66 protein-coding genes, 3 tRNA genes and 1 pseudogene (1 of these 70 running past the window's edge) are annotated in these 56012 nt (G+C 45.8%); 27 read left to right on the forward strand and 43 right to left on the reverse strand.

The window, feature by feature from the left end; all coding sequences use genetic code 11:
- From H569_RS22170 to H569_RS0107245, 4 genes and pseudogenes are all read left to right on the forward strand, one after another.
- Positions 1-146 (forward strand): annotated as a pseudogene (locus tag H569_RS22170) (IS256 family transposase); the annotation flags it as partial.
- Positions 127-282: a hypothetical protein gene (locus H569_RS22720; RefSeq protein ID WP_169726456.1), complete on the forward strand. Its 156-nt coding sequence runs from the start codon at positions 127-129 to the stop codon at positions 280-282. The pseudogene H569_RS22170 and the gene H569_RS22720, both read left to right, overlap by 20 nt.
- 501 nt (positions 283-783) lie before the next feature.
- Positions 784-2055: a double-cubane-cluster-containing anaerobic reductase gene (locus H569_RS0107240; RefSeq protein WP_027364455.1), complete on the forward strand. Its 1272-nt coding sequence runs from the start codon at positions 784-786 to the stop codon at positions 2053-2055.
- Positions 2056-2069: 14 nt separating this feature from the next.
- Positions 2070-2825, forward strand: coding sequence for an acyl-CoA dehydratase activase (locus tag H569_RS0107245; protein ID WP_027364456.1), 756 nt, complete (start codon positions 2070-2072; stop codon positions 2823-2825).
- On the opposite strand, the gene H569_RS0107250 is transcribed toward H569_RS0107245, so the two are convergent.
- Both H569_RS0107250 and spoVT read right to left on the reverse strand, forming a co-directional pair.
- Positions 2815-3399 carry a uracil-DNA glycosylase gene (locus H569_RS0107250; RefSeq protein ID WP_027364457.1) on the reverse strand — a complete coding sequence of 195 codons (585 nt, stop codon included), beginning with the start codon at positions 3397-3399 and terminating at the stop codon, positions 2815-2817. The genes H569_RS0107245 and H569_RS0107250 overlap by 11 nt on opposite strands.
- Positions 3400-4116: 717 nt before the next feature.
- Positions 4117-4650, reverse strand: coding sequence for a stage V sporulation protein T (gene spoVT / locus H569_RS0107255; RefSeq protein WP_027364458.1), 534 nt, complete (start codon positions 4648-4650; stop codon positions 4117-4119).
- A gap of 655 nt (positions 4651-5305) precedes the next feature.
- Between spoVT and H569_RS0107260 the strand changes: the two genes are divergently transcribed.
- Genes H569_RS0107260 through H569_RS0107270 form a run of 3 tightly spaced genes read left to right on the forward strand, consistent with a single transcriptional unit; the run spans position 5306 to position 8516 of the window.
- Positions 5306-5941, forward strand: coding sequence for a succinate dehydrogenase (locus H569_RS0107260; protein WP_027364459.1), 636 nt, complete (start codon positions 5306-5308; stop codon positions 5939-5941).
- Positions 5938-7761 carry a fumarate reductase flavoprotein subunit gene (locus tag H569_RS0107265; RefSeq protein WP_027364460.1) on the forward strand — a complete coding sequence of 608 codons (1824 nt, stop codon included), beginning with the start codon at positions 5938-5940 and terminating at the stop codon, positions 7759-7761. The genes H569_RS0107260 and H569_RS0107265 overlap by 4 nt, the downstream gene beginning before the upstream one ends.
- Positions 7761-8516 carry a fumarate reductase iron-sulfur subunit gene (locus tag H569_RS0107270; RefSeq protein WP_027364461.1) on the forward strand — a complete coding sequence of 252 codons (756 nt, stop codon included), beginning with the start codon at positions 7761-7763 and terminating at the stop codon, positions 8514-8516. The genes H569_RS0107265 and H569_RS0107270 overlap by 1 nt, the downstream gene beginning before the upstream one ends.
- An 89-nt stretch (positions 8517-8605) precedes the next feature.
- On the opposite strand, the gene H569_RS0107275 is transcribed toward H569_RS0107270, so the two are convergent.
- Positions 8606-9514, reverse strand: coding sequence for an MBL fold metallo-hydrolase (locus H569_RS0107275; RefSeq protein WP_027364462.1), 909 nt, complete (start codon positions 9512-9514; stop codon positions 8606-8608).
- A gap of 227 nt (positions 9515-9741) precedes the next feature.
- Between H569_RS0107275 and H569_RS0107280 the strand changes: the two genes are divergently transcribed.
- The 4 genes from H569_RS0107280 (at position 9742) to rarD (ending at position 13006) form a co-directional block, all read left to right on the forward strand.
- Positions 9742-10392 carry a spore coat protein gene (locus H569_RS0107280; RefSeq protein ID WP_027364463.1) on the forward strand — a complete coding sequence of 217 codons (651 nt, stop codon included), beginning with the start codon at positions 9742-9744 and terminating at the stop codon, positions 10390-10392.
- 465 nt (positions 10393-10857) lie between these two features.
- A complete protein-coding gene (locus tag H569_RS0107285; RefSeq protein WP_051273412.1) occupies positions 10858-11595 on the forward strand; it encodes an AzlC family ABC transporter permease in 738 nt (245 codons plus the stop codon).
- Positions 11595-11897 carry an AzlD domain-containing protein gene (locus tag H569_RS0107290; RefSeq protein WP_027364465.1) on the forward strand — a complete coding sequence of 101 codons (303 nt, stop codon included), beginning with the start codon at positions 11595-11597 and terminating at the stop codon, positions 11895-11897. The genes H569_RS0107285 and H569_RS0107290 overlap by 1 nt, the downstream gene beginning before the upstream one ends.
- 155 nt (positions 11898-12052) lie before the next feature.
- Entirely contained in the window at positions 12053-13006 is a 954-nt protein-coding gene (rarD, locus tag H569_RS0107295; RefSeq protein ID WP_027364466.1) for an EamA family transporter RarD, read from the forward strand.
- Here rarD and lexA read toward each other — a convergent pair.
- From lexA to H569_RS0107325, 6 genes are all read right to left on the reverse strand, one after another.
- Entirely contained in the window at positions 13003-13599 is a 597-nt protein-coding gene (lexA, locus tag H569_RS0107300; RefSeq protein ID WP_027364467.1) for a transcriptional repressor LexA, read from the reverse strand. The genes rarD and lexA overlap by 4 nt on opposite strands.
- Before the next feature lie 161 nt (positions 13600-13760).
- Positions 13761-15095, reverse strand: a complete 1335-nt coding sequence (locus tag H569_RS19555; protein WP_157833480.1) for an aminotransferase family protein — start codon at positions 15093-15095, stop codon at positions 13761-13763.
- Between the two features lie 190 nt (positions 15096-15285).
- Positions 15286-15477: a hypothetical protein gene (locus H569_RS0107310; RefSeq protein ID WP_027364468.1), complete on the reverse strand. Its 192-nt coding sequence runs from the start codon at positions 15475-15477 to the stop codon at positions 15286-15288.
- Positions 15478-15656: 179 nt separating this feature from the next.
- Positions 15657-16232 (reverse strand): flavodoxin family protein, encoded by a 576-nt coding sequence (locus H569_RS0107315; protein ID WP_027364469.1) that lies wholly within the window; start codon positions 16230-16232, stop codon positions 15657-15659.
- A 15-nt stretch (positions 16233-16247) separates the two neighbouring features.
- Positions 16248-16664: a secondary thiamine-phosphate synthase enzyme YjbQ gene (locus H569_RS0107320; protein WP_027364470.1), complete on the reverse strand. Its 417-nt coding sequence runs from the start codon at positions 16662-16664 to the stop codon at positions 16248-16250.
- 23 nt (positions 16665-16687) lie between these two features.
- The gene (locus H569_RS0107325) at positions 16688-17434 is read right to left on the reverse strand and encodes a hypothetical protein (RefSeq protein WP_027364471.1); all 747 of its coding nucleotides are present in this window, start codon (positions 17432-17434) and stop codon (positions 16688-16690) included.
- A 100-nt stretch (positions 17435-17534) separates the two neighbouring features.
- Between H569_RS0107325 and H569_RS0107330 the strand changes: the two genes are divergently transcribed.
- The gene (locus H569_RS0107330; RefSeq protein WP_027364472.1) at positions 17535-17816 is read left to right on the forward strand and encodes a hypothetical protein; all 282 of its coding nucleotides are present in this window, start codon (positions 17535-17537) and stop codon (positions 17814-17816) included.
- 137 nt (positions 17817-17953) lie between these two features.
- Positions 17954-19414, forward strand: a complete 1461-nt coding sequence (locus H569_RS19560; RefSeq protein WP_034629863.1) for an amino acid permease — start codon at positions 17954-17956, stop codon at positions 19412-19414.
- 1 nt (position 19415) lies between these two features.
- On the opposite strand, the gene H569_RS22725 is transcribed toward H569_RS19560, so the two are convergent.
- From H569_RS22725 to H569_RS0107350, 3 genes are all read right to left on the reverse strand, one after another.
- Entirely contained in the window at positions 19416-19613 is a 198-nt protein-coding gene (locus H569_RS22725) for a hypothetical protein (RefSeq protein WP_027364473.1), read from the reverse strand.
- 89 nt (positions 19614-19702) lie between these two features.
- Positions 19703-20167, reverse strand: coding sequence for a DUF523 domain-containing protein (locus H569_RS0107345; RefSeq protein ID WP_027364474.1), 465 nt, complete (start codon positions 20165-20167; stop codon positions 19703-19705).
- A 106-nt stretch (positions 20168-20273) separates the two neighbouring features.
- Positions 20274-20525, reverse strand: a complete 252-nt coding sequence (locus H569_RS0107350) for a GIY-YIG nuclease family protein (protein WP_027364475.1) — start codon at positions 20523-20525, stop codon at positions 20274-20276.
- A gap of 117 nt (positions 20526-20642) precedes the next feature.
- Between H569_RS0107350 and H569_RS19565 the strand changes: the two genes are divergently transcribed.
- Entirely contained in the window at positions 20643-20822 is a 180-nt protein-coding gene (locus H569_RS19565; RefSeq protein WP_034629865.1) for an FmdB family zinc ribbon protein, read from the forward strand.
- A 178-nt stretch (positions 20823-21000) separates the two neighbouring features.
- Positions 21001-21312, forward strand: coding sequence for a hypothetical protein (locus tag H569_RS0107360; RefSeq protein ID WP_027364476.1), 312 nt, complete (start codon positions 21001-21003; stop codon positions 21310-21312).
- 8 nt (positions 21313-21320) lie between these two features.
- Here H569_RS0107360 and H569_RS0107365 read toward each other — a convergent pair whose 3' ends face one another.
- Entirely contained in the window at positions 21321-21674 is a 354-nt protein-coding gene (locus tag H569_RS0107365) for a hypothetical protein (RefSeq protein ID WP_027364477.1), read from the reverse strand.
- 15 nt (positions 21675-21689) lie between these two features.
- On the reverse strand, positions 21690-23381 hold the full coding sequence (locus H569_RS0107370) for a nucleoside kinase (RefSeq protein ID WP_051273414.1): 1692 nt from the start codon (positions 23379-23381) through the stop codon (positions 21690-21692).
- Between the two features lie 244 nt (positions 23382-23625).
- Here H569_RS0107370 and H569_RS0107375 point away from each other — a divergent pair, with 244 nt between their 5' ends.
- Positions 23626-23919, forward strand: coding sequence for an AMP-binding enzyme (locus H569_RS0107375; protein WP_157833481.1), 294 nt, complete (start codon positions 23626-23628; stop codon positions 23917-23919).
- 71 nt (positions 23920-23990) lie between these two features.
- On the opposite strand, the gene pyrE is transcribed toward H569_RS0107375, so the two are convergent.
- The 4 genes from pyrE to H569_RS0107395 form a co-directional block, all read right to left on the reverse strand.
- Positions 23991-24527, reverse strand: coding sequence for an orotate phosphoribosyltransferase (gene pyrE, locus H569_RS0107380; protein ID WP_238492493.1), 537 nt, complete (start codon positions 24525-24527; stop codon positions 23991-23993).
- Between the two features lie 32 nt (positions 24528-24559).
- Positions 24560-25648, reverse strand: coding sequence for a DUF763 domain-containing protein (locus H569_RS0107385; RefSeq protein WP_407638046.1), 1089 nt, complete (start codon positions 25646-25648; stop codon positions 24560-24562).
- Between the two features lie 71 nt (positions 25649-25719).
- The gene (locus H569_RS0107390) at positions 25720-26031 is read right to left on the reverse strand and encodes a hypothetical protein (protein ID WP_027364482.1); all 312 of its coding nucleotides are present in this window, start codon (positions 26029-26031) and stop codon (positions 25720-25722) included.
- Positions 26032-26471: 440 nt separating this feature from the next.
- A complete protein-coding gene (locus H569_RS0107395) occupies positions 26472-26726 on the reverse strand; it encodes an alpha/beta-type small acid-soluble spore protein (protein WP_027364483.1) in 255 nt (84 codons plus the stop codon).
- A gap of 244 nt (positions 26727-26970) precedes the next feature.
- Here H569_RS0107395 and H569_RS19570 point away from each other — a divergent pair, with 244 nt between their 5' ends.
- Positions 26971-27540, forward strand: a complete 570-nt coding sequence (locus H569_RS19570) for a pyridoxamine 5'-phosphate oxidase family protein (RefSeq protein ID WP_051273417.1) — start codon at positions 26971-26973, stop codon at positions 27538-27540.
- A 48-nt stretch (positions 27541-27588) separates the two neighbouring features.
- Here H569_RS19570 and H569_RS0107405 read toward each other — a convergent pair.
- The 7 genes from H569_RS0107405 to H569_RS0107435 form a co-directional block, all read right to left on the reverse strand.
- A tRNA-Lys gene (locus H569_RS0107405) sits at positions 27589-27664 on the reverse strand.
- 47 nt (positions 27665-27711) lie between these two features.
- Positions 27712-27786 (reverse strand) — tRNA-Gln (locus H569_RS0107410).
- Positions 27787-27791: 5 nt separating this feature from the next.
- A tRNA-His gene (locus H569_RS0107415) sits at positions 27792-27868 on the reverse strand.
- Between the two features lie 98 nt (positions 27869-27966).
- Positions 27967-28455, reverse strand: a complete 489-nt coding sequence (locus H569_RS0107420; RefSeq protein WP_027364484.1) for an HIT family protein — start codon at positions 28453-28455, stop codon at positions 27967-27969.
- An 84-nt stretch (positions 28456-28539) separates the two neighbouring features.
- The gene (locus tag H569_RS0107425) at positions 28540-29217 is read right to left on the reverse strand and encodes a hypothetical protein (protein WP_157833482.1); all 678 of its coding nucleotides are present in this window, start codon (positions 29215-29217) and stop codon (positions 28540-28542) included.
- A 191-nt stretch (positions 29218-29408) separates the two neighbouring features.
- Entirely contained in the window at positions 29409-29516 is a 108-nt protein-coding gene (locus tag H569_RS21720) for a 4Fe-4S binding protein (RefSeq protein WP_081410919.1), read from the reverse strand.
- Positions 29517-29540: 24 nt separating this feature from the next.
- Positions 29541-29708 (reverse strand): small, acid-soluble spore protein, alpha/beta type, encoded by a 168-nt coding sequence (locus H569_RS0107435; protein WP_027364486.1) that lies wholly within the window; start codon positions 29706-29708, stop codon positions 29541-29543.
- Between the two features lie 169 nt (positions 29709-29877).
- Here H569_RS0107435 and H569_RS0107440 point away from each other — a divergent pair, with 169 nt between their 5' ends.
- The 8 genes from H569_RS0107440 (at position 29878) to H569_RS19580 (ending at position 38839) form a co-directional block, all read left to right on the forward strand.
- A complete protein-coding gene (locus H569_RS0107440) occupies positions 29878-30876 on the forward strand; it encodes an ABC transporter ATP-binding protein (RefSeq protein ID WP_027364487.1) in 999 nt (332 codons plus the stop codon).
- A gap of 118 nt (positions 30877-30994) precedes the next feature.
- On the forward strand, positions 30995-31966 hold the full coding sequence (locus H569_RS0107445) for an ABC transporter ATP-binding protein (RefSeq protein WP_027364488.1): 972 nt from the start codon (positions 30995-30997) through the stop codon (positions 31964-31966).
- 86 nt (positions 31967-32052) lie between these two features.
- Entirely contained in the window at positions 32053-33675 is a 1623-nt protein-coding gene (locus H569_RS0107450; protein WP_027364489.1) for an ABC transporter substrate-binding protein, read from the forward strand.
- A gap of 114 nt (positions 33676-33789) precedes the next feature.
- Positions 33790-34794, forward strand: a complete 1005-nt coding sequence (locus H569_RS0107455) for an ABC transporter permease (protein ID WP_027364490.1) — start codon at positions 33790-33792, stop codon at positions 34792-34794.
- A 10-nt stretch (positions 34795-34804) separates the two neighbouring features.
- Complete coding sequence (gene nikC / locus H569_RS0107460; RefSeq protein ID WP_207637530.1) at positions 34805-35713, forward strand: nickel transporter permease; 909 nt, start codon at positions 34805-34807, stop codon at positions 35711-35713.
- 470 nt (positions 35714-36183) lie between these two features.
- Positions 36184-36783 (forward strand): DUF6305 family protein, encoded by a 600-nt coding sequence (locus H569_RS0107465; protein WP_027364492.1) that lies wholly within the window; start codon positions 36184-36186, stop codon positions 36781-36783.
- 11 nt (positions 36784-36794) lie between these two features.
- Positions 36795-38171, forward strand: coding sequence for a HAMP domain-containing sensor histidine kinase (locus H569_RS0107470; RefSeq protein ID WP_027364493.1), 1377 nt, complete (start codon positions 36795-36797; stop codon positions 38169-38171).
- Positions 38150-38839 carry a response regulator gene (locus H569_RS19580; protein ID WP_051273419.1) on the forward strand — a complete coding sequence of 230 codons (690 nt, stop codon included), beginning with the start codon at positions 38150-38152 and terminating at the stop codon, positions 38837-38839. Before H569_RS0107470 ends, H569_RS19580 begins: the two co-directional genes overlap by 22 nt.
- Here the strand turns inward: H569_RS19580 and H569_RS19585 are convergent.
- The 5 genes from H569_RS19585 to H569_RS22465 all read right to left on the reverse strand — a co-directional run bounded on the left by H569_RS19585 (position 38817) and on the right by H569_RS22465 (position 43798).
- Entirely contained in the window at positions 38817-39686 is an 870-nt protein-coding gene (locus H569_RS19585; protein WP_051273421.1) for a hydroxymethylglutaryl-CoA lyase, read from the reverse strand. The two genes, H569_RS19580 and H569_RS19585, sit on opposite strands and share 23 nt — an antisense overlap.
- A 22-nt stretch (positions 39687-39708) precedes the next feature.
- Positions 39709-40725, reverse strand: coding sequence for a beta/alpha barrel domain-containing protein (locus H569_RS0107485; RefSeq protein WP_027364494.1), 1017 nt, complete (start codon positions 40723-40725; stop codon positions 39709-39711).
- A gap of 33 nt (positions 40726-40758) precedes the next feature.
- Positions 40759-41541 (reverse strand): enoyl-CoA hydratase-related protein, encoded by a 783-nt coding sequence (locus tag H569_RS0107490; RefSeq protein WP_027364495.1) that lies wholly within the window; start codon positions 41539-41541, stop codon positions 40759-40761.
- 79 nt (positions 41542-41620) lie between these two features.
- Positions 41621-43168: an acyl-CoA carboxylase subunit beta gene (locus H569_RS0107495; protein WP_027364496.1), complete on the reverse strand. Its 1548-nt coding sequence runs from the start codon at positions 43166-43168 to the stop codon at positions 41621-41623.
- 459 nt (positions 43169-43627) lie between these two features.
- Positions 43628-43798 carry a hypothetical protein gene (locus H569_RS22465; protein ID WP_157833483.1) on the reverse strand — a complete coding sequence of 57 codons (171 nt, stop codon included), beginning with the start codon at positions 43796-43798 and terminating at the stop codon, positions 43628-43630.
- A gap of 487 nt (positions 43799-44285) precedes the next feature.
- Here H569_RS22465 and H569_RS0107510 point away from each other — a divergent pair, with 487 nt between their 5' ends.
- Entirely contained in the window at positions 44286-44474 is a 189-nt protein-coding gene (locus H569_RS0107510) for a hypothetical protein (protein WP_027364497.1), read from the forward strand.
- Positions 44475-44513: 39 nt separating this feature from the next.
- Positions 44514-45152 (forward strand): hypothetical protein, encoded by a 639-nt coding sequence (locus tag H569_RS0107515; RefSeq protein ID WP_027364498.1) that lies wholly within the window; start codon positions 44514-44516, stop codon positions 45150-45152.
- Here the strand turns inward: H569_RS0107515 and H569_RS0107520 are convergent.
- From H569_RS0107520 to recD2, 13 genes are all read right to left on the reverse strand, one after another.
- Entirely contained in the window at positions 45149-45643 is a 495-nt protein-coding gene (locus tag H569_RS0107520; RefSeq protein WP_027364499.1) for a CBS domain-containing protein, read from the reverse strand. The genes H569_RS0107515 and H569_RS0107520 overlap by 4 nt on opposite strands.
- A 17-nt stretch (positions 45644-45660) precedes the next feature.
- On the reverse strand, positions 45661-46149 hold the full coding sequence (locus tag H569_RS0107525; RefSeq protein WP_027364500.1) for a CBS domain-containing protein: 489 nt from the start codon (positions 46147-46149) through the stop codon (positions 45661-45663).
- Positions 46150-46162: 13 nt separating this feature from the next.
- Positions 46163-47524, reverse strand: a complete 1362-nt coding sequence (locus H569_RS0107530) for a sigma-54-dependent transcriptional regulator (protein ID WP_027364501.1) — start codon at positions 47522-47524, stop codon at positions 46163-46165.
- A gap of 1 nt (position 47525) precedes the next feature.
- Positions 47526-49346 carry a two-component system sensor histidine kinase AtoS gene (gene atoS / locus H569_RS0107535; RefSeq protein WP_034629916.1) on the reverse strand — a complete coding sequence of 607 codons (1821 nt, stop codon included), beginning with the start codon at positions 49344-49346 and terminating at the stop codon, positions 47526-47528.
- A 235-nt stretch (positions 49347-49581) separates the two neighbouring features.
- Complete coding sequence (locus H569_RS0107540) at positions 49582-50685, reverse strand: sulfite exporter TauE/SafE family protein (protein WP_027364503.1); 1104 nt, start codon at positions 50683-50685, stop codon at positions 49582-49584.
- 4 nt (positions 50686-50689) lie between these two features.
- Complete coding sequence (locus tag H569_RS0107545) at positions 50690-50953, reverse strand: hypothetical protein (RefSeq protein ID WP_027364504.1); 264 nt, start codon at positions 50951-50953, stop codon at positions 50690-50692.
- A 435-nt stretch (positions 50954-51388) separates the two neighbouring features.
- Positions 51389-52216, reverse strand: coding sequence for a YkgJ family cysteine cluster protein (locus H569_RS0107555; RefSeq protein WP_027364505.1), 828 nt, complete (start codon positions 52214-52216; stop codon positions 51389-51391).
- Between the two features lie 24 nt (positions 52217-52240).
- Complete coding sequence (locus H569_RS0107560; RefSeq protein WP_027364506.1) at positions 52241-52510, reverse strand: hypothetical protein; 270 nt, start codon at positions 52508-52510, stop codon at positions 52241-52243.
- Positions 52511-52525: 15 nt separating this feature from the next.
- Complete coding sequence (locus H569_RS22470) at positions 52526-52687, reverse strand: hypothetical protein (RefSeq protein ID WP_157833484.1); 162 nt, start codon at positions 52685-52687, stop codon at positions 52526-52528.
- Positions 52688-52840: 153 nt separating this feature from the next.
- Entirely contained in the window at positions 52841-53830 is a 990-nt protein-coding gene (locus H569_RS0107575; RefSeq protein WP_034629870.1) for an HD domain-containing phosphohydrolase, read from the reverse strand.
- Between the two features lie 498 nt (positions 53831-54328).
- A complete protein-coding gene (locus H569_RS0107580; RefSeq protein WP_027364508.1) occupies positions 54329-54568 on the reverse strand; it encodes a hypothetical protein in 240 nt (79 codons plus the stop codon).
- Between the two features lie 83 nt (positions 54569-54651).
- Positions 54652-54846, reverse strand: a complete 195-nt coding sequence (locus H569_RS19590; protein ID WP_034629872.1) for a hypothetical protein — start codon at positions 54844-54846, stop codon at positions 54652-54654.
- A gap of 157 nt (positions 54847-55003) precedes the next feature.
- Positions 55004-56012: the final stretch of an SF1B family DNA helicase RecD2 gene (recD2, locus tag H569_RS0107590; RefSeq protein ID WP_034629873.1), read on the reverse strand. The gene runs 1166 nt beyond the window's last position; the window shows 1009 of its 2175 coding nt (coding positions 1167-2175); the start codon falls outside the window, past its right edge; its stop codon occupies positions 55004-55006.

Genomic DNA, 56012 nt, shown 5'->3' on the forward strand with positions numbered 1-56012 from the left:
TAGTACGCTTAATCGGAGCCCTGCTCATGGAGCTTGACGATAAGTGGGCAACCGGTAGAAAGTATCTGGATATGAGCGAATACCTGCAGTGGCGAAAAGAGCAAAACCTTGCCTGCCATCGAAGTAATGTCGCTTATATCCGATAAAAATAAGGCCAATATATTTACCCTTGAACACCGCTTGTCAACCGTTACCAGCGGAGCCGTGCGCCTGTCAAGGGTCCGCGAAGCGGAGGCGCAAGCCTTTACCCTTGACTGGCGCATGGCGAGCTGGATAATTTAAGTGGCGGTGTTCAGGTTAAAATGCTAGCTGAGGAATTTTACACAACAATTTGGACTTGATCAATCACCTTTTCTTGTCTAATAACTAACACATAAACGTCTGTAAACATTTATCCCCACCTTAAATACATTAACAAAACAGTTTTAAATAAAAGTAAACCGTTTGTTACTTTTGTAAAGGCAATATTTATATTTTGTTAAGTTTAATAGCCTTGGCCAGAAAAATTTTGACCTTATAGTGTTCTTAAGGGTTAGCCGGGTCGGCCTTAATCCCGGGCATCCTATTTGCATTTTTATGAAGATCTGTTTTCTGCTTTGAAAGTTGTATTTTCACATTAACTATTTTTTCAATCTCTGATGGTGCCGCTTTAACGGCATGGGATTCTATTAATTTAATTAGTTTATAATTAACACTTGACTATAAATTTTATTTATTTGAGTGATCAACTTGCTTTATATATAATTAGTAATTAAGATTATTACAGTAAAAGAAGGGATTTTGATGAGTAATCATTATAATGAAATGTGGCGTTCACTGGGACTTAACCTGAAAGCCCACGATCAACTATTACAAGCTTTACCCCCTACTTATCACGATGTTTACCTGACGCAGACGAATAGGCCTCAAAGCATGGAGTATTTTGATTTTGTTGTTAATGAAATCCACGGGCTGCGAATTCAGGAGCTTCAGGAGCATAAGAAAAAAGGCGGCAAAGTAATCGGCGCTTTTTGCGTGTTTGTTCCAGAGGAAATTGTCAGGGCAGCCGGAGGCATCTGCATTGGCCTTTGTTCGGGTCTGGAAATGGGAACCGCCGAAGCTGAACAGGTATTGCCCAGAAGCATTTGCCCTTTAATTAAATCATTTATGGGCTTTAAGCTGGCTAAAGTATGCCCTTATTTTGAATCGTGCGATCTGGTGGTTGGAGAGACAACCTGTGACGGAAAGAAGAAAGCCTTTGAAATATTGAATGATTATGTGCCTGTCCACGTTATGGAAACACCCCAAATGAAAAAAGGCCGGGATAAACAGCTCTGGCTGGAAGAAGTTCAGGATTTTGCCGGCCTGGTCCAAGAAACCACAGGCATTGAAATAACCCGTGAAAGCCTGGCTAAAGCTATTCAGGAAGTTAATGGAAAGCGGCAGGCTCTCAGGCGCCTGTCGAATTTGCGCAAAAATGACCCTGCCCCGATCAGCGGCAAAGATAGCCTGCTGATTGAACAAATAGCTATGTACGACGATGTCGCAAGGTTTACCGCCAAGGTCAACGAGCTTTGTGATGAGCTGGAGCAAAAAATTAGTGCCGGAGAAGGTGCTTTCCCCCCCAAAACCCCCAGGGTAATAGTTACCGGCACGCCCATGGCCATCCCCAACTGGAAAGTGCCTCATATCATTGAAACCAGCGGTGCTGTCATTGTAGCCGAGGAAATGTGCACCGGGATGCGCTATTTTGAAAATGAGGTGGCCGAAGCCGGGAGCTTAGACAGCATGCTGGAAAACATCGCAGCCAGGTATCTGGGAATTAACTGCGCCGTATTTACACCCAATACCGGGCGCTTGGAAAACCTGGAGAATCTGGTCAAGGAATACCATGCCGGCGGAGTTATTCACTGCACCCTGTCGTTTTGCGACCCTTACGCTGTTGAAGCCAACCGGGTGGAAAAAATGATGAAACAAAAGGGAATTCCTTTCTTGAAAATTGAAACAGGGTATGACCAGGAGGACGCAGGCCAGCTAAAAACCAGAGTGGAAGCTTTTATAGAAATGTTAAGGTAAAGGGGTTTTTTGCAGTGTATGCCGGAATTGACATCGGCTCCAGAACCATAGGCATGGTGGCTATGTCAGCGGGTCAGATAAAACAGTTTCGACTCGAAGATACCGGTTTTGAGCCAACCGACACCGCCCAAAAAATCCTTGACGGGACATACAGCCGAATCGTAGCCACCGGTTATGGAAGACACTCAGCCAAAGCGGAATTCGCCGATGATATCATTACTGAAATTAAAGCGCATGCGCTAGGCGCAGCCTGGATTTTTCCCGGAGTTCGAACGGTATTGGACATCGGCGGGCAGGATACCAAGGTTATATCATTGAATGAGCACGGCGCGGTAATTGATTTTCTGATGAACGACAGGTGTTCAGCCGGCACCGGTAAATTTTTGGAAATAATGTCAACAGCTCTGGGTTACAATTCCGTAAGTGAATTTGGCCAGGAAGCTCTAACCGGCGAGGGAACAATTAAAATCAGCAATATGTGCACTGTCTTTGCCGAATCGGAAGCGGTAACCCTGCTGCACAGGGGGGCGCCCAAAAAAGACATCGCCCTGGCACTACATGCCTCAGTGGTTGAGAGGACGGTCGGAATGCTACAAAGAGCCGGTTTTAAAACCCCGCTGGTGTTTACCGGAGGCGTCGCTAAAAACCGGTGTATTAACTCATTGCTGGCAACCAAACTGGGTGTCGATGTGCTGGTCCCGGAAGAACCCCAACTGGTAGGGGCTTTAGGTGCAGCTCTGGCTGCAGCCAAAGATGGTTTTACTGCTTGATGTTTTGCTTTAGCCAGCGACCTAATTTAATAAAATCTTCTTTGATAACATCTTCCAGAGCACGGCGGTAGATAGCAGCTGCCGGGTGATAAAGAGGGAAAACGATAATTTGATTCCATACCAGCGGCTGGCCGTGGTAATTACCGATTCTCACCTTACTTCCGCCAAATTTCCTTAAAGCCACATCGCCCAGGGTTACTATCACCCTGGGTGATAATATTTCCAACTCCTGTTCCAGCCAATGAGCGCAGGCTTTAACTTCACACCCGGTTGGTTTGCGGTTGGCCCGTCCTTCGTTTTTGGTGGGCCGGCACTTAACGGAATTAATAATAAATACATCTTTCCGGCTTAAACCTGCCAGCTCAAGGTATGAATCGAGCTTGCGCCCGGCCTGGCCCACAAAGGGGACTCCCTGCTTTACTTCTTCACCGCCGGGAGCTTCCCCCAGAAAAACAACCCCGGTATCCGGGTTGTACCGGTCTCTGACCAAACCGGCCCCTTTTCTTTCTCCCGGGCACCGGCACTTACAATTGGCAATCTTAACATATAATTCTTGCAAAGCCTTAGACTTCATGTAACCTCCGCAATAATATTATTTCCATCATATTATAACACACCGGTAAAAACACGCGCTTTAATCAGTTTCATCTACGCTTGTTTTAAAAGCGCCGGACAGTAGTTTTTTTCCTGGTAAACTTTTTAGAAAGATCCTTCTCCACCGGAACAAAAAATGTTACATAATTTGAAATCCCCTTTCTAAAAAGAAAGGGGATTTCAGTTCAAGCCCGTAATGACCTACGCTACAACCACTATGAGTATCTGCGTAGCCCCTGACAACCTTTCGGCTGCCAAGAACCATTACGACACCCATAATGATCTTTGCTCGACTATTATGGATACCTTATGAGCCTGCAACAATCTCTCGACTGCTGCAAACCCAGAGCAACTTCAACAGAAACACTGGACCATGTTTAATTGTTAAAATTATCGGAACCCATAATAGTCTTAGCTCAACCGGTAAACATCCCTTACGACCATATTGCAATCGCTTTAGACTGCAATATAGCCTGCCGGAACATTTACCGATCTGCCCGCCGGCTAATACCGAGCCTTGATGACCCGATATTAACCTTTGGCCGACTATTACAGAGCCTTTACGACCCTGTAACAATCTTGGCTCGGCCATTACGAACCTTACGCTAGTATCTTGCCTCTTTTAAGTACATAATATAAGTGGTAATTAATGGTACTAAAAACATAAAAAAGAACGCCCCTGAATGAGGCGTCTAATTTATTCTTCCATCTGCTTTGCTAAAAATGATGCTGCAGTTTCCGCCAACTTTTTTTCCAGGTCTGCCATTTTGGCTTCTTCCGCTGAAGTTATAATAACAGCTCCAATGGCGTCTCCGTTAGCGATAATAGGTGATACCACACTGTTTTTAAATTGCACACGCTCATCTGATCCAAGGCTGTGATCTTCTTCAATAATTTTGGTCTGCCGGTTGTTAATTGTTTCTTCCAGCATGTTACTAATAGGTTTTTTCAGCAAATCCTTTTTAAAACCACCGGAAACAGCAATAATTTCATCACGGTCCGCAATACAGACCACGTGTCCCAGAGCCTCATGCAGAGAATCGGCGTATTCCTTGGCGAATTCACCCAGCTCATTTATTGGAGAGTATTTTTTGAGGATTACTTCTCCTTCTCTATCTACATATATCTCCAGAGGCTCGCCTTCTCTAATGCGCATAGTACGCCTGATTTCCTTGGGTATCACGACGCGCCCTAAATCGTCAATCCTTCTGACAATCCCAGTTGCTTTCATTTTTTTAGTCCTCCTTATAATTGAGAGTTGTTTTAGTAATATCCTAAATTTGACTAAACCATTACAGGAAACCATTTCATATAAATCCATTCGTGCCGCTCTAAATAAGTTAAAGGTTGCAAGTGCTAATGTTTTTAAGGAATTTTCAATAAAGCAATCTAAAGTTTGCCTGAATTTTTATTGTGTCCCAGGTTTTACCTGTTAACTATGCCGTGCTTGAAACAATTATTTTCTAAATTTTATAAACACCTAAAGTTTAGACGCTATATATATTTCCTACACTTTTAAAGTTTTTAAAAATACAATTTCTAAATATTATAAAATTTAATACCGCCAATACCGGGCTAATCCCATAAATTGTCCTCTAATTGCGGAGGCATAAATTTTGCAATGTAAAAGCAGAAATTTTGAAAAATGGATAACAAAGCTCACCGCAAATTTTGTTTCCTTCTTGTACAGGAACTTCTCGTGCTCGCGTCAAATAATAATGCAGTATCTTTTTAAATTTTAGATTTTAGTTTTCTAAAATTTTCTAATAATTTTTAATTTATTAACTGAATTATATAAAGGAGGGATAGCCGGTAAAAACAAGAACTTTCAATTACATTATTGTTAAGCGTTAGAAACTAGAACGATTTAGCGGAAAGGAGAAGGAATGTTGCTACAAAAAACCCTGACTAAAAGCAACAAAACCGACCTGTATCTGGATCTGGCAGAATTGACCAGCGGTCTTCTCCTGGTGGGATTTTTATGGACACACATGCTTTTCGTGGCCACTATACTTATCTCCCAGGACATGTTTAACAGTTTGTCGGAATTTCTGGACAAATACTATCTTTCATACGTTGGTATTCCGTTTATTGTAGTTGTCGCACTTTTCCATTTTGTTATTGCGGGCCGCAGAATACCAACCCGGATGCAGGAACAAAGAATTGTCTGGCAGCACGCCAAAATGCTGCATCATACAGACACCTGGACCTGGGTGTTTCAAACCATAACCGGTATGGCCATTCTGGTGCTGGCAGGCATTCACGTTTGGATGGTCACAACCGGCTGGCCGATTAGGGCCGTCAACAGCGCCCATCGCATGGAATCTTTCTGGTGGTTTTATTTAGTACTTCTGATCGTAGGCGAGTATCACGCCGGTTTCGGCATCTACCGCCAGTTCGTTAAATGGGGCTGGTTCCCACGTAAGCCAATAGGTTATGTAACTAAGGCCATTACTGCTATCATACTCGTTTTAGGTTTGGCCGCCATGTTTGTCTTTGTCCAGTTAGGAGGTGCCCTATGAGCGTATATCAAACCTTTATCACAGATTGTCTGGTCGTAGGCGCCGGCCTGGCCGGGGAAAGAATTGCCGTAGAAGCAGCTTCTCAGGGACAGGACGTAATAATTTTAAGCCTGGTACCCCCGCGCCGCTCTCACAGTACAGCCGCCCAGGGCGGCATGCAGGCGTCTTTAGGCAACTGCGCCATGGGCGAGGGAGACAACCCTGACGTTCACTTCGCAGATACCGTAAAAGGATCTGACTGGGGCTGCGAGCAAGATGTAGCCAGGATGTTCGTAGAAACAGCCCCCGTGGCGGTCCGGGAAATGGCCGTTTGGGGCGTGCCCTGGAGCCGCGTTGTGGCAGGCAAGCGAATCTTGCCCGATGGGCGCGAGATCGAGGAGAAAAAAGAAAAAGAAGGTTTAATCACTGCCCGTGACTTTGGCGGCACTGCCAAATGGCGCACCTGCTATACCGCCGACGGCACCGGCCACACCCTGCAGTACACCATGGACAGCATCGTGATCAAACTGGGCATAACGGTACACGACCGTACCGAAGCAATTTCCCTGATTCACGACGGGGAAAATTGTTTTGGCGTGGTGGCCCGCTGCCTGCGTACCGGCGACCTACGTGTTTATATCGCTAAATCCACAGTAATCTGCACCGGAGGCTACGGCAGGCTTTACAGCGCGTCAACCAACGCGGTAATCAACGAAGGCAACGGTATGTTTGTCGCCCTGAACACAGGCGTTGTTCCCCTGGGCAACATGGAAGCCGTTCAGTTCCACCCGACGGGAATGGTTCCGGTATGGATTTTGATTACTGAGGGTGCCAGGGGTGACGGCGGCTACCTGTTGGATAAAAATAAATACCGGTTTATGCCTGATTACGAGCCCAAGAAAAAAGAACTGGCCTCCCGCGACGTGGTATCACGGCGCATGATCCAGCATATTCGGGCCGGTTACGGTGTGGACAGTCCTTATGGCCCCCACCTGTGGCTGGACATCCGGCACCTCGGGGCCAAACACATCAACACCAACCTGCGGGAAATCGCCAATATCGCCCGTAATTTCGCCGGCGTGGACCCGGTCAAAGATTTAATTCCGGTGCGCCCCACCCAGCACTACAGCATGGGCGGCGTCAGGACCAATTCCGACGGTTATGCCTACGGGCTCAAAGGACTGTTTGCCGCCGGCGAGGCAGCCTGCTGGGACCTGCACGGCTTTAACCGCCTGGGCGGCAACTCCCTGGCCGAAACCATCACCGCCGGCCGGATCATCGGCAAAAAGGTGGCTGAATACACTAAAGACGCCACCATATCATACAATTACCAGCTGGTGGATAACGCGGTCAAAGAGCAGGAAAACAGAATTAAAGCACTTGTTCACGGCTGGAACGGCAAGGAAAACGTATATGAACTGCGCAACGCAATGGAAAAGAATCTGATGGATTACGTCGGTATTTTCCGTAACGGCAAAGACCTGGAAACAGCAGTTTCCAACCTTAGGGAAATTTACCACCGGTCCCTAAAACTCGGCCTGCGCTCCAATGGCGAAGGGGCCAATCCTGAACTGGCCCAGGCGCTTCGACTTCCCGGTATGATCAAGCTGGCGCTTTGCATTTCCTATGGTGCGCTGATGCGCACTGAAAGCCGCGGTAGCCACGCCCGGGAAGATTACCCCAAGCGGGACGACGTTAACTGGCTCAAGCGTACCCTGGCCTATTGGCCGGAAGGTGCCGATTTGCCCGAGCTGAAATACGAACCCGTTAAGATTACCGAGCTGCCGCCGGGTGACCGCGGTTACGGCGAATCCTCGGCTCAATCTAAAGGAGGCAAATAATGGCTGATCGAGAACTTACTTTTGAAGTTTTCCGCTTCAACCCGCAAAAACCGGAAATCCAACCTTATCTGCAGACTTATAAGCTTAATGAAACAACGGGCATGACCATATTCATAGCCTTAAACCGGATCAGGGAAGAGCAGGACCCTTCGCTCATGTTCGATTTCGTCTGCCGGGCAGCCATTTGCGGCTCCTGTGCCATGATCATCAACGGGCGCCCCAGGCTGGCGTGCAAAACTTTAACCAATACTTTGCCCAATAAAATTAAGTTATTCCCGCTGCCGGTATTCAAACTGATCGGCGATCTGTCTGTCGATACCGGCACCTGGTTCAGGCACATGTCGCTGAAAACAGAATCCTGGGTGCATACCAGCAAAACTTTTGACCCCAAGGCCCAGGAAGAGCGCATGGACAACGAAACGGCCAATAAAATATATGAAGCCGAACGGTGCATTGAGTGCGGCTGCTGCATAGCGGGCTGCGCCACTGCCAATATCCGGGATGAATTCCTGGGCGCCGCCGGGATTAACCGGGTGGCCCGGTTCATGCTGGACCCGCGGGACGAGCGGACCCCGGCGGAATACTTTGAGGTCGTGGGTTCGGAAGAAGGCGCCTTCGGCTGCATGGGCCTGATGGCCTGTGACGACAACTGTCCCATGGAACTCCCGCTGCAGATGCAGCTGGCCTTTGTACGTCGCAAGATTGCCGCCATCGGGTTGGGCTACAAACCCAAGAAGGGCATCAAGCTGGCCTGATCACGGGAAAGCGGTAAGGATATTTTTATTAGTAAAGATCAAAAAGAGAGGAAAAACTCCCTGGCGGGACTTTTCCTCTCTTTTTGATTTTACTGATCCGGTACGTCCATTCCCAGTACGTTCAGATGCTTTCGCACTGCTATCTTATCCCACATGGCAATCCAGGGATCAACCTGGTACTTGGCTGCGTAAACAAAGCCGTGACCTGAAATTTCTTCCGGCCTGATCCCTTCTCTCAGCATTGACTCCAAACGTTCCTGTCGTTGATTTATTATGTCCAGGTATTGCTCCAATCTTTCCTTGAATTCCTTCCGGGACAATAACCCTTCCTGGTGTCCGGTCAAAAACCACCGGGCGTCTAATTGAGCGACCCGGCGGGCTGAAGCAACGAACTCTTCTATATCACCGTCGCTGCCAAAATACCAGGGGCCAAAGCCGGTGAGATCAATATCACCGGTATAAACCAGACCCTCGTCAGGGAAATAAGGACAACAAAAACCGCGGGTATGACCGGGCGAATGGATCATGATAACACGCACTCTGCCGATCTGCCATTCCCGGTCATACTGGTATGACTGCGCTTCACGTCTTGTAGACAACCACCACTCGTGACGATAACAGGGTGAATAACCGGTTAGTCTGGTTTTTGGATCAGATACTTTTTTAATCCAATCCTCAACTCCACTATCTCCAAAAATCTCGGCTATGCCAAGCCATTTGGCTACATTTCTTATTTCTGAAAAAAAACCTGCCTCAACTGGGTTCATCAGCACCCGGGCATTAGGGAAAAGATAATTTCCATTGATGTGATCAAAATGGTAATGTGTATTAATGATTATATCAATTATGTATTTATCTTCTACTACTGCAAATGCTTCCGGCCCGGCCCCCGGGTCTATTACCGCCACCGTGTCCCCACCGTCAACGAGCAGGGTAGTGCAGCTTGGAAACCTGCTGGCGTTAGGACCATTAATTATTTTAATGCTTTTAAAGTCCAAATTTTCTCCCCCACAGTTATAAGATTAGCTCAAGTTTATCTCATTATTTCTGATATTTCTATTAAAATTTTCAAGAACGCGCGCTCAAGGCAGACAGGGTCAGAGCCATGATGAAGCAGTCGGGCGCAATTGAAATTATCCAGGATTAAATAATGTTTATTTGAATAATTTCCGGTAAATTTTTGAATAATAGACCAGTGTAAAAACTCTTTTCAAGGAGGAATTTGATGAAAACCGGAACCAGAGAGGCAATGGTACTTAGCGAAGTACTGAGAACCAACGCATGCATGGTAGACCACTACAACCTTTATTTGAACACCTGCCAAGACCAGCAGCTTCGCTCGATCCTGGAAAGGCAGCAAAGACATACCCTGGACAGCTTCCAGAGAATGGTTCAGATGATGCAGTCACACGGAATGGATACCAGTAGAATCCCTATACCCACCGCACTGACCATGGGCACCGGCAGCCAGAGCACTCAATTCAGCACAGGTGCCCAGATGACAGCGCAGCCCTATGGCACGGGACAATATGCCTCAGGCTCAATGTACACTACCGGAACTACCGGTATGGCTGCCTCAATGAATCCTCAAATGGCCGGTCAAACCGGAATGCAGACCTCTGCAATTAACGATAAGATGATTGCCGAGGGAGCACTTCTATTCCATAAGTGCAGTGCGGACACCAACACCAGGGCTGCCCTGGAAAGCTCTGAGCCGCACCTGCGGAATGCTCTCACCAACATGGCCAGAAATTGCATCGAGATGTCGTATGAAGTATATAATTATATGACCCAAAGGGGCTGGTATCAGCTGCCTGAAACGCCTCAGAATTTCATTTCCCATTCAGCAACACAACAGCACTCCCCCCCGCAATAAAGGGGACAACGCTGTTTGCTTGAGTTGGCGTAAATTTGGAAAAGCTTTCTTTATTGACTTTTTGGTTTAGGTAGTTTGTGTCCGGATAGGGATTATGGGGGCATTTAGCTCCCATAATCCGCTAATTTTGCTCCCCTAAAATATTATGTATATACTGACAGTATCACTGCTAGAACCAGTTAAAAATAAAAAATCCAGCTTTTGGATACGGCTAGGGGCGTTTATTATTTAATGCTTACCGTTTAATAGATTAAGCCATCAAAGCTGCAAATGTTACAGTTCACCTACTCGGCATAATGCACAGTATCTTTGTAAAATGCAGAATCACATGGTTTACAACCGAATTGTTTTTATTATAGTAACAGTGTTAGAATAAAATTAGATTACAATTACCTCCGGCTCGATTTAATTTTTAATTTAATTAACTTTCTAATAATGTATAATATAATATCGGAGGTATAAACAATGAAAGCATTAATCAGGGAAGCAGTAACAGCAAAGGAAGATCAAACGGCTTTTTCCGCCGGAATAAAAGCTGGCATACCAATTGCCGTGGGCTATCTGCCTATTGCAATAGCTTTTGGCCTGCTGGCGCAATCGGCCGGTGTACCAAATTATATAACCGCTTTAATGTCGCTCTTGATTTTTGCCGGGGCAAGCCAGTTTGTGGGGGTCAACCTGCTGGCTTTGGGCGCCACCACCTGGGAGATAGTTCTAACCACCTTCATTTTAAATTTGCGGCATTTCTTGATGACAGCCTCCCTCTCACGCCGGATTAAAGCAGATACATCAAAACAGTGGATGGCGCTATTAGCTTTTGGCGTTACAGATGAAACTTTTACCATGGCGTCGTTGCGCAAGGAGCAGCAGCTTGACCCCGGGTTCATTTTCGGATTGAATTTATTAGCTTTTAGCGCCTGGAATGTTGGGACTTGGGTGGGGGTTTTTCTAGGCGCAGGTCTGCCGGAAATGGTGCAATCAAGCATGGGCATTGCCCTGTATGCGATGTTTATCGGGCTGCTTGTTCCTTCCGTCAGAGAATCAAAAACGGTTCTTTTTATTTCTTTATTGGCAGTAGCGGTAAACTCATTGCTGCACTGGCTTCCTGTTTTTGAAGGCCTTTCTGCCGGCTGGGCCATAATAATTACAACTGTGGCTGCCTCGGCCGCCGGTGCACTTTTCTGTAAGGACGGTGAAGTTTAATGGACAACCTGCTGCTTTTGGTAATAGGGATGGGTGCGGTTACTTATGTTCCCAGAATGCTGCCCATGGTTTTACTACAAAATATTCAACTTCCATCCTTCTGGAAACGCTTTTTAAGTTACATACCTTATTCAGCCATTGTCGCGCTTATATTCCCGGGCATATTATCTTCAACCTCAAGCACGGGCTCTGCCGTAACGGGTGGAATTATTGCAGTAATCCTCGCTTACCTGAAAGTAAATCTTATATTAGTGGTCTTTGGAGGAATTTTAGGGGCACTTACGTGGCAGCTACTTTTTTGACGCAGCGCAAGCCCTCGCGCCTTAACACACATGCAGGTAATCAGCGCAAATAATAGAATATCAACATTATAAACTTATACCGGTACTTAATTAACTGGTTGGATCACGAGTTGCACCTTACAAAAAATAGCCCAAAACACGAATGGAGACTTTAAATGAAAACTGACCAAACAAATCTTCAGGCTACGGGAATCGCTTCAGCCGCAGGAGCATATATACTGTGGGGGATTTTACCCGTTTATTGGAAACTGATCCAGCAGGTGCCGTCTGAACAAATTCTTGCGCATAGATTTATATGGTCTTTTGTATTTTTACTGGCAGTTATACTCGTTACCAGGAAGACAGGCACTTGCTTAAGCGAGGTATCCGAAATTGTTAAAGAACCCAGGAAATTAATCTGCGTTATGCTGGCATCAGTATTAATTAGTATCAACTGGTTTACTTTTATTTGGGCTGTTAATCATAACCATATACTTGAAACCAGTCTTGGCTATTACATTAATCCACTGGTTAGCGTTATGCTGGGAATTATTGTGTTAAAAGAAAAGTTATCTTTTTGGGAAGCAGTTTCCTTTCTTCTTGCAATTATAGGCGTTTTAAACATGACTTTTCATTATGGAGTATTTCCCTGGGTTGCATTAACTTTGGCATTTAGCTTTGGTTTATACGGCTTGTTTAAGAAAATGGTTGACATCGGCGCCATTACCGGAATCACCCTGGAAACCTTATTTATTACGCCCATAGCATTAACATTTGTATTTTATGTTCATATAAACGGAACCGGGGCATTTAGCATCAATACGCCGATGGTTACAGCTTTATTAATGGGTGCCGGTGTTGTAACAGCAGTTCCACTAGTTTTATTTGCAAACGGAGCTAAACGGCTTCCTTTATCCATCGTCGGTTTTTTGCAATATATTGCCCCTACGTTAACATTATTTCTGGGTATATTTCTTTACCACGAACCTTTTACATCCAGCCGGTTAACATCATTTATTTTTATCTGGGCGGCGCTAACTATTTTTTCATTATCTAAAACAAGTTGGTTCAATCAAATGGAGCCTGTATTTTTTAAAAAGAAGGGTTCATTTGATTCATATAATAATTAATATTTCCTGACGAGACCGACCACTTTGCCTAAGATTTCAACCTCACGAGCTGTAATCGGTGCATATAAGCTATTTTCCGGCTGCAGCAGGATATGGTCTTTTTCCTGAAAAAACCGTTTAACCGTAGCTTCACCCTCGATCATAGCCACAGCAATTTCACCGTTTTCAACTTTAGGCTGTTTCCTCACCACAACCAGGTCACCATCCAAAATTCCGGCTTCAATCATGCTATCGCCTTTAATCCTGAGTATAAAAAGATCCCCTCCGCCCGTAAAATCCGCGGGAAGCGGAAACATGTCTTCATAGTTTTCTTCGGCCAGCAGGGGAAGGCCGGCCGCTACCTGACCAAGCACCGGCACTGAAACAACATCTTTTGTATACTCATCTTCCACTATAACCAGAGCCCTGGGCTTTGTCGGGTCTAGTTTTATTGCCCCCTTTTTGTCCAGCCTGTGCAAGTAACCGTGTACCGTTGAACTTGACTTAAAACCTACTGCTTTACCAATTTCCCTAACGGTTGGGGGATATCCGTTTTCCTTGACATGCTGTTTAATAAAATTTAAAATATCTATTTCCTGCTGGGTTAGATCCATAAACCTGCCTGCCTTTCTATGTTTTAATTAATTATAACACTAAATTAAATCAAATAAAACACCTGTTCGATAAATTTCCTTAATTACTCGGCAGTCTGTCTTGCATGGGAAAACAAAATTACCCGCCAAGAAAGACGGGCAATAATTAAAAATTTTCTGCTTTACAAATTCATGGATTTTTCCTCTTCAGTTATACATTGATCAATAACTTTAACAGCAAAATCAATTTCCTCTTTCTTAATAGTCAATGGGGGGGCAAATTCCAGAGCCATACCCATCATCTTGATAATGACGCCCTTTTGCTTGGCCCGGGCAACCATGTTTAACAAATTAGCCACAGGGTAAGGGGCCCGGGTTTTTTTATTTGTAGTAAAGTCAATGGCCAACCACAAGCCTGTGCCCCGCACCTCCCCGACCGATGGATGATACTCCAAAGATTTTAGCGCTTCCAAAAAATATTTTCCCATTTCAGCACTATTATCAACAAGTTTCTCCTTAATAATAATTTCTATATTTTCCAAGCCGACCGCACATGGTACCGGATGGTTGCCATACGTATGCAGGTGGTTGAAAATATCAATTGGTTCCAACACCTTATCTGTGCAACCTACGGCGCCAAGAGGAATATACCCGCTGGTTATCCCTTTGGCCATGGTCACCAGATCCGGTTGAATGTTAAAATGCTCAGTGGCAAACATCTTTCCGGTCCGGCCAAAACCACAAATAACCTCATCCATAATTAACAAAATACCAAACTTGTCACAAATCTCCCGAATAATCTGCCAGTATTCCTTGGGTGGTTTACAGGCTCCGAAACCCTGTTGAATAGGTTCACCTATGAAAACAGAAATATACTCCGGGCCCTCAAATTCGATTATACGGGCCAGGTCTCCGGCGCAGGCAATTTCGCACTCAGGGTATTTCAGGTTATATGGGCAGCGGTAGCAATAGGGTGATTCGATGAAAACTGAACCGGGCGCCAAAGGTTCCATTATCTGTCTCATAGGCATTACCGTTCCCAGAGCCCGGATACCGATTCCGTTAACACCGTGGTAAGCCCCCCGTCGCGATATGATCTTGAACCGCGCCTTGTCCCCCCGGTAATAATGATAATGCCTGGCTAGTTTCATAGCAGTTTCCACTGCTTCCGAGCCGTCACATTCAAAGGTAAACTTATTGATTTCCCCTGGCGCAATTTGGGCTAACTTTTCAGACAGTTTGATGGCCGGGAGAGTAGCATATTGCATTGGAGTAAAATAAGCCAGTTGGCACATTTGATCATAAGCTACCTTTGCCAGTTCCTCTCTGCCATAACCAACATGAACCGGCCTGGTCACACCGGAATCCATGTCCAGGTATTGTTTGCCGTCCTGATCATAAACCCAAACACCTTCACCCTTAACTATGACCGTAATGCCTTCTTGGATTTCTTTTTTACTGGTCCGGTGCAAAATTAAATTGGTGGTAGCAGTTAGTTTTTCCCCTCTTTGATACATAATACGGCGCTCCTTTTCTTTAGACATTAGCTATGAACCATTTAGGTTCTTCTATATCCCAATAATACAAGTATTGCAGTTTGAAGTATAGTTGGTAATTATAAATATACAAACACTTATGGATGTAAAAAAAACAAAGGCCGTTCCTGTGCAGTTGTTGGAGATTACGGCCTTGACTTTTATTAAACATTTATTGTCCCAACTGGGCTTTGATCTTTTTTATTTTCTCCTCGATTTCCTGAATTTCTGCGTCAAACCTGTGTCTGGCATGTCCCGGAACGTGAATATTGGTTTTCTCCAGCATAAAGTGTTTTTCCTGTTTTACGTCTTCAAGCTCCTCTTCCAGGCTTTCCAATTCCTGTTCCAATTGCCGCCTGTCCATAATGCCCCCCTGTTTAACTTCTTCTTCAAAATCTATTAAATTTAATAGTAAATATGTTAATTAAATTATACCGGTTGAGCACGCACCCGTCCAGTCGCCCGCCTGAACCAAAAATTTTTAGAAAAGCCCAATCTAAAAAGAAGGATAAAAGAAAAGAGGTAATTTCACAATTTAAAACTTTATTCGTGCAATTTCTTCAATAACCAGGCCATGTTCTGGCCGAGAACTTTAAATGTCTGGATCCCTTCTTCATCCTTTAATATTTCACCGGGGTTGCGACCTAAACCCATATTCCAGTAACATGAACCAGGTATAATCATTTGAGAAATTCCAAAAAAGAAGTTGATGGCTGAATAAGCAAAAGTCGCCCCGGCTCTTCGAACCGCGATTACCCCTGCGCCCACTTTTTTCTGCAGCATATCGTCGTTGGCTTTTGCCACCATGCCGCAGCGGTCAATTAAAGCCTTTACCTCAGTTGAAACATTGCTAAAATATACAGGTGAGCCAATTATGACACCGTCAGCCTCAACAATTTTGTCAATAAATGTGTTCATTTCGTCATCCCGTCGCGCACAGCGCTTATTCTTATTTTCATAACACTTGAAACAGGCCATACAGCCATAAACTTTGCGCCCACCCAATTGAACCAGTTCGGTTTCCATACCTTCTCTGTTGAGTTCTTCCAGTACCGTTATCAATCCATTATATGTATTGCCTTTTGCCCTCGGGCTTCCGTTAAAAGCCACTACCTTCATCAACGCATCCCCCTTTTATTCACCAATAATTTTAACCAGCACTCTTTTTTTGCGTTTCCCATCAAACTCGCCGTAAAATATTTGCTCCCAAGGCCCAAGGTCTAATTTGCCGCCGGTTACAGCAACAACCACTTCCCTGCCCATGATGGTGCGCTTTAAATGGGCATCTGCATTGTCCTCATAACCATTGTGCCTGTACCTTGAGTAAGGCTTTTCGGGAGCCAGTCCTTCCAGCCATTCCTCAAAATCATGATGAAGTCCTGATTCATCATCATTAATGAAAACACTGGCTGTAATGTGCATGGCGTTGCAAAGAAGCAAACCTTCCTGAATACCGCTTTCTGCAAGACACTTTTCCACCTGTGAGGTTATGTTAATTAATTCCCTCCTCTGTTTCACTTCAAACCAAAGTTCTTTTCTAAAACTTTTCATTTTACGCCTCCCTCAAATTATATTTAAAATGCATCATTACTTCCATCTGAACCGGTCAATTTTTTAAGTTGGCCCGTAATAGTTTCAAGGCAGAAGACAGCGGCGCCGGCTCCTATCTTTAAATAACGGATATAGTCACTTAACTCCAGAGCCAATTGGGATAATTCCGGCCGGTCATCCTCCAAAAGCAGCGCTAATGCCCGCGGATCACCGGATAGCATAATTAAAATATTTTCAGCCAGATCAGGATCCTCAAGTGCTCCGGGTATTTCCCAAATACGGTGGTCGCCGCCCGGGCCATTAAGACAACGAATACACGCACCAGCCGCAGCTGATACAGCTTCGTCAATGATTGCCTCCATCATGGCGGCGCTTACATTGGTTCCAAAACCTGATTTTATTGACATAACTACTCGCGCCTTTTTACCTTCAGCCTGTCTTTTTAGCCGGATCAAATTTTTAATTAGCCACGCCAGATCGTCAAATTCACCGGTTTCAGGAAGCCACCTGGCCAGGTCGCTGTGTAGCAGGGAAATTACCGCACCATATTCCTCCATTTCTACCAGCACTTTAATCAAGCCGTCCCGGTCCGCACAACTTGCCAGGCATACAGTTTGCTTTTTTAACGGTAAAGCAGAAAGCGCAAGGAGTATTGCCGACCGCACTGCAATGTCTCCCGGCGCCTCAACAAGTCCTGCGGCCTGACTGGCCAGCCAGGGTTGTTTAAGGTAATCTTTTATACTCAAATCTAAAAATTTCTCAAATTCCATTATTGAAACCTCTTTATGCAAACTTTTTTAAAAAATAATATAAAATAAAGCAGGATGTCAATTGTTTGATAAACAATATACAGCAGCGAGGTGATCGTTAATGAAATTGCTGGCATCTTTAGCGGCAGGGGTAGTAATATTATTTTGTCTTATTTGCCTGAGCGCGCGCGAAAAGGAAGAGTACAAGGTATTAAAGCTAATGGGATATTTCTTAATTAGTACACTGGGCTTTAAAACATCCAATTTCGTGGTGCCCACCGGCGTGATATTTGCCGGCTTAATTATGTATCGGGACCGAGCCAACAGGTTATCAAAAATCTTAGTCTCCGGGCTGGGCTTGTCCATTGTTGTTTTAAATCTGTTTTATACCGTGATTAAATAAACAAACATCATCCATACCAACCCCTCCCCTACCATGAAAAAATTGTCGTTCGATGACGTGGATCCTGCAGTCTAATAAGAATTGATTCACATAAAACATCTAAGTTATGGGAAAAAATATTCGGGAGGGATAAAAATATGGACATATGGCGCAAGAAATCTGTTGAAAAATTGCTGGCCGAAAGGAAGGAAAACAAACGCGGGTTTGTACCTACACTGGGAGTTGCCGATTTAACAGCACTGGGTGTAGGTGCCGTTATTGGTACCGGAATTTTCGTTCTTACAGGGGTGGCAGCAGCCAAATACGCGGGACCCGGCGTTGTTTTTTCATTTATTCTTTCAGGCATTGCCGCTGGTTTAGCTGCCATGGTTTACGCCGAATTGGCAGCGGCAATCCCGTCTGCCGGAAGCGCTTATACATTTTCATACGTTTCGCTGGGTGAAATAATCGCCTGGTTGGTGGGCTGGAATTTAATCCTGGAATACCTTGTAGCTGCAGGGGCAGTTTCCATCGGGTGGAGTTCCTACGTAAAAGATCTTTTGCAATCTCTGGGTCTCACTTTGCCGGCAACTTATACAACTTCACCATTTGAAGGTGGAGTAATTAACTTGCCTGCAGTTCTTATCGTACTACTGATTACCGGCCTGATCATAACAGGAACTCAGCACAGCGCCACAGCCAACAAGATTATTGTAGCCGCCAAGCTTGCCGCCATTGCACTTTTTATCGTACTGGGCGTTCAGCATATTAACCCTGCCAATTGGAGACCTTTACTCCCCTATGGAATTTCAGGCGTGTTTCACGGTGCAGCAATAGTTTTTTTCGCGTACATCGGGTTTGACGCCGTGGCTACGGCTTCAGAGGAAGTAAAAAACCCCCAAAAAGATTTACCCCGTAGTATAATCTTGACCCTGATTATTTCAACAACTTTGTACGTAATCGTTGCCGGCATACTTACCGCAATGGTAAAGTATACCACTTTAAATACGGCATCGCCGGTGACAACGGCTTTGCTCAGAGCAGGGATACCCTGGGCTTCTGCCGTTGTGTCCGTTGGCGCGCTTGCCGGTCTGACAAGCGTGCTATTGGTATCTATGTACGGCCAAAGCAGGATATTTTTTGCCATGGCCCGGGATAATTTATTACCCCCGGTATTTGACTGGCTGCATCCCAGATTGCGAACACCGGTATGGGACAGCTTAATTATCGGCCTGTTAGTTGCCGCTATCGGAGCGTTTTTACCTATCGGCCTGGTTGCAGAATTGGCTAATATTGGGACCCTAACCGCCTTTATCGCCGTATCCTTTGGAGTTATTATTTTGCGCAGAACCAAACCGGACCTGCGCCGCCCGTTTCGCCTGCCGTTAATGCCCGTAATCCCGGTTTTGACCATAATATCGGCCGCCTATCTGGTCATTAATCTTCCACCGCTCACATGGGTCAGGTTTGCTGTTTGGGCAGGGGTGGGGTTGCTGGTATATGCTATTTACGGCTATAAAAAAAGCAATCTGGCCCGGGGAACAGAAACGAAGTTACCAACAACCGCCATTCCGGAAGCCGCACGCAAGCCTTTACCCCCTGAAGATGGAGAAGATTAAACTAAAAAACAGCTCGTAGAATACCGCTCAAGAAATAAAGTGCCGCCAGGGCAAGAAAGCCGTAACTCGCCATGCGCTGGCAGGCAGGTTCTTCACTTTCGAGCCAATACATAACCTTGTCTATAAAAGGCTCTTTAAACGTCATAACAACAGTCTTTCGCTCACATGTTCTGTGAACTGCAGCTAAATTTCCCTGCAAAAGCAATCACCACCAAACAATTAATTACCGAAATGAACAATTGTTTGGTTTATTATATAATTGCACCGGTTTAGTGTCAATACCAGCCACTAATCTAAACATATATTCCCCATGTAGTTTTCTTCCGAAAAAACGCTTATGCCATTTCTGATTAACAGCGCTGCAGTACAGCCACAGCCGGGAGTTTTCTTTCCGCTAAAACTGCCATCGTAAATCACATTACTCCCGCACGACGGGCTGCGTTCTTTTAAAATAGCCGTCTTAACATCATTGACCAGTGCCTTATGCAAAACTCTCCCGGCCCCACGTATAAACTCTTCTGTTTTGTCGCTGCCTGAACTGGTCAATACCCTGGCTTTACCATCCAGCACATCATAGCCACAACCGCCCACAATTTCATTAGGCTCCCGCGGGGTAGGCAACCCGCCCAGCACCTCAGGGCAAACCGGCAGAGCTTTCCCGTCATCTACCAATTTGCGCAATTCCGGGAAATCAAAACCATCCCCGGTATACCTGCATTTTTCACCTGCCAAACATGCGCTAATAATAATCACTTGATCCACTCCATTTCAAACTTATGTCTTCCCATTTGAGGGCAATATTATAATAAACGTGAGCTTAACACAATTAAACAAACCTTTTTTTGCACGCTGAAATTTTTTAGCCGGGCCCCGGGCTATTAATCAGGGCTATCTTTTCTGAGCGAGACATTTTTTTAATTACGTTTTCCCTTTGCATAGCTAAATTTTTTGTCGGAAATGTTTCAGAATAGACAATCTTGACCGGAAGTCTAGTCCGTGTGTATTTACTGGCCTGCCCGAGATTATGTTTTTTCAGCCTTTCTTCCAAAGATGTCGTGTAACCGGTATACAGCGTACCATCATTGCACATTAACACATAAACGTAAAACACTTTCAAAAAGTGATTCCTCCTTACCAGGAATCTGAAGCTGGAGCTATTGCTCGTTACCCACAAAATCTTGATTTTTTATTTTTAATATACTAATATCTAGATAAAGGAGGGGTAGCAATGCCACAAGTTAACTACAAGTGCAACCAGTGTTCCAAAGACTTTATTGTCAAATACATGTTTATCAAACCAAAAACAATAACCTGTCCGCACTGCGGCAGCAGCAAAGTAAAAATGGAAACAGGTCCCGGCTCACAATGTGGCTGCAACAGCAGCAATAAAAAGGGATTTTTCACCTGAGGGTAAATAAAGAAAGCGGCGCTTTCAAAACTTACCCCCGCGACAACCTTGCGGGGGTTTTATCTTATTTTTAGGAATTAAGACTGCCGGTTATATATAGACAAATTAAAGCAACAATGTTAATATATTCCATAGTAGGGGCGGACGACCATGTCCGACCGTTGGGAGGTATTTATTTATGATTGATATAATTGAAAATTATACCGAATACGAAATATCTCCGCTCATACCGGCACTGGATGAATTTGAACTGGCGGTTACCAAAACCCTGGTTGGAATTGCCCATGATGATCTAACTGAAAAGCTTTTCGTGGAAGCCCAAATATATGGTGAACTGGTGCAAATCTTGGACAGGCACGGGTTGCGAACCTTTGGGCTGGCCACCGCCATTAAAAAGTATTATTCCTACTTTATTGTCGAAGTGTATATTAATGACCCACAACCAAGGACAATCAGGAAGATTAAAATACCCATCAAGCAAACGATTTAACTTATGCGCTAATTATCAATATGCATGGCAGTAGCAGTACGAATTACTCCTCCCGGACACCTTACGGAAATGGTGTCCTCTTTTTCTCCCCAATTTAAGGTCACTTCAATTGGGCCGCCACTGCAACCAAGGTCGCCAAGATCAATTTTAGCCTGGCGCATCCAATCCTCCGTCAGGCGCACAAAGACTAGCTTAAAATCGTTACTGCGGAAAAATTTAAACCGGGATTCCCCTAAAAGCTTATAAAATACTGTAACATCTTTAACATTAGCATCAAAAATTTTTTCGTCGTTCAGCTCAAAACAAACCTTCCCTGCTTTTTCCATGCTTTCGGTAAGCAAATCAGCGATCTCACCAGACATTACGCATCCCCCTTTTCACTTCACTGCAAAACAAGAATCACCAATAAATTCCCTTATAATCGAATTATATGGAATGTCCTCACAGGATATGGGTACAAAATAACTCAGGAAACGGCGTAAACGACGAGCCATTGCATACTCGGGATTGTCACGGCTGACTTCTTCCAACAAAGGCTCTGCATAACCCTTTAAAACGGCTATTTCATAGATTAAAGCCGAGTTAAACATTACATCAGCACTTTCTTGAAACGGAAAGATATGCTTTTCCTCGCCACTGCGCACAGACGGCCAGCGGCGGATGGTATTGGTGGCATTATTGCCGCGACTGTTATAATCACGAACAATACGTCTTAAAATGCGCAGGTAAGTGGTAGGAACCCAGTTATGATTATCCAGGTTGATTTGGGTTAAGGCACTTACATAAATTTTAAACTTACGCCCCTTGGGTATTGAAGAGGTGAGTTTATCATTCAAACCGTGGATTCCTTCAATTATAAGCAAATCCATGTCACCCAGTTTTAATTTCTTATTGCTTGCTTGCCTGGTACCGGTAATAAAATCATATGACGGCAGTTCTATTTCTTCACCCTGGATTAAACTAATAAGATGTTCGTTAAACAATTCGCTGTCAATTGCTTCAAGGCACTCAAAATCATAGTCGCCTTTTTCATCCCTGGGGGTCTTTTCCCGGTCAACAAAATAATCATCCATCGAAATCGGCACCGGTTTAATACCATGAACCCGTAGTTGCACGCCAAGGCGCTGGGCAAAAGTTGTTTTACCCGAAGAAGATGGGCCGGCAATTAATACTACCCGGATTAAGTCTATGTTCCTGGCAATCTGATCGGCAATTTCGGCAATTTTCTTTTCATGAAAGGCCTCGGCAACCCTGATTAAATCACCGGCCATGCCTTTTTCAACCAATTCATTAAGATCAATCAGGTTGCGCACGCCAAGAATTTTGCCCCACTTTTCAGCTTCATAATAAATATTGGCCAGCTTACCCTGTTCAGCGTACACCGGTACAACCAGGGGATTTTCTTTACGCGGCAGTTCCAAAATAAATCCGGGCATATAATATCGCAGCCTGAAGATGCCAAGGTATCCTGTGCTGGGAACCATATTACCGTAAGTAAAATCGTTAAACCAACCGCAGGAATGAACCCATACACCTGAATTCTTTCGATAACGCATCAAATCCAGTTTTTCCAGCTGACCTGAATTCTTAAACAACTCTTCCACGTTTTCCTTTTGTACATTATGCACAATTATCGGTTCATCGGCCTGAACTATTTCATGCATTCTTTTTTCAATATTTTCCACGTCCGCTTTTCTTAACGGCCTGTGAAAATCAATCTCCCCATAAACGCCATTACCCAGGGTATGCTCCATTCTAAGCTTACATCCCGGCAACACCTCACTGGCGGCGCGTACCAGCAGCATAACCATGCTTCTGGTATAAACGCGCATACCGTCAGAGGTTTCCATATCAATAAATTCTATGGTGCAGTCCTGCTCCAGCTCCCAGCGCAAACCATATAGAGCGTTATCAACCATTACTGCAACAATAGGCGATTTCCTTTGATTTTCATCATATTGAACCAGATCCAACACTGAAATTCCTTTTCTTACATTTAATACGCCAGCGCCCACCAGGTTAACTTTGATGGTCTGAGTACTTTCTGCAATAGTTTTATTTCCAGTCATATTCAACACCCCATAATGTTTATAATTAATAATTCTACTATTTAATCAAAAATCCTTGCTTGATTATTCACAATCCCTGTATTACGTATTACACAAATTAGCGCTGGCTGAAAAATTGATATTTTGCCCGCCTAACTTTTGTAAATAACTGTTTAGCGGAAGAATATTGCATTTTAATCATAAAAATTATATAAATATTACAAAAATTCTGTTTAATAAAAAGGGAGATTTAAGGGGGATTATCATGGAAGGTTTGGCATTTTCGAATGACTTGGTATTAAAAATACGTAAAATGGAAAAAACCATCGTCAACCATCCATCAGTGGAGGATGTAGTGGTTGTTTCCTATAACACACCAAACGGTGAACAGGTGATAAAAGCTTTTGTAGAGCCTGGCAGCCCTCCTCCTTCACCCGAAAGCATTATTGAATTTTGTCGCAAGGATTGCGGAGACATAACACTGCCAATAGAAATAGTGTTTAAAGAAATTCCCAGAACGGCATCGGGTAAAGTAATCAGGCAGCAGCTCTTATCTTAAAAGGGAACCTGGTTTAGGTTCCCTTTTTATTATTAACCGCGGCAGCAAATGGAAATGGTTCCTGCGCTTTTTTACAATCCAAAATCAGCTGCGGTAAAAATAGCTTCAACCTTGACCCCCATTTTCAAAAGGGCCTCGGTGCCACCTTCTTGCCTGTCAACGAGGGCAATGGCTTTTACAACCTCACAACCAACCTCTCTAACTGCCTGCACAGCCTTAATAATCGAACCTCCGGTTGTAATCACATCGTCAACCACAACCACCCGCTGCCCTGCCTGTAAATCCGGCCCCTCTATCAAACGCATTGTTCCGTGTTTTTTGGCTTCCTTACGCACAATAAACAGCGAAATATTTAAACCTTGCTCGTAAGCCGCCACTCCCACGGCGCCCACAATGGGATCCGCTCCCATTGTAAGTCCGCCCACGGCATCCACATGATCTTTTCGGATCATGTCACAAATTATGTTGGCAATTAAGTAAGCGCCTTTAGGATTAAGTGATACCTTCCTGCCATCAAAGTAATAATTGCTGGTTTTGCCGGAGGAAAGCACCACCGGCCTGCGCTCGAATGCTTGGCTATCTAAAAGCTCCTTCAGCTCTTTTAACAAATCATGCTTATTTATTTCAAAATCCCCCCATCTTATTGTTTCTTGGGAAACCCTTTTTGAAGTGCCGCCAACCGCTTCAGGGCTTCAACCTTATCACGCTCACCTGCTCTGGCCCGCCTCACCGCGGTTTCCAGCATCAAAATAGAGTTGTCATAAATCTTTTTGTCCACCGGGAAAGGGTGACCGTCCTTGCCTCCATGGGCAAAGGAATACCTCACGGGATCCCGGTAACTGGCCTTAACCCCGTAAATAACTTCTCCAACCAGCGCAAAGGCCCTGACGGTTGCAGGACCTACCCCTTCCGTGCCAATTAACTGCTCGTAGCTTTGGGGCGCCAGGTCGTAAAGCCGCCTTAATGTTTTTTCTATTCTGCCGGCTTGCGGCACCGGATGGGCTCCGGGCAACTGCAGCAGCTTATCACTTGGCAAACCTGCCATTTTTTTAAGACCGGAGATCACTTGGTCAGGCCGCTCACCAGCCAGGTGTACGGCAACATTCCTTGACTCGGAGCTATCCTTTGCCACCATGTTTAACACGTTGCCGGCCTGACGGCCGCAAACAGCCTGGTGCGGTTCCTCCACAAAACTTTTTAAATTATCGCTAATCCAGTGATAGCGCCTGGCCCATCCGCTTTCCCCGTTCATGCCCTGCTGCACCACAGCCCAATCGCCGCTGCCGGTAAAGACAAAAAAATGGTGATAGATTTGGTACCCATCCTGAATAGCAGCCGAGTCAACTTTAGCCGATAGCCTGCTGGCATACTGAAGCTCTTTAACGTGATCAGGCAGCGCATATTTTTCAGTGTATTGTTCAATTTCCAAAGGAGTCTTGCGTGATGTCATTGCCTTTCCGCCAGCAAAAAATACACCAAGGTTTTGCTGCCTGTCCATCAGGCCCTGCTTCATCGCGCCACAGAGTACCGTTGTCAGGCCGGATGAGTGCCAGTCAAACCCCACCACGCAGCCGAGCGCTTGAAACCAGAACGGGTCGGCCATGCGGCGCAGCACTTCTCCCGGGCCGAACTCTTCTGCTACGGCTTCGATTATTACCGCACTGAGGCGCACCATCCTGTCAAACAACCAGCGAGGGCAATGGTGCCCGTGCAAAGGGAGGTTAGCAATACCTGTACGCATATTTAATGCCTCATCCAAACAATTGTTTGCCTTACTTTATGTCAACCTTAAAAAATCATTTACTTGGACTGATTCAAGTCAACAAATATAGCATTTTCTTTTTCATTGTATTCGGCAGGGTAATTTCCTTTTTTATTTTCAATATCAAAGTATTTAAAAATGCCTCTTGCTCCGATCTTATTTTTATTTAACATCATACCATTATCTCTAACACCTTTGATACGCAACTTATTTTTTTCCCTATCAAAAGCAACCTCAACCCGGTTCCCACCCAATTTATCCACCAGTTTCCCGCCAATTCTAATATGATGCTTAGTTAAGGCAACAACATTTTCCCTTGAAGATCTTGGCCTGTATACTTCAAATGCCATATCAATTCCTCCAATTACAATAAAATGATTTTTTATGTAATTATAATAATAAATCATAACCATATTTTATTAGCAACTTACATGCAAAGCAAGAAAAAATAAAAGAGATTCCGCAAATCAACAGAATCTCTTTTATTTTTCAATTAAACCTTAAATTATATTTATAGGCAGTTTAAAGTCTTGCCCGGGACCTTATCGTGCATCCACCTTTGCAGTGGGCCACCGGTCTCAACAGATAGCGTCTTTTCAGCATGCATTCACCCCCTGGGCTTATCATTAATTTAATATATGTTATTAATTGACTGTTTATATTTAATATATCCCCGAGAGCCAATTTATATTCTTTACTATTATATGATTAAATTTCCATTTTGACCACTATACAGCTCTACTTTGCATAAAACAGGAAAAATAAACCGGCCCATTTGGCCGGTTTATGGTTAAGGAGTAGGCTGTTGATTAGTTACGTTCGGGGTGGCGGGCTTATTTCCCTGAGCCAGGCTTTGCTCATAAGCGGCTATCATCTTCTTGACCATGTTACCACCAACAGCGCCGTTTACCCTGGAAGGAATGTCGCCAAGATAACCCTGGTAGTTTTGGATGCCCAGTTCCGCAGCTGTTTCATATTTAAATTGTTCCATAGCCTGTGAAGCCTGGGGAATTAATTTTCTATTTGTTCTTTGTCCGGTTGCCATGTTAATTTCCTCCTTTTTTTAATTGATTAAGTTAACTTTCACTAGTATGATTCCCCCAAAATAACTGAGTATGTGTGACACTTTTTAACGCCCGTTTTAAAAAATAGAGGTAAAGGAATAATCAATCAATACTTAATTTTCAAGTTAACTTAAATAAGCAATATACGCTGTAGTGTTAGTTAATATTTAATTAAAGGTTTGAGGAATTTTTTGTCGAATAACACCCCATATCAACAGGAAAGGTATGACAGCTATTGAACAAAAAACTATTTTTTTTGCATTATCAATTATAGCCATTTCAATTTTGTCGCTGGCTCAAAACGCAGCAACTGGACAAGTACAAAACTGGAGGTATATGAATATGCATAGAGATTTCTTGACGGAAAGCGAGGCAAGAGCTTTTCTTGCCGGTCAAACCTGGGGCAGATTGGCCACTGTTGGACCGGACGGACCATATATAACACCTCTTCATTATGTTTTAAATGATGACAAGATATATTTTCATTCATCAACAGAAGGAAAAAAGTTAGACAACCTTGCGGCTGATAGCAGGGTTTGCTTCGAGGTATCTACTCTGATTGATATTTTGGAACACCATACCCCCTGTAAATTTTCAACAAGATTTATTAGCGTCCAGGTTTTCGGAAAGGCCTATCTAGTCAAAGAGACAGAGGAAAAATTAGCCGTCCTAAATTTACTGGCGCAAAGATTTATGAAAAGCGAGTTTGTTCCAGTTGATGCAGCACAAGCATCCAAAGTATCGGTCATTGCCCTGCATATTGAGCGCATCTCAGGCAGAGAGTCCAAAGACTGACCGAACAAGCAAAACCCCTGCGGTATCACTTACCGCAGGGGTTTTATCTGGTGACCCATCCGCGACTCGAACGCGGGACACCCTGATTAAAAGTCAGGTGCTCTACCGACTGAGCTAATGGGTCATCATGCAGGCCGCAGACGGCCTTATTAATTTATTATTAATTTATTTTGGCTGGGGCGGCTGGATTCGAACCAACGAATGACGAGTCCAAAGCCCGTTGCCTTACCACTTGGCTACGCCCCAAAAAATGGGGTGGGTGATGGGATTTGAACCCACGACCCCCAGAGCCACAATCTGGTACTCTAACCAGCTGAGCTACACCCACCAGATTAAATTGCCGGGTTTGCCCGGCGCAAGATTTATCTTACCATATCTACAGTTACAAGTCAAGAAACAGTTTGATGGAATTGATGGAAATTGAAATTAAATCTTATCCATAGCTTCTTTTAATTTTTGCCATGTGGTATCAAGAGCCTCGGATATAACCCGCACATCACCCAAAACCGGCATGAAGTTATTATCTCCATTCCACCGCGGAACGATATGAATGTGTAAATGTCCCGGAATACCCGCACCGGCAACCTTGCCCAGATTGATTCCCACATTAAAGCCGTCCGGGTTAAAGGCACTGCGCAATACTTTGACCATGTACCGGGTTGTTGAAAAAAGCTCCTGCATCTCCTCAGGATGTAAATCCTCTATATCTCCAACATGCCTTTTGGGTGCAACCAGCAGGTGCCCGCTGTTATAAGGAAAAATGTTTAACATAACAAAAACTTGATTCCCGCGATAAAGAACATGGTTTTCCTGGTCCTTATCACTTGGTGCATTTAATTTTTCACAAAAAACACACTGCGAGCCTTGATCTTTTCCAACGTAAACGCTGCGCCACGGCGCCCATAGCCTGTCCAAGCAGCTTACCTCCCAAAAGTTTGCTTTTTGATCAATTCTATGTTACCGGGTGTAATCCTGCCGACACAGCATAATTCGCCCCGGCTATTTGCGGTGCCAAACATCCATTTCAGGGTAGTATTTATAAGATTGGCCATTGCCTTCACCAAAGTAATAAAAAGCTATCAGTTCCCCCCTGTTATTAAAACAAACTTCTCCCGAAGCCTCCCAGTGGGGACAAATTAATTCATTGTATAAGATAATTTGTACCAGATTATCTTTTACATGCAGAAAATCCAAAAACTTATATAAAACTCCAAGGGCCCGGGTTCTGTCTTCCCCGTGGTCCCAAATTCCGTATTTTTCACGACCCAGCATGCTGCGCAGCAACTGGGGATTATACACTACCACATGACTAAACAAATCAGGCTGCTCCAAACCCCGGCCGCATCGCCACAGAGGTTGGTTAACGACTTTGATCATGGCTCTCCTTAGCGCTACTATTAAGTTTTCCCTGTCAACCACCGTGGCCAGGCAGACCTCACGGGATATATCCAGATTATATTTGTGCAAGTTATAATCCTTTTGGCCCATTAAATCCTGTATTTTGAACCCGGGCCTGCTGCCAAAATAAGAAAACCGTTTTTCCTTAACCAGATTTGCTATAATACGTTCCGGCAAGTCTATTAAAATGTCGTCCAAAATAATGCGCTCAATCATGTCAAAACCAAAGTCACAGCTCACCTCGCTGCCGTCTTCGGTCACCCCTGCGATGTAGTACAAACTGTTCACCTCCATGATAATTATGATAAATGCTTTGCGCCCGGCCAACAACGGCTTAATAATGTCGTTTCCTGGCTTCATATAGGGGTGATAAAGACAAAATTCGCAAGTTAAGCAGACTAAGTAAAAAAACAAATAAAAACCCATATCCTTGGCGGATATGGGTGATTGAACAGTTGTTAAATAAAAAATTAATTTTCGGTTAAAGTGATAGCTTCATTGGGGCAAACGCTGACACAGGTTTCACAACCCAGGCAGTCGCTGGGGTCACCGGCAACAGAGGCTTTGTCGCCAACCATTTCAAGAATGTCCGCCGGGCGGATTTACATCATGTTTTGTTCAACTTTCTGAATTGCCAGTTTTACAAAATTACCGCAGTTTTTTGAGCTCACGTGACCGAAATACAAACTACCCCCATAGGTAACCTTATCAGCCACGCCTAACTCTTGAGCAAATTCGAATTTTGTCCGGTCGGAAAGATATTTGGCCATTTTTTATACCTCCCATTTTAATCTCTGCTTTTTTATTATCTGTTTTAAAGAATAAAAAATACTGCTCAATATTTTCAAAAATTTTTAGAGAAAAAAAATAAATAATAGGACTTAAAGCCCAAATGGTTAAATTATAAGTGTTTTGTCATTTAACTCGGGGGAGGAACCTATGTGCCAACAATTGCTTGAGGTCAATAATTTGAAAACTCATTTCTTTACCAGAGCCGGGGTCGTTAAAGCTGTAAACGGAGTAAGTTTCAGCCTGGCAGAAAGGGAAACCCTGGGCATTGTCGGAGAATCAGGCTCCGGCAAAACCATCACGGCGATGTCGATAATGCGCCTGGTACCCTCACCACCCGGCAAAATTGTCGAAGGCAAGATTTTATACAAAGGCAAAGACCTTGTCTCTGTGAAAGAACCGGAAATGAGGGAAATTCGGGGTAACCAGATATCCATGATTTTTCAAGACCCCATGACCTCCCTCAACCCTGTTTTAACTATCGGTTTTCAAATTGCCGAAGTGCTGGTGATGCACCGCAAAATAAGTAAAAAGGAAGCCGGCTCCCGCGCAATCGAAATGTTAAGGCAAGTAGGCATACCGGAACCGGAAAAAAGAGCGGCCTGTTACCCGCACCAATTAAGCGGCGGCATGCGCCAGCGGGCCATGATCGCCATGGCCCTGGCCTGTAACCCCAGCCTGCTCATCGCGGACGAGCCGACAACAGCCCTGGATGTGACAATTCAGGCGCAAATCCTGGACTTGATGCAAAAATTACAGGAGAGAACCGGTACCGCAATCATCATGATAACCCATGACCTTGGAGTTGTGGCGGAATTATGCCGAAAGGTGCTGGTTATGTACGCCGGCGAGCCCGTTGAGCAAGGCGACGTGGAAACTATTTTCAACAGTCCATGTCATCCTTATACCCGTGGTTTATTAAGCTCCTTGCCAGTGTTGGAAACAGACGAAAAAATCAGGCTAACCCCTATTGATGGAACACCCCCCGATTTAAAAAATTTGCCGCCTGGCTGCAATTTCGCTTCCCGCTGCCAAGAAGCGCGGGACGTCTGCCGGCAAACAAAACCTGTGCCGGTAGAGATTAAACCAGGCCACACCGTGGTGTGTCATTGTTATATAACCAAGGAGTCAGAAGTCAGGAGTCAGTAGCTTTGAATAAGAGAACGGTTGATCGTCTTGAAACATTCCGAATTCTGAATGTCTGAACAGACTTCCGTGCCGCTGATGCGGCACCGGCAGAAGATGACAGTAACGAGGTGTAATATAGATGTCAGCGGCCGAGCCTCTGTTAAAAATTGAAAATTTAAAAAAATATTTCCCCATAACCAAGGGTATTATTCCCAGAGCCGCCGGCAATGTAAAAGCGGTTGACGGTATCAGCCTGGAGGTACAAAAGGGCGAGATCCTTGGACTGGTGGGAGAAAGCGGGTGCGGTAAATCAACTGCAGGGCGGTTGATTGTACGCTTGCTGGAACCAACGGAGGGCACAATAACCTTCCAGGGACGGGATATCACCCATTTGGATCAAGCCGGGCTTCGCCCCCTGCGCAGCAAAATTCAAATGGTTTTCCAGGACCCTTACGCTTCTCTAAACCCGCGCATGTCTGTGGGCGACATAATCGCCGAGCCCATGCTGGTCAACAAACTGGCTGCCGGAAAGGATTTACGGGACCGGGTTAAATCACTCCTGGAAACAGTAGGCCTGAACGCATCTCACGCCGCCAGGTACCCGCACGAGTTCAGCGGCGGCCAGCGGCAAAGGATCGGCATTGCCAGAGCCCTTTCTGTGAATCCCGAGCTGATCATATGCGACGAACCGGTTTCGGCCCTTGATGTATCAATTCAGGCCCAGGTTATTAACCTGCTTGAAGATTTGCAAAATAATTTTGCTTTGACCTTGATATTCATTTCCCATGATTTGAGCGTGGTTAAGCATATCAGCAACCGGGTGGCGGTAATGTACCTGGGCAAGATAATGGAACTTGCCGGTTACCGCCGGCTTTACGCCAGTCCCCGGCACCCGTACACCAGAGCACTGTTGTCTGCCATCCCAGTGCCAAAACCCAACCAGGTCAAGGAAAGAGTTTTATTGACGGGAGATGTTCCCAGTCCCATTAATCCTCCCCCGGGCTGCAGGTTTCACACCCGCTGTCCCGAAGCCAAAGAAATATGCCGGGCTGTGGAACCCCCGCTCAGAGATACCGGGTCAGGACATCACGTGGCATGTCATTTAAGTTAACCAAGTAATATCCAAGGAGGTGGTTGCAGCCGGATTGCGGTATAATCGGTTTTCTTCAGGCTATCTAAAATGAGGAGGTAGAATTAGTGAAACGAAGAGTATTTTTGTTCTGCTCGCTGGTGGTGCTGGCTTTGTCGCTTCTCGCGGCAGGTTGCGGAGGTTCCAAAGAGGAAGCCAAAGACGGCAGCGCAGCCGGAATGAAAAAATCGGAGAACGTACTGGTATGGGGACGCGGCGGCGACTCGCCCACTCTTGACCCGGCCGTCGCCACTGACGGTGAAGCCGCCAAGGTTACTATCAACATTTTCGACACCCTGGTGGAATATAAACCCGAGAACACCGAGGTTCGCCCCGCGCTGGCCAAAGAATGGTCCGTTTCAGAAGACGGTCTGGTCTGGACCTTTAAGCTGCGGGATGACGTTAAATTCCACGACGGAACCCCCTTTAACGCCGATGCGGTTGTCTACAACTTCAACCGCTGGATGAAAAAAGACCACCCGCTGAATCAAGGCGAATGCAAGTACTGGATGTATATGTTCAACGGTTATGACGCCGACAGTATTGTCAAATCCGTGGAGAAGACCGGCGACTATGAAGTTAAAATTACCCTGCGTGAACCATCCGCACCCTTCATTCAGAACCTGGCCATGTTCCCCTTCGCCATTGCCAGCCCCACCGCACTGGAGAAATACGGCGCAGATTTCTTTAAACACCCGGTGGGCACCGGCCCGTTCAAGTTCGCGGAATGGGTTCCCGATGACAAGATTGTGCTGGAGAAAAACAATGACTACTGGGGTGAAAAGGCCAAAGTCGACAAGGTCGTGTTCCGCTCCATACCGGATAACTCAGCCCGTTTCATGGAACTGCAGGCGGGAACCATCGATATGATGGACGGCATCAACCCCGATGACGTTGCAGCCGCCAAGAGCAATGAGAATTTCCAGATCATTCTCAGGCCCAGTATGAACATTGGCTACCTGGCCATGAATATGGAAAAAGAACCTTTTGACAACTTAAAAGTGCGCCAGGCCATCAGCCACGCTATCAACAAGCAGGCCATCATCGACGCGTTCTTTGCCGGGCTGGCCAAACCGGCCAAAAACCCGATGCCGCCTTCACTTTGGGGTTATAATGACGATATTACGGATTACGAATACGATCCCGCCAAAGCAAAAGCGTTACTGGCCGAAGCAGGTTATCCCGACGGCTTTGAAACTACCTTGTGGGCCATGCCGGTGCCCAGGCCTTATATGCAGCAGCCGCAGAAAATTGCGGAAGCTATCCAGGCCGACCTGGCAGCCGTAGGCATCAAGGCTAAAATCGTCAGCTACGAATGGGGCCAATACCTGGAGAAAGCTGAAGACGGCGATCACGATATGGTCCTGCTGGGTTGGACCGGCGACAACGGCGACCCGGACAATTTCCTGTATGTATTACTGGACAAGGACAATGCCGTCAAAGGCAGTTCTTCCAACTATGCCTTCTATAAAAACGACCAGGTCCATGACCTGTTGATCAAAGCCCAACGCGAAATGGATCAGGACAAGAGAGCGGATCTTTATAAGCGGGCCCAGGAAATCATTCACAATGACGCTCCCATGGTGCCGCTTGACCACTCCACCGACCCCATTATATTAATGAAGTACGTCAAGGGGTATGTGCCTCACCCCACCGGTGTTGAGAAAATCAATACCGTAAGCGTTCAATAAACTACAGCTTTTAATCTCGTTTTGACCGGCAAGCCGGCCGGCTGCCGGTCAAACCTCTTTAATCGGGGACATTCCCCCACAGGGTGTGTCCCCTTCATTTCAAGGGGGATAACAATGCTCAATTATATTATTAAAAGATTGATAATGATCATTCCGGTGATCATCGGCGTGTCGATATTATCTTTTATGCTCATTCACCTGGTACCCGGCGACCCGGCCCGGATGATGCTGGGCGAAAGGGCAACCCCCAAGGCGATGCAAGAATTAAGGGAAACACTGGGGCTGAACGACCCGTTGCCGGTTCAGTACCTTCGTTTCGCCAACCACGCCCTGCACGGAGATTTGGGCAGCTCGATCAGGAGCAAGTTGCCTGTCACCGAGGAAATGGCCAATAAATTCCCGGCAACTTTAGAGTTGTCCTGTTTTGCCATGCTTATCGCCGTTCTAGCCGGCGGCCTGGCAGGAATAATCTCATCAGTTAAGCCCTATTCATTATTTGATAATCTCTCCATGGGGGCGGCCCTATTCGGGGTCTCTATCCCCATTTTCTGGCTTGGCCTGATGATGATCTGGTTCTTTGGGGTGAACCTGCACATTTTACCGCCTTCCGGAAGGATCAGTGTGGGAGTGGAGTTGCATAAAATTACCAACATATATCTCCTTGACAGCATTATTACGGGGAACTGGAAGGCATTTAAAGATGTGCTGGCGCATATTATCATGCCGTCCCTCGCGCTTTCCACCATCCCTATGGCGATGATCGCCCGGGTTACCCGTTCCAGTATGCTGGAGGTTCTGGGGCAGGATTATATCCGCACGGCCTGGGCCAAGGGGTTGCCCGGCCGGCTGGTTATCTTCCGGCACGCCCTGAAAAACGCTTTTCTGCCTGTACTGACGGTAATCGGCCTTCAATTTGGCTACCTGTTGGGCGGCGCCGTGATGACCGAGGCTATTTTTTCCTGGCCCGGTGTCGGCCGCTGGCTGTTCGTAGCTATTTCGGCCAGAGACATCCCCATTGTCCAGGGCGGCATACTGATGGTGGCACTGGTGTTTGTAATCATCAACCTGATCGTGGATATACTTTATACCTATGTTGATCCCAGGATCCGATTTGACTAGGAGGTTAAACATGACGGCACAAGATATGAAAGTGACAACAGAGGCCGCCGGCATGGCTATGGAACCGGCAATCAGGGCTCCCTGGATGGAAGGCATACAGCGTCTGCTACGCCAAAAAACAGCCATCTTTGGTCTTATAATTGTTTGCCTGCTGTTATTAACCGCCCTTCTGGCTCCGCTTATAGCGCCGTACGACCCCGTCGCCCCGGACCTGCCCAGCAGGCTGCAAGCTCCTTCGGCCACACATTTTCTGGGGACCGACGAGCTGGGGCGGGATATATTGAGCAGAATCATTTACGGCTCTCGTATTTCCATTCAGGTTGGAATACTGGCAGTTGGCATTTCTTTAATTTTTGGAACTTTCCTGGGGGCAATATCGGGCTATTTCGGGGGCAAGCCGGACATGATCATCATGCGGGCTATCGATATCGTAATGGCTTTTCCTTACATCTTGCTGGCCATAGCTATAACGGCCATGCTGGGGCCCGGCCTTAATAATGCCATGATTGCCATAGGCATAGTGGGTATACCTATCTATGCCAGGGTGGTACGGGGCGCGGTTCTCTCAGTAAAAGAAATGGAGTACATCGAAGCAGCCAAAGTCAGTGGCTGCAACAGCCTCAGAATTATCATGAAACACGTGCTGCCCAATTGCCTGGCCCCCCTGATTGTGCAGGCCACACTGGGTATTGGGACTGCCATTTTAGATGCAGCCGGATTGAGTTTTCTTGGTCTTGGGGCCCAGCCGCCCAAACCGGAATGGGGCATCATGTTGAATAAAGGGAAGGACGTAATGCATATTGCTCCCTGGGTGATTATGTTCCCCGGCATAGCAATACTTTTTACGGTTTTGGGGTTCAACCTGCTGGGCGACGGCCTGCGGGACGCACTGGATCCCCGTCTTAGAAACACCAATTAGCTGCCGGTAAAATAATAATTATCCCCCTCAAACACAGCTCACGCTGTGTTTTATTTCACTATAGAAATCTACATCGGGCCATAAATTGGGGACATCCATACGAAGAAGGTGTGTCCCTTTTCCGCTTCGGAGGCCTGTCTTGCGGGGAGTGAAACGACGTGGCAATACCAAGCTGAGATTGCTTCGCTGCGCTCGTAATGACAATACCTGCCGAAAAGCAACTCACAATGACAGTTCATTGCCAAGACATTATTTGGAACAACACAAAAGGGGGAGGTTTTTTGAGACGGGCAACGAATCATTGATAACTGTAGCCCCATGCCGCTGGCGCGGTGCCTAAAATTAAGATGAAAAATAGCTGACATAGGCAAGACGATCCGGTGGATTCCAGGAGTAAGCGGCACCAGCAGAGGATGATAAAGGGGTGTAGGGGAACTAAAGCGGCGCCAACAGAAGAGAGGACGAATCATTTGCGAAAGTTAATTTTATCTTTATGCATGGTGATAACAATATCCATAGCCCTTTTTCTCCCGGGGCCGGCGCGCCAATTTGGAAGTCAAGCAGCCTGGACAGTGCCGCATCTTCCATACCCCATTGCCAAGAAACGAGCCCTGGTTACTCCGGTGGGCCAAAGCACGGACGGGTTAATCGTGTCCGAGATGCTTCGGGAATTAAACATTTCCCACTCCTTCCGCCGCGCAGCCACAGGTGAAGATTTAACCCAGTGGTATGAAAGCCTGGTTTTAGTCCTTGGTTATAGCGATACGGGCCTGCATAAGGTTGGCCTGAGCATGGATGATGAAATCAAGCGGGTCCAGGGCCTAATATCTGCAGCACGGCAAAAAGGATGCGCTGTAATTGTAATACACCTGGGAGGCAAAAACCGCCGTAATTCCAAAGATGATATTTTGATTAATGAATTTGCAGCTCAGGCTAATTACCTTGTGGTGGTCAAGGAAAGTGATTTCGACAAACTGTTCAGCAGAATAGCGGCGGAAAGGGGAACCCCTTTTACCGTATCGCCGGGCATTCTTTACCTGAAACCACCCCTTAACTCAGCTTTCCGGTAGCAGGTGAAAATATGACGGGGAAAAACCTGTTCAGCCCGCTCAGCGGCCTTTTATTAATATTTTTCTCTGTTGCCATGATTTTTCTTTTAGAACCATGGCTTTTTCTGGTTATTGATAAAATAGAGGCCAGTATTATCAATATGAACAGCAGCCTGTTGGTACTGGCAGCAGGTCTTTACTCCCTGATCAAAACAGCAGCAGCTTTACCTCTGCTGATGGGCAGCCTGATTATTAGCAACGAAGCGGTAAACAAGCTGTTCCCGGATAAAATTAACAGGTATGCGGAATTTGCCGTTAACCTGATGATTATTGCCTCCATTTATTACCTGGTATTATTGCTGACCGAAAACCACCCCGGTCTATACGTTCCGCTGATTATGACCTGCTTTTTATTTTTTACCGCCACCCCGGGCCATAAAAAACTCTGGGTTATTCACAGGTGCACCACCACCGCACAGCTTCTTCTAGGGTGTTACTGGCTGGACCTGTCCCCCTCATTGGGAGCGATAGGTGTGGGAAAAGACGAGGTGGCTGTGAGCATGAAACTGGCTGCCACCTTTCTTCAATCGGCAGCGGTAATGGATTTTATCAGTATGTCTTTTTTTATCCCGCTGGTTGCCATAGCCTTTATAACTTCTTTTTTAATCAATAACCACTATAAAGAATTAAAACATATGGAAAAAGACAAACAGCGGGAAAACCAGCTGCAGCAATACCGGCTGCAGCTGGTTCAGGCAAGGTCTCTTCAAGAGATGCACTCACTGGTGCACGATTTAAAAACGCCGCTGACCACTATCAACGGTCTTTGCTCGTTGCTGGAGATGAAATACGGGCAGGATGCCAAAAACCGGCAATATTTTCATCGAATTGACCGTTCTGTTCAAAACATGAATGAAATGATTTCCGAAATACTATATGAGAACATAAAAAGGGAAATAACCATATCCGATCTAATTAATTATGTAAGGGCGCAACTTGTCCCTGAAAAAATGGAGCAGCAGCTTGAATTTAACGTTGAAAACCCTGACAGAATCATCAAGGTCAACCGGATTAGGTTTGCCCGGGCGATGATCAACCTGGTTGAAAACGCTTTAGAAGCTACCAGGGACGTTAAGCAAGGAAAAATCAGAATAATAACCAGGGACATGTCGGAAGAAACATGTTTTTCAGTTATTGACAACGGGGTAGGGATATCCACGGAAAATTTGAACAAAATTTGGATCACTGGCTTCAGCACCAAAAATACTTCCGGACTGGGGTTATCCTTCGTAAAAAAAGTCGTTGAGGATCACGGAGGAGAAATCGAGGTTTCAAGCGCATCCGGGATTGGGACCACCTTTAACATCAGGTTACGGGGGGAAGACGATTGGCTCGGGAAAAAAAGTTAGTTCTGGTTATTGATGACGATGAGGATATCCGCTTCACCATAACGGAGATATGTTCACAGGCCGGGCTGGACGCAACATCCGCGCCTGATGGCCAGGAAGGACTGGTATTGTTCACGGAAAAAAAACCGGACATTATCCTGGTTGACTATCACATGCCCAAAATGGACGGGCTGGCTACGGTCAAAGCGATCCGCGGAACTGACGAGACAGTTCCGGTGTTAGTGTTAACCGTGGACGAAAGACAGCAAATTGCCGACGCCTTCCTGGACGCGGGAGCAACGGATTTTGCTCTTAAACCAATCAAAGCACCGGACTTAATCAGCAGAATCAATGTAAATATTAGAATCGGCATATTACTAAAAGAATCGGTAAGGGGACAAAAGGAAGTGTTTATAGATAAGGGTATTAATAACGCTACCCTTAAACTTATCGTAAATTGCCTGAAAACCACCGGCAGCACACTGGCCATCGAGGACATCTGCCGGCAAGTGAGCCTGGCTTACCCCACTGTTCACCGTTACCTGCAGTATCTGGTTGAAACAGGCAACGCAGGTTTTGATATTTATTACGGTTGCGCCAGTAAGAGAGGCCGGCCCCGCAACCTGTATTACCTTACAGGCCGTGGGGAGGCAATGTCCAATAATTTTAGTTGTCCAGACAGGTCCTGATATTTCGGGTACACCGGTTGATCCGTTCCAGGTCAATACCCGTATCAATACCCATCTCATGCAGAAGTTTTATTGTCTCCCCTGTTGCTATATTGCCGGTAGCTCCCGGTATAAACGGGCAGCCTCCCAGCCCGCCCACCGAACTTTCAAGTACCGAAATTCCCGCAAGTATCCCCATAACAGTGTTGGCCATACCCATTCTACGAGTGTCATGCAGGTGCAAAGACCATGTTACACCGGGGTGGTTTCCTTTTAATTCTGTTACAAGCTCATATACCTGCCGGGGATTGCCCATCCCCGCCGTGTCAGCCAGGGTGATCTCCCTTATGCCTGCATTCAGCATACCATCAACAACCCTGTTAACTTCATCAAATCTTATTTTACCCTGGTAAGGACAGCCGAAAGCCGTGGCTACTGCCCCACGAACGTTAATCTCTCCTGCCGCCATGCGGCAAATTTTATCTAAGCCTTCCATTGACTCATCTATGGAACGGTTTAAATTGGCACGGTTATGAGCCTCGCTGGCCGACACCACCACTACAACTTCACGAAGATGCGTGTGCGTCATGGCCAAAGCCCGCTCCATACCTCTGACATTGCCCACCAGGGCACTTATTATCACCTCAGGTCCCGGTTCGGTCAATCCTTCAAGCAATTTTTCCGCGTCACCCAACTGCGGCACTGTCCCGGGGTGGACAAAGGAAGTAGCCTCTATGGCTACAACCCCTGCCTCAATTAAATCATTGATTAAAGCAATTTTTTTATCCGTGGACAATATTGCTTTCTCATTTTGCAGCCCGTCCCTGGGACCTACTTCCCTGATTAAAATTTTATCCGGCCAACGCATATAAACCCCCGGCGCTATTTTATTAGAACCCGGTAGCTTCCTTGGGAATGCGACCGGTCCTGATACACTCACTGCGCAATCTGCGGTTAAGAATTTTTTCCATCGTCCGTCCTATTTCCAGCACCCTGTCAACGTCAACCCCTGTGTCAATGCCCATTTCATCCATCATTACCACCATGTCCTCGGTGGACACCAGCCCGACTATATTGGGGTCTTGGTAATAATAGGATCCTGTTCCGGCAACAGGAGTACCGTCAACAAAATTGGCCGGTTGCCCGCCGGTGCCGCCCATTGTGCTTTCAAAGCGGATAATACCCGCTTGAAGTGCAGCCAGAACATTGGCCAGACCCCAACCCCTGGTCACATGAAAGTGAGCCACGTGTAAATTGGGGTCGGGCAAAGCATCGAGGATCATCGAAAAATACTCGTATACTTTATTGGGCGGGGCAGAGCCGTCGTGATCAGCGTGTTCTATGTCATCCGCGCCTAAATCCAGGTATCTTTTGGTGAATTCCACGGCCTTTTTCAATTCTGTCGGTCCTTCTATGGGGCAGCCCCAAATGGTACTAACGGTGCCATTGACCTTAATACCCGCGTCATGGGCCTTCTTTATGCACTCTTCGGTCATTTTCCAATAACCCTTGTGATCAAGCCCGGAGTTTTTATACATATGCGAAGGCGAGGTTGACACCATCTGCAAAATACGGGTGGGGCCATAGCCTTTTTGCTTTAATTCAATGGCGCGGTCCACAGCCTTTTCCCGGATGGTTATTGCTGTCAGTTCTGTTTCCGGCAGTTTTTCCTTAATCCTTTTTGAATTATACAGCATTTTAAACAGTTCTTCAGCGTCGGCAAACTGGGGCATCCCTCTGGGGTTACCCAAATTAGTAACTTCAACTTCTTTAAAGCCGGCCAGAATCAGCTCTTCCAATACCCACAATTTGGCCCGGGTGGGAATGGTAAACTCCTCATGCTGGAAACCGTCCCTGACGGTAATTTCACCAAGTCTAACCTTTTTGGGGTACTTCAATTGAAACATACTTATACCTCCCGTATTTATTTTTCCGTCTGGTTATCTGCCCTTGTACACCGGCTTGCGTTTTTCATTAAATGCCAGCAACCCTTCGTCACGATCCTCGGTGGTTAAACAAACATTATAACATTCAGCCTCCAGCGCCAGGGCGGTATGCAATTCCAGCTCCACACCCAGGTTAATCGCCCGCTTGGCCTGCCGCAGCGCCACCGGCCCGTTCTTGGTTATTTCCCGCATGATTTCCATGGTTTTTTCCATCAGTTTGTCAGCGGGAACAACGTGGTTGACCAACCCGATCTCATAAGCCTCCCCGGCACCGATGCGCCGGCCGGTAAATATCAATTCCTTGGCTTTATTCCGGCCAATCACCCGGGGCAGCAGTTGGGTGCCTCCCCCACCCGGGATGATAGCCAGCCCCACTTCCGGCAACCCGAAGGCAGCCTGTTCCGATGCAATGATAAAGTCACAGCAAAGGGCAAATTCACAGCCCCCGCCCAGGGCAAACCCGTTAACAGCAGCCACCAAAGGTTTGGGAAACTCGGCCACCGCGGTAAAAGCCTTGACGAATAAGGCCCGCTGTTTCTTCATTTCCTCACGTGTCATGTTCTTTCTTTCCTTTAAATCGGCTCCCACACAGAAGGCCTTGTCCCCCTCAGCAGTAAACACAGCGGCAAAAACTTCATCGTCCAGTTCCAGCTCCTCCAATGCGGCCAGGATCTCCCCGGCTGTTTGGGTGCTGATGGCGTTCATGGCCTGGGGGCGGTTAAACGCCATAACAGCAATGTGCCCGTCCCTGGTCAGCTTGATATTTTCATATTGCATTAATACCACGTCCCTTCTATAAGTTGGAGACATTCATACGTTGGGGACATTCCTCCGAAGGAGGTGTGTCCCCTTTCCTCTAAACGGGGTACACGGGGTGTTTGCGCTCGACAAACTGCTTATCTTTAGATTCATAGAGGGCAAATCTGCGGATTAACTCATCCCGCAATTCGGCTCCACTCACTATATGATCCACTACCAGTTCCGAAGACAGGCGATAGATATCTACATCTTTGGCATATTCCTCGCGTTTTTGCTGGACAAATGCAGGCCGTTCCTCCGGCGGCAGAGCCATAATCTTATTTTCATATACAGCATTCACCGCCGCCTGGGGTCCCATCACCGCAATCATTGCCGTGGGCAGCGCCATGCAGCAGTCCGGTTCAAAGGCCGGTCCACACATGGCATAAAGACCGGCTCCGTATGCTTTGCGAACCACCACTGAGACCTTGGGCACAGTAGCCTGCGACATGGCCGAAATCATTTTCGCCCCGTGGCGGATGATACCCTGGCGTTCAACGGCTGACCCGATCATAAAACCTGGCACATCCATCAGGAACAACAAAGGTATATTAAATGCATCACATAAATTCATAAACTTGGCAGCTTTATCTGCCGAATCCACAAATAGTACGCCGCCTTTTTCCATGGACTGGTTGGCCAGTATGCCAACCACACGCCCGTCAATGCGGGCCAGCCCCGTAATCAATTCGGGAGCAAACAGTTTCTTTATTTCAAACCAACTGCCCCTGTCTACCAGCCTATGAATTACCTCGTACATATCAAAGGGGGTATTCTCCTCAGCGGGCACAATTTCTTCTATATCCCGCCCCCCAACCGGGGGCCGCGCATCCACCAGAGGCGTCTTTTCTTGATAATTCTGGGGCATGTAAGTCAGGTAACGGCGGCAGGCTTCAATGGCCTCTTGTTCCGTTGCCGCCAGTAGATCCCCACACCCGCTGACAGTGCAGTGCATCCGGGCCCCGCCCATTTCTTCCAGTGTAACCTTTTCGAAAATCACCATTTCCGCCATTCTGGGCGAGCCTAAATACATGCTGGCATTGCCATCCACCATAAACACAACGTCGCAAAAAGCGGGAATATACGCCCCACCCGCCGCTGAGGGGCCAAACAGCAAACAAATCTGTGGAATCATGCCGGACATTTTTACTTCATTGTAGAATATTCTGCCGGCTCCGCGACGCCCGGGAAACATCTCTATCTGGTCGGTTATCCTGGCCCCGGCCGAGTCAACCAGGTAAAGCATCGGCACTTTCAAATTAATAGCCGTTTCCTGGATCCGGATAATTTTCTCCACTGTGCGCCAGCCCCAGGAACCCGCCTTAATTGTAGAATCATTGGCCATTAAACACACTGTCCTGCCGTGAATTTTACCCACCGCAGTGACAACGCCGTCTGCCGGCAGCCCGTCCGCCAGATTGTTGGCATACAAGCCATCCTCCACCATAATTGACCCGGGATCCAGTAAAAGTTCGATCCTTTCCCTGGCAAAGAGTTTGCCCTTTTTAGCGTTACTTTCGTGGTATTTCCTTGCTCCGCCCTTTTTAATTTCTGATTCTTTTTCTTTAAGTTCCAGGTCAAGCACCTTTAATTCCTTACCTGCCATGTTTACTCAACTCCAATTCTATATTTAGTGTAAATCTTTTGTTACACATTTACCTTTTGAGTGAATTTTTCGACTTTTTACTGCAAAAGCCACATAACATTTACTTAACAACCACCTCCCGGGTGCTATAAAAAATATGATAATTTATTGAGCAAGAATAATGCCAGTTAAAGTTGAAACTTTTGGGGAAGACCAGTGGTCATGAAACCCAATAAAATCAGGGTTTTTGGGTACATCTCATCAACAACTGCCTGCAAGCAGGCATCAATGTATAGCCCCCCGTTAACAAAAACGTTGCCCGGGTTTACACAGAGGAAAGGGGACACACCTCCTTCGGAGGTATGTCGTTAGAGGAAAGGGGACACACCTCCTTCGGAGGTATGTCCCCAATTTTTAAAAAAAAACGAAACCCCGGCCGTTATTGTTAAATTAACGGCGGGGCTTAGATTTTAAACTCCCCTATTTGGTTGCCCTCAGGGGAATGATTTTAGTTGTTTTTGTATTACGGCTTGTTTGCCCGGCTTTACCTTTCCTCTCGCAGTTCAGTTCAGCCCGGCTCAATTCAATCTCAACAAATGGTTTTTCCAAATTTCTTTCCATCCATTTCAAGAAGTTTCTCATTAATGCCATACCTCTTCGCACTCCTTTGATTCCTTTATGTTATATATTTTACTCTTCACACAAAAAAGCTAAATATTATTCCGGCGAATGATCATTTTTTGAAAGTAAAAATTTCACAAAGTATAAATTGTCCATCCTCAGCTAATCCTAACCTTCACAAATTAAATAATAAAATTTTGTAAATAAATCCAGCACTTGTTTGCCCTTAACTTGAACAAAATGCGCAACCCGTACCCAAACCAGCCAGCCTATCTATCAGCCGTTTAGCCAGTAATACTGGCGCTTAACGGGCTGTTGTACAAAAACACATCAGGTATGGTGTATTTATGGTCAACTGCGTGCTCTACCCAAATGCAAAAAACCTTAATTATTGCGCCTTTGAGCTTCCGGTAAGGCTGGCATACCCTTTGCACATTAAGTTACATCGTAAAGGGGATTTTAAGGAAAGGGGACACACCCCTTCGGGGAATGTCCCCAATATAAGGGGGCGCGCGGTATGCCAACCGGCAACAAAATCCATAACTGGATGGTTCAAAACCTGGAGGAACCTTTTTATAAGGCAGAATTACACCGGGCTGAAATGGTTCGGGATGAGTACAATAACGGTTCCGGCAAACCCAAGTTAATTGTCTTATCGTTGATTACACTGATACCTGTGGCTGTGTTGGTTGCTTTAAACCTGTAATTATTGTTTAAATTATTATGCCAGGGGAAGGGGAGAATTATGACCGAAAGGGATTTTGTGTCTGCCTTTGAGCAGAGAAAAGAATTATTCATCAGACAGGTCATGCCCGGAGACAACAACCGAAAGGCGCTGGATTTATTTGAAAAGTGGTTGAAAGGAAAATTGGATCATTCAAAAAAGCCACAAAAATCCCGGGCCATTAAAAAGGAATTTGGTTTAATGCTGGACAGCATTGTTAAAGAAGCTGAATCCTTGCTGGCTGATCAAGGCATTTATGCCGGTTGTGTTTCTTCCATTGTCCCTGGAAACAGAAGTAATTCCCGGTGCATCAGGGTCAAAAACTTGGACAGCATTTATTACCGTATCTGTAAAACATCTCCCCGCAAAGGCAAGTACAGCGGTAAAAACTTGCTTGCAGTTGAGCTGATAATGGACGGCAACAAAAACAATATATTTTTACCATTGCTTTTTGAAAAGGCAAACATGGAAAAAAAGCTTGGTATGGAAATTGAACGGGAAAGGCAAACCATTGAAGCCACTGGTAAATACCGGTTTAAAATACTATTTGATTTGAATGAATATGAAGAAGAAGCCATCGCCCGCCAGCTGGGAGAGGCAATGGCTAAATTTATAATGGTAACCGGTAATTATCTTAACAAAGTTATTAAACCAAATTAATGAAAAAACTCATCGATAACCATGAAAACATCCAAAGCTCTTACTATTCCCACCGGTTTACCCTGCTTCATAACGGGTAAGGAGTTTACCTGGTATTTCAGCAGAGCCAGTGCAATATCCATAACAGTAACTGATGCATCTACAGTATAGAGATCAAGAGGGCGCATGAAGTCACGCACCCTCATTTTCGTTTCTTCCCGCAGCTGGTTTATATAATACCAGCCCCATGATTCAGCTTTAATTTCCGGGTCTTCGTCAATCTCCTTCAGGCCGGCTGCCCGAAGCAAACCGCTCATGGTCAATATCCCCACCAGCTTTCCGCCGTCACCCAAAACCAATACACTTCGGTGGCCGTGCCAGGCCTTCCCCTCACTATGCATGGCTCCTTTTAAAGCAATAATGGCTTCGTATATAGTTGCATCCTTGTCAATGGTAACGTAACTTTTGATTGGCACCATAATATCCGCGGCTGTTTTTGTTTTTACCTGCATTGTATTTCAGCCCCCATTCAATCCAACAATTCACCAATAACCCAAAACACATCTATTGTCCTAATTACCCCAACCAACCGGTCGCCGTCCAATACCGGGAGCAAGCCTATCTTATAATTGTTCATTTTTCTGATTACTTCAAAAACACTGCTGTCTTTTTGAACCGAAATCCAATTGAGCGGCCTCATAATATCCCTGACGGTTATTTCCATGTTTTCATTAAATTTGTTGAGAAAAAACAAGCCGGTGGCATCACTTTTAAGAAGGTGATCCTGAATTACTTGGAGTTTAAAAGCCCTTAAAAGCCCCCGAATTGTTAAAATACCGGTCAAACGATCCTTACCGTCCAGTACCAGGGCTGCTTGAAAACCATACCAGGTACCGTCCCGCTGGTGGAAAAAATTGCGCATCTCACGCACCACTTCCGCCACAACATCCCTGTCTCTAACCAGCGGCAGTTCCCCTACCGGCACCATAATTTTTTCCGCCGTTAGTCTGTACGGCATGGAAATACCTCCATTATTCAATAATCCCCAGTTCCTTCATTTTGGCGTACAATGAACTTCTGTTGATTTTAAGCGCCTGCGCTGTAGCTGAGCGATTCCAGTTATTTTCCTCCAGCGCTTTTAATATTACTTCCCTTTCCACTTCGGCAACAATTTCTTTCAGTGAATCACCCTGTATTTCACCCAGCCATTCAACGCGGCGGCCATTTTTCCTAAAACTTAATGGCAAATCCGATACTGTTAACAGCGGCCCGCTGGACATTAAAACCGCCCTCTCGCAAACGTTCTTCAGTTCTCTGATGTTACCGGGCCAGTCGTAAGCTTCAAGAAGTTTCATGGCCTCGTCGGAAAAGCCCGTAATTGTCTTGCCGTGTTCCAGGCAGCAAGTTTTAATAATATGGTCAATCAGCGCGGGAATGTCCTCCTTGCGGTCCCTCAGCGGGGGAAGAACAATATCAACTACATTGATGCGGTAAAACAGATCCTCCCGAAAAGTTCCCTCATCAATGGACCTTTCCAAATCCTTATTGGTAGCGGCAACAATACGCACATCAACCCGGATGGTTTCCGTACCACCCACCCGTTCAAATTCCCTTTCCTGAAGGACGCGTAACAGTTTAGCCTGAGTTGAGAGGGACATTTCTCCAATTTCATCCAGGAAAATGGTACCCAGATGAGCCAGCTCAAACTTTCCCTGCTTGGATGCCACGGCCCCGGTGAAAGCGCCCTTTTCATGGCCAAATAATTCACTTTCCAACAGGTTTTCCGGTATTGAGGCGCAATTAATTTTCACAAAATTCTTATTCTTACGCACACTGTTAAAATGGATGGCCCTTGCTACCAGCTCCTTGCCGGTGCCGCTTTCCCCCCTGATCAATACCGTTGCGTTGCTGTTGGCAATTCTCCCAATGGTTTTATAAATATTCTGCATTGCCGGAGATTGCCCGATCATGATATCTTTATTCACCCGGTTGGCTTTATGATCCCGGTGCTCAGCCTTTTGCAGCATTTCACGTACTTCCACCGCTTTTTTCAGTGTTCCTAAAAGTTCATTAATTTTCAGCGGTTTCATTACGTAATCAAATGCGCCAAGCTTCATGGCCTCAATGGTAGTTTCAGTAGTCCCATAAGCTGTAATTAGTATAACCGGTACATCCTGGCCGCGCTGGTTGATAATTTCCAAGGCCTTGATGCCGTCCATTTCCGGCATGCGGATATCCAGCAGCACCGCATCCGGATTTAAGCGCTCAATTAAATCAAGCCCTTCTTTGCCGTTGGAAGCGCATTCCACCCGGTACCCACTGTCACTTAGGATATCACTCAATGCATCCCGTACGCTTTGTTCGTCATCCACCACGAGCACCAATTTGGCCAAATCAAACATCCTCCCTGGTCTTTAAATAAAAAGTGAATTTTGTGCCCTTGCCGACCTCGCTTTCCACTTCGATATGCCCGCCATGCACTTGAATTATTTCATGGGCTATGGCCAGACCCAGTCCGGTTCCCTTGGGCCGGGTGGAATAAAAGGGATCAAAAAGATGTCCCTGGTGTTCCCTTGCTATCCCGCACCCGGTATCGGCTATCGCAACACTAACCATTCCGTCAGCCTTATTATATCCCGTGGAAACAGTAATAGTGCCTCCTTCAGGCATAGCCTGGATGGCGTTAAACAGCATATTTACCAAAACCCGCTCGATCTGCTCAGGGTCAATCCATACTTGCGGCACAGTCCGGTCGAGATTCCTTATAAGGCTGTATTTACCGTGGTGAATTTCACTAAAGAAACTTAAAACACTTTCTATCAGGGAATTAATATCCTTTGGCACAAATTTAGCCTCGGCGGGCTTAGCGAAATAAAGCAACTGGTCAACAATAGCGTCAAGCCTTGCCACCTCACGGTTAATGGTGGCCAGCGCTTTCGTGCTGGGTGTGCTTTGGTTTTGCCAGTGCTGAATGTAGATACTTATCGATGTAAGGGGGTTCCTAATTTCGTGAGCCACTCCTGTAACCAGTTTACCCAGGGAGGCCAGCCGCTCCTGCCTTTGGGCCTTTTCCCTGAGGCGCATGCGTTCTGTTATATCGCGACATAACAATACCACGCCGATTTCCCGGCCCTTGGCGCCAAACAGCACAGCGGTACTGATCAAAAGCTCGACTACACTGCCGCCGCCGTTATTGGCCCAGGAGATATGAAGGTCTTTATAATTTATCTTATCAACAAGGGTTTTACTGATCAACTCAATAAAAGGGCTGCCCGCAGGCAAGAGTTCATAATAAATTTTATCCCTGTAATCATCCGGTAGAATCATCATCCTGCGGGCCATATTATTGGCAATCATAATCTTGCCTTCAACATCAACCACTAGAATCGCGTCGTCGATGGCTGCAAGCATCGTTTCTGTATATATGTTTAAATCAGCAATTTTGTGGGCAAAGCCATTGATGGCTTCCACGATTACACCCAGTTCGCCGGGGGCGGGCTGCAAAGTCTGGTTTAAATCATTTTCCAATAGTTTTACTCCATTTTTAATGCTATCAACCTGACTGACCAGCTGTCTAAAAATCAGCACCGCCCCGGTGGTACCCGTTAATACCACCATGGCAATAATAGAATATACGGTATACTCAATTTCCCGGCGCTTGGTATAATATGATGTTTCACCCAGGTATTCGGCTGACCTGATCACGCCTTCCACGTGGCCGTTTCTGGTCAAAGGCTTGTAAACCTCAACTATTCCGCCCTCTTCTTCGCCCACATTTTGAGTCAAAGCTGACTTTTGTTTTAATACAGATTCAAAGGCCTTTTTGCGGCGCAGTGAATAGTTTTCACCAAAACGCTGCGTGCCGTCATAAAAAACATCCAGGTCTGTATAGTAAAGGCCGATGTGCACATCGGGGTATTCCCTGTGTACCTCATTAATGACCTCGTTAATATAATTACCCAGAGCTACAACCTGCTTTTGCCGGTCAGCCCCTTTAAGATTTTGTCTGGCCAGGTAATCTCTCAGGCTGCCTTCCAGATTTTGATCGAACAAGTAAGCGGCCTGGTTTAAACGGGCCCTCTGGTGCTGAAGCAAAGACAGTTCGCTGTTGCGGATGATGCTCATCAGGTAAACTGTGAGCAGCACCGTGAGAAAAAGCAGCAGCGACACCACCAGTAAAATTCTATTGCCGAAAAAAATGTTTCTATTGCTCATTGACAATACTTATACTCCAAATATAAGTTTGGCTACTATCCAGGTATCCAGGTATTCGGGTAGCCAGAATTCAGCAGTCAGAATTCAGAATATAACAAGATGATAAACCATTCTTTTATACTGACTCCTGACTCCTGTTATATTATAATTTTTTTGTAATTCGTAAATCAAGTTACAAAAAAACAGACGCCGACGATTACTCACCGGCGTAACATAACCTGTTTTTAACAATCCTTTAACTGGATGCTTCTGCTTTGGTTGCTTCGGGCCCGGCGAGAGCTGCATTCCCTGCCCGGCGATACGCTTGAAACATCCAGAACATAATTATACCGACTCCAACAGCCCCGCTGCCGAACAAGAAGACATTGCTAACAGTCGTCACCAGCGCATGTGTCCCGGCCTGTAAGGTTATTCTGCCCATATCGCTGAGGTAAACGGGTATCATGGTCGCCCTGCTCAGTGCCACCATGGCGATAATGGCTACCATTACCATCCTCATCTGGGAGCCGCGCACGATCCTGGTGCCGATAGCGCCCAGGTTCACGCCTATCAGTGAACCGAGATAAAGAATCAGTGTTATCCTGATGTCAACCAGCCCGTGCAGTGAATAGAGGAATGCTCCCTGTGCGCCGGAAAATATGGCCAAAAACAATTCTGTGCCGGCAGCTACGTAGGTAGGAATTCCAAGCAAATAAATCATTGCCGGAACTCCGATAAAACCGCCCACGCCAATGGTCCCTGCCAGAAAGCCGGTGGCGAAACCAACCAGTAAAGCCAGCCAGAGAGAAGCTTTAACGCCCGCCACTTTAAAATGAACCATCGGCGGCAAATTCAGGTTTCGAATCCTTTCAGCAAGCGGCGTCTTTCCGGTATTTTGAGTCGTGCCATTTTTTTGCTTCATTATATCCCTGAACATAAACCATGAAACCCAGGTGAGAATAATCACAAAAACAACGCTAATGTACAGGTTTGACCCGGCTTCACCCATTTTTGCCAGCACGCCCCGGCTCATGGCTACTGCCACCTGAACCCCGGCGAAAAGCGCCACAAACATTACCAGACCCATGCGCATATCTACATTGCCGAATTCACTGTGTTTCTTGGACCCCATAATAGCCTTGCCGAATTTATGGGTAATGTTGGCGGCCACCGCCATGATGCCGGGAACACCCAGGCTCATCATGGCCGGGGTCATAATGAAAGCACCGCCGCTGCCCAGGAATCCGCTCAGCACACCCCCGACCAGGCCGATCCCGAAAAGGGAAATTGCTGTTTTGGGAGTCATCGCGATAAATTTAATCGCTTCTACCGTTGCCGGAATTTCTATTGCACCTGACATATTATCACTCCTCTCTTAATTCCTGGGATTTCAATTTTTCCTGTAATGTATGTTTAAGTATATTTGATGCTGCTGTTCCGTATAAGAACGAGGCCAAAAGGACTATTACTACTGCGGTAAGCGGCGCGTAGTAGGTTTGACTCTGTAAAATTTTATTTATAGCATCCATTTTAGTAAAAACAAATACATATAAAACCGCCGTTCCGATTAAACATAAGAATGCCTGCAACATGGCTGTTTTTTTATTCTCTACATGCTTTTTAGCCATAAAGCTTTCCCCCTTCCGAGTTATATCTGTAATATCCGGATCAAAGTTTTGTATTTAACACCCCCTTAACATTTTTGTAATTTAAGGTGCAAACCAGATGCCAAAGGGGCTGCAGGTGGAAAGCCTTATTTGTAGGCACTTTGTGAAAAAACAAATTTTCATAAACTGTTGTAAAATTGGTCAGCCGTGATTTGAATCCCAACATCGACCTTTTTTCGGAATGAATGTGCCGTTTGTAACAAGTTCTTTTGCATTTAAATTGTCTTAATATGCATCAACGCAATTTCATACCCATTAAGGTATTAAAGATAAAAAGAATATTTTTTTAAGTTGAGATTGCTTCGCTGCGCTCGCAATTACAAAAGTGCTGCACTCGCAGTGATAGTTCTTTACACAAAAAAGCCGGCTGCATTTTTAGCATCCGGCCTATCCAAATTAATCGCCCGTGGTTAGCACTTTTTTCATTCGGTCCATCAAGCTCCCGGTAAAGGCTGTTTCCGCTGTTTCTATGCCGGGGCCGTAACCGAAACCGGCAGCCATGTCCGTAAGAATTAGTTTAACAGCTTTCATCCTGCGCCGGTGAAATTCTTCGTGCCCTATTTCCTCGGCGCTTAACCCCAGTTTATTTCTTAGCATATCCGGCGCAAATAGAAACGGATTAATCATTTGCACTATTTTTGAGCTCATCCATTCCCTGCTGCTCAACTCCGTTACGGCATAGTCGATCAATTCAGTATACTGGTCCGACATGCGGTAGTAGGTATAAGCATCGGCATCATCAAACCACTCTTGAACCGTCCAATTTTGCCCGTCCTTATGGCCAAGGCAAAATTTCATCCGGTCCACCATGAAAACCCGCTCTTCTTTAATTTTTTGGCCGTTATCATTAACATAACGAACTGCCCGGCCGAGTGGATAGGTGCGGCAGTTCCTGGACCTGGCCGGATAAATGGAGCATTTTCCGTCCTCCAGCATAAAAGCGCAATGTCCTTCTGCGGCATGGGCCAGCCAAACAGCCGGCCATCCGGTATCTCTGTCGGTTTCCATCATGCAGTAATTGCTAAAAAACTCCCGGCAGGAAATGCCGAGATGTCTTGCCATAACTTCTATGTCCCAAGGATCCAATAAAATAGTTATTTTCTGGCAGCACCGGCCCATACATTCCGAACCGCAGGAAAAATTAAAACCATCTTCCGGTTTAAGCTCTTCCAGTGTCCCCTGCTCCAGCTTTTCCAATATACCCTGTTGAAAATCAAACGCCATTGATATATTCCTCCCTTGGGTTAATTAACCAACTATAATATTGCAGCGGGTTTGTGTTGTACAACCTCCCGGGGTAACCGGTAAATCCGCTATGGTCGTCCCTTGGACCCGTTCAAAAGAATCCACGGCGAAACACGCATCCCAGAACCGGTGATAGGTATAGGTTTTTTCCGATCCTACCAGAACTTTTTCCCAGGTCAGTCCAAAAAAATGTAAAAAATCAACCGAAAACAACTGTTCATCTTCACCCGGCACACCCGTCCAAACTGAAACCAGATTGCCTACGGCAACCACCCTGCGGGGTGTGTCTCAACCAGGCTCGTAAAAATAAATGGGAACGTTATTCCCCACCCGCTTTAACTTGTCCCCATCCATAGTGCCAAAAACAACTATGTTATTCTCCTCCGCTATCCGGCAGGCAGCTTCCAACTGGTCCCTGTTTAACGCGGCTATTATATATTCATGAATCATTTTTAATTACCCCCATTATGAATATTTCCTGCCTGACAGTAATTATCCTGCCGGTAAAAATAAACCAAAGGAAAGTTAATATACTTAATTAATTGCAGTTCAGGCAAAAAAAAGTCGCGATATTAACCGCGGCTCTTGATTAATCCCAATACTTTAAGTTAAAGGTCCTTTAATTATACCTTGTAGCACATCTACAACTTCACCGTCCCACCATCCCTTTTGCACTTCTTCCCATAAGACCCTAATTGCTTGATCAATACTCAATGCATTCCTGTAGGGGCGGTCCGAAGTAAGGGCGTCGAATACATCGGCAACAGAAAGAATTCTAACACCCAATGGTATTTCTTCGGCTTTCAATCCATCAGGGTAACCTGAACCATCAAGTCTTTCATGATGACTTCTAATAAATACCAGCAGGTGCCGGGCCGTAGAAAGTGAAGCCATAATCTTTTCACCAACTAGCGGGTGCTGCTGAACAATACAATACTCCTCCTGGGTAAGCAACCCCGTCTTGCGAATCAATTCCGATGGAAGCCCTACTTTGCCAATATCATGAACAATGGCCCCTTTTGTAATATTAGCAATGCTCCCCTTGTCAAGGCCCATTTTTAGTGCGATCCGGGCGGTAACTTCGGCCACACGTTCGGAATGGCCCCTGGTATAGGTATCCCGGGCGTCGATTATTCTGGCCAGAAAGATAAAAATGTTTTCCACCGTTTCCATCTCGTCGCGCATTTTTTTTGTGCGCAGCAATAAACGTACCCTGGCCAGCAGTTCCATGTGATCAAATGGTTTACATAAGTAATCTTCAGCTCCGGCGTCCAACCCGGCCACTTTATCTTTGATGTCATCAAGGGCTGTTAACAACAGGATGGGAATAGACCTGGTCCGATGGTCACTTTTCAAACGCCGGCAAAACTGCAAACCGTCCATTCCAGGCAGCATAACATCCAGCAAAATCACATCAGGAGGCTCGCGATAAATGGCTGCTTGGGCACTGGCAGCATCAACACACAATTCAACTTGATAGCCTTCGGCACTTAAAAAGGCTTCAGTTAATTTGGCGGCCTTTGGGTTATCTTCAACCACCATTATTTTACTGTAACCTGCTTTTACTTCATCAAAGAAAATACGATCTTCCATTATAAGTTATCACCCTGTCCTGAAAAACTTATGGTTAATAGGAGATGTGCCTCCTTTCTTGCAATCTTATGCTTCAAGAAACGGGTTTTAGATATTCTTATATTAAGCACAACACTTTAAAAAATTTTGACTAAGTTATTAAAAATTGTTTACATCCGATAAAACTTACGGCCTAAAAGTCGTTTTTTATGACATTGGCAATGCGCTCTCATTTGATGGCTATATCCCAATCAAGGATTTCACCCGTAAAAACATTGACAACTTTTCCGCCGCGGATAATTTTATCAGCAAATTATCTTCCGGTAGCCACTGCTACCAGTTCCCGTGTAATGTCCGCCAGCGGAATCCTTAATAAGACCATAAAAACACCCCTATTACATTTTTTGCGTATCAACAATTATGATAAATAAAACCCGGGCTATAACGGAAAGGGGACACACCCCTTCGGGGAATGTCCCCAACTTATGAATGTCCCCAATTAAGGGTTTATAATCAGGATCAGTTGGGCTTCAACCGGGCGTTAATGAGGTAAGTTTTACCGTCATGACTCCCCCGGGTTTGATATTGAAAACCGCTTTCGTCCAGGAAACTATAGATCCGGTCTGCCTGGTGGGCATCCGCAGATTCAATACTGATGCTAAGCTCATCATAAGGCCCCATTTGTACTAACGTTTTTTTCACCCGGTCAACTGCATCAGCATCAATCTCAGGCTGCAAAGTTAGATTGATTTTTCCCATCGACAGCATTACCTCCCTCTTTATCCCTAGTTTGCCCGGATGCGGAAAATATATATTAATTTTTATGGATTTTTTTCTTGATTTTAGTATTCATCATCCGGCATCAGCACATTGTTGCTCTTTCGATCCAGAGCGGCCAGAGTTGCATCCAGGCGCCTGCGCTTCCTTGTAGCCGGCCGTCCCGGCGACACTTCCCCGGGGCGACCATATTTTCGATATAACTCGTTAAGTTGGCTTGGTGAAAGGTGATAAGTCCGGCTTTCAAGTTTTCTATCCATAGTTCACACCCTGAAATAGTTTTTTATATTGTTTGAATTTTGTATTGATTTATTGCGGTGTAATTTATGGGGAATAAGGAAAGGGGACAGTAAGGGAAATTGCGCAATGCGCGGAGGGAACCACCGGAGCGCCGGTCAAAAGTAACGTGAGAATTTTTCAGGATAGCCGGTCTTTCAAACTGGTATACCGGTTCAGCGGCTTATTGTTTTTTACTGCCATGGCCAGGGCCCGCTTGCTCCCGACCAGGACAACAAGCGCCTTTCCCCTGGTTATGGCGGTATAAATTAGATTCCGCTGCAACATCATAAAATGCTGCGTGGTAACCGGAATAACAACAGCCCGGTACTCGCTGCCCTGGGACTTGTGAATTGATACAGCATAGGCGGTGGCCAGCTCGTCAAGTTCTGAAAATTCATAAGTTACCACTCTACCGTCAAAATCAACTTTTAAATCCTGATTCTCACGGTCAATTATAATAATCTTACCAACGTCCCCGTTAAAAACTTCCTTATCATAATTGTTTACCAACTGCATTACTTTATCGTTAATCTTATAAAGTCGTTGCCCTCTGGTGATGCCGCCCTCGCCGGGGTTAAGCAACTCCTGAAGTTTGGCGTTAAGGTTGGCCACACCCAGTTCGCCCCTGTGCATGGGTGCCAAAACCTGTATATCATCCACCGGGTGAAAGCCGAACCTTTTGGGAATACGTTCGCCGCACAGCATTAATATTTTAGCCAGCACATTGGCTGGTTCTTCGCTTTCGATAAAATAAAAATCTGTAAGCTCATCACTGCCGGGTAAGCTTATATCAGGAAATTTGCCCTGATTAACCAGGTGCGCGTTAACCACAATCCTGCTTCTCCCGGCCTGACGAAAAATTTCATTCAACTCAACAACTTTAAATCTGCCGGAATCAATAATATCCCTCAGCACGCTGCCAGGTCCCACCGACGGCAGTTGATTAATATCACCCACCAATATCAGGGTGGCATGAGCCGGGATGGCTTTAAGCAGGTGGTGCATTAAAATAATATCGATCATCGAAGCTTCATCAACAATAATAACACCGGCATCCAGCGGGGAATCCTGGTTTCTTTGAAATCCACCCTTTTGGGGAACAAATTCCAGCAGCCGGTGGATAGTCTTGGCTTCGTAGCCGGTAGCC

The sequence above is a fragment of the Desulfotruncus alcoholivorax DSM 16058 genome (assembly GCF_000430885.1).
GTDB lineage: Bacteria > Bacillota > Desulfotomaculia > Desulfotomaculales > Desulfallaceae > Desulfotruncus > Desulfotruncus alcoholivorax.

Coding starts and splice junctions, on each gene's coding strand:
- H569_RS0107285 (WP_051273412.1), top strand. CDS start 10,858: ATGAAAGCATTAATCAGGGAAGCAGTAACAGCAAAGGAAGATCAAACG.
- H569_RS0107395 (WP_027364483.1), bottom strand. CDS start 26,726: ATGGCAACCGGACAAAGAACAAATAGAAAATTAATTCCCCAGGCTTCA.
- H569_RS19560 (WP_034629863.1), top strand. CDS start 17,954: ATGGACATATGGCGCAAGAAATCTGTTGAAAAATTGCTGGCCGAAAGG.
- H569_RS22470 (WP_157833484.1), bottom strand. CDS start 52,687: ATGATTCATGAATATATAATAGCCGCGTTAAACAGGGACCAGTTGGAA.
- lexA (WP_027364467.1), bottom strand. CDS start 13,599: ATGGATCTAACCCAGCAGGAAATAGATATTTTAAATTTTATTAAACAG.
- H569_RS0107515 (WP_027364498.1), top strand. CDS start 44,514: ATGACCGAAAGGGATTTTGTGTCTGCCTTTGAGCAGAGAAAAGAATTA.
- H569_RS0107320 (WP_027364470.1), bottom strand. CDS start 16,664: ATGAAAAGTTTTAGAAAAGAACTTTGGTTTGAAGTGAAACAGAGGAGG.
- H569_RS19570 (WP_051273417.1), top strand. CDS start 26,971: ATGACAGCTATTGAACAAAAAACTATTTTTTTTGCATTATCAATTATA.
- H569_RS19555 (WP_157833480.1), bottom strand. CDS start 15,095: ATGTATCAAAGAGGGGAAAAACTAACTGCTACCACCAATTTAATTTTG.
- H569_RS0107455 (WP_027364490.1), top strand. CDS start 33,790: ATGCTCAATTATATTATTAAAAGATTGATAATGATCATTCCGGTGATC.
- H569_RS0107575 (WP_034629870.1), bottom strand. CDS start 53,830: ATGGAAGATCGTATTTTCTTTGATGAAGTAAAAGCAGGTTACAGTAAA.
- H569_RS0107470 (WP_027364493.1), top strand. CDS start 36,795: ATGACGGGGAAAAACCTGTTCAGCCCGCTCAGCGGCCTTTTATTAATA.
- H569_RS0107390 (WP_027364482.1), bottom strand. CDS start 26,031: ATGGCATTTGAAGTATACAGGCCAAGATCTTCAAGGGAAAATGTTGTT.
- H569_RS19585 (WP_051273421.1), bottom strand. CDS start 39,686: ATGCGTTGGCCGGATAAAATTTTAATCAGGGAAGTAGGTCCCAGGGAC.
- H569_RS0107520 (WP_027364499.1), bottom strand. CDS start 45,643: ATGCAGGTAAAAACAAAAACAGCCGCGGATATTATGGTGCCAATCAAA.
- H569_RS0107330 (WP_027364472.1), top strand. CDS start 17,535: ATGAAATTGCTGGCATCTTTAGCGGCAGGGGTAGTAATATTATTTTGT.
- H569_RS0107290 (WP_027364465.1), top strand. CDS start 11,595: ATGGACAACCTGCTGCTTTTGGTAATAGGGATGGGTGCGGTTACTTAT.
- H569_RS0107310 (WP_027364468.1), bottom strand. CDS start 15,477: ATGGACAGGCGGCAATTGGAACAGGAATTGGAAAGCCTGGAAGAGGAG.
- H569_RS0107265 (WP_027364460.1), top strand. CDS start 5,938: ATGAGCGTATATCAAACCTTTATCACAGATTGTCTGGTCGTAGGCGCC.
- H569_RS0107375 (WP_157833481.1), top strand. CDS start 23,626: ATGGAAGGTTTGGCATTTTCGAATGACTTGGTATTAAAAATACGTAAA.
- atoS (WP_034629916.1), bottom strand. CDS start 49,346: ATGAGCAATAGAAACATTTTTTTCGGCAATAGAATTTTACTGGTGGTG.
- H569_RS0107495 (WP_027364496.1), bottom strand. CDS start 43,168: ATGGCAGGTAAGGAATTAAAGGTGCTTGACCTGGAACTTAAAGAAAAA.
- H569_RS0107315 (WP_027364469.1), bottom strand. CDS start 16,232: ATGAAGGTAGTGGCTTTTAACGGAAGCCCGAGGGCAAAAGGCAATACA.
- H569_RS0107510 (WP_027364497.1), top strand. CDS start 44,286: ATGCCAACCGGCAACAAAATCCATAACTGGATGGTTCAAAACCTGGAG.
- H569_RS0107325 (WP_027364471.1), bottom strand. CDS start 17,434: ATGGAATTTGAGAAATTTTTAGATTTGAGTATAAAAGATTACCTTAAA.
- H569_RS0107270 (WP_027364461.1), top strand. CDS start 7,761: ATGGCTGATCGAGAACTTACTTTTGAAGTTTTCCGCTTCAACCCGCAA.
- H569_RS0107365 (WP_027364477.1), bottom strand. CDS start 21,674: ATGTCTGGTGAGATCGCTGATTTGCTTACCGAAAGCATGGAAAAAGCA.
- H569_RS0107240 (WP_027364455.1), top strand. CDS start 784: ATGAGTAATCATTATAATGAAATGTGGCGTTCACTGGGACTTAACCTG.
- H569_RS0107545 (WP_027364504.1), bottom strand. CDS start 50,953: ATGGCTAAAAAGCATGTAGAGAATAAAAAAACAGCCATGTTGCAGGCA.
- H569_RS0107440 (WP_027364487.1), top strand. CDS start 29,878: ATGTGCCAACAATTGCTTGAGGTCAATAATTTGAAAACTCATTTCTTT.
- H569_RS22465 (WP_157833483.1), bottom strand. CDS start 43,798: ATGGCATTAATGAGAAACTTCTTGAAATGGATGGAAAGAAATTTGGAA.
- H569_RS0107485 (WP_027364494.1), bottom strand. CDS start 40,725: ATGTTTCAATTGAAGTACCCCAAAAAGGTTAGACTTGGTGAAATTACC.
- H569_RS0107490 (WP_027364495.1), bottom strand. CDS start 41,541: ATGCAATATGAAAATATCAAGCTGACCAGGGACGGGCACATTGCTGTT.
- nikC (WP_207637530.1), top strand. CDS start 34,805: ATGACGGCACAAGATATGAAAGTGACAACAGAGGCCGCCGGCATGGCT.
- H569_RS0107555 (WP_027364505.1), bottom strand. CDS start 52,216: ATGGCGTTTGATTTTCAACAGGGTATATTGGAAAAGCTGGAGCAGGGG.
- H569_RS0107540 (WP_027364503.1), bottom strand. CDS start 50,685: ATGTCAGGTGCAATAGAAATTCCGGCAACGGTAGAAGCGATTAAATTT.
- H569_RS0107360 (WP_027364476.1), top strand. CDS start 21,001: ATGATTGATATAATTGAAAATTATACCGAATACGAAATATCTCCGCTC.
- H569_RS0107370 (WP_051273414.1), bottom strand. CDS start 23,381: ATGACTGGAAATAAAACTATTGCAGAAAGTACTCAGACCATCAAAGTT.
- rarD (WP_027364466.1), top strand. CDS start 12,053: ATGAAAACTGACCAAACAAATCTTCAGGCTACGGGAATCGCTTCAGCC.
- spoVT (WP_027364458.1), bottom strand. CDS start 4,650: ATGAAAGCAACTGGGATTGTCAGAAGGATTGACGATTTAGGGCGCGTC.
- H569_RS19565 (WP_034629865.1), top strand. CDS start 20,643: ATGCCACAAGTTAACTACAAGTGCAACCAGTGTTCCAAAGACTTTATT.
- H569_RS21720 (WP_081410919.1), bottom strand. CDS start 29,516: ATGGTTGGCGACAAAGCCTCTGTTGCCGGTGACCCCAGCGACTGCCTG.
- H569_RS0107580 (WP_027364508.1), bottom strand. CDS start 54,568: ATGGGAAAAATCAATCTAACTTTGCAGCCTGAGATTGATGCTGATGCA.
- H569_RS0107525 (WP_027364500.1), bottom strand. CDS start 46,149: ATGCCGTACAGACTAACGGCGGAAAAAATTATGGTGCCGGTAGGGGAA.
- H569_RS0107260 (WP_027364459.1), top strand. CDS start 5,306: ATGTTGCTACAAAAAACCCTGACTAAAAGCAACAAAACCGACCTGTAT.
- H569_RS0107250 (WP_027364457.1), bottom strand. CDS start 3,399: ATGAAGTCTAAGGCTTTGCAAGAATTATATGTTAAGATTGCCAATTGT.
- H569_RS0107280 (WP_027364463.1), top strand. CDS start 9,742: ATGAAAACCGGAACCAGAGAGGCAATGGTACTTAGCGAAGTACTGAGA.
- H569_RS22720 (WP_169726456.1), top strand. CDS start 127: ATGTCGCTTATATCCGATAAAAATAAGGCCAATATATTTACCCTTGAA.
- H569_RS0107435 (WP_027364486.1), bottom strand. CDS start 29,708: ATGGCCAAATATCTTTCCGACCGGACAAAATTCGAATTTGCTCAAGAG.
- H569_RS19590 (WP_034629872.1), bottom strand. CDS start 54,846: ATGGATAGAAAACTTGAAAGCCGGACTTATCACCTTTCACCAAGCCAA.
- H569_RS0107445 (WP_027364488.1), top strand. CDS start 30,995: ATGTCAGCGGCCGAGCCTCTGTTAAAAATTGAAAATTTAAAAAAATAT.